The sequence below is a fragment of the Achromobacter insuavis genome (assembly GCF_902859645.1).
Lineage (GTDB): Bacteria > Pseudomonadota > Gammaproteobacteria > Burkholderiales > Burkholderiaceae_B > Achromobacter > Achromobacter insuavis.
This window is the reverse complement of record NZ_CADIJR010000013.1, coordinates 1-54,594: the sequence shown is the minus strand read 5'-3', so window position 1 is coordinate 54,594 and position 54,594 is coordinate 1. Positions and strand designations below refer to the sequence as shown.

The 54,594-nt window shown below is 63.2% G+C and carries 59 protein-coding genes and 1 pseudogene (1 of these 60 only partly in view); 10 read left to right on the top strand and 50 right to left on the bottom strand.

Features of this window, described 5'->3' with window-relative positions; genetic code table 11:
- The 4 genes from H0523_RS09875 to miaB form a co-directional block, all read right to left on the bottom strand.
- Nucleotides 1-118, bottom strand: partial view of a CorC family transporter gene (locus H0523_RS09875; protein ID WP_054428569.1) — the 5' portion only. 773 nt of this gene lie to the left of the window's left edge; only the first 118 of its 891 coding nucleotides appear in the window; the start codon lies at nt 116-118; the stop codon falls past the left edge of the window.
- Nucleotides 119-272: 154 nt separating this feature from the next.
- On the bottom strand, nt 273-746 hold the full coding sequence (gene ybeY, locus H0523_RS09870; RefSeq protein WP_054428568.1) for an rRNA maturation RNase YbeY: 474 nt from the start codon (nt 744-746) through the stop codon (nt 273-275).
- On the bottom strand, nt 736-1,761 hold the full coding sequence (locus H0523_RS09865; RefSeq protein WP_054428567.1) for a PhoH family protein: 1,026 nt from the start codon (nt 1,759-1,761) through the stop codon (nt 736-738). The genes ybeY and H0523_RS09865 overlap by 11 nt, the downstream gene beginning before the upstream one ends.
- Complete coding sequence (gene miaB, locus H0523_RS09860) at nt 1,758-3,188, bottom strand: tRNA (N6-isopentenyl adenosine(37)-C2)-methylthiotransferase MiaB (RefSeq protein WP_054428566.1); 1,431 nt, start codon at nt 3,186-3,188, stop codon at nt 1,758-1,760. The genes H0523_RS09865 and miaB overlap by 4 nt, the downstream gene beginning before the upstream one ends.
- A 163-nt stretch (nt 3,189-3,351) precedes the next feature.
- Between miaB and H0523_RS09855 the strand changes: the two genes are divergently transcribed.
- The gene (locus H0523_RS09855; RefSeq protein WP_082404285.1) at nt 3,352-4,113 is read left to right on the top strand and encodes a phosphatase PAP2 family protein; all 762 of its coding nucleotides are present in this window, start codon (nt 3,352-3,354) and stop codon (nt 4,111-4,113) included.
- Between the two features lie 71 nt (nt 4,114-4,184).
- On the opposite strand, the gene H0523_RS09850 is transcribed toward H0523_RS09855, so the two are convergent.
- The 17 genes from H0523_RS09850 to H0523_RS09770 form a co-directional block, all read right to left on the bottom strand.
- Nucleotides 4,185-4,898, bottom strand: coding sequence for an alanyl-tRNA editing protein (locus tag H0523_RS09850; protein ID WP_054428564.1), 714 nt, complete (start codon nt 4,896-4,898; stop codon nt 4,185-4,187).
- Between the two features lie 34 nt (nt 4,899-4,932).
- Complete coding sequence (locus H0523_RS09845) at nt 4,933-5,610, bottom strand: VOC family protein (RefSeq protein ID WP_054428563.1); 678 nt, start codon at nt 5,608-5,610, stop codon at nt 4,933-4,935.
- An 86-nt stretch (nt 5,611-5,696) separates the two neighbouring features.
- Nucleotides 5,697-6,008 (bottom strand): helix-turn-helix domain-containing protein, encoded by a 312-nt coding sequence (locus H0523_RS09840; RefSeq protein ID WP_054428562.1) that lies wholly within the window; start codon nt 6,006-6,008, stop codon nt 5,697-5,699.
- Nucleotides 6,005-6,373 carry a type II toxin-antitoxin system RelE/ParE family toxin gene (locus tag H0523_RS09835; RefSeq protein WP_054429216.1) on the bottom strand — a complete coding sequence of 123 codons (369 nt, stop codon included), beginning with the start codon at nt 6,371-6,373 and terminating at the stop codon, nt 6,005-6,007. The genes H0523_RS09840 and H0523_RS09835 overlap by 4 nt, the downstream gene beginning before the upstream one ends.
- Before the next feature lie 418 nt (nt 6,374-6,791).
- Entirely contained in the window at nt 6,792-7,037 is a 246-nt protein-coding gene (locus tag H0523_RS09830; RefSeq protein ID WP_019043472.1) for a DUF2274 domain-containing protein, read from the bottom strand.
- On the bottom strand, nt 7,034-8,311 hold the full coding sequence (locus H0523_RS09825) for a TraB/TrbI/VirB10 family type IV secretion system protein (RefSeq protein WP_019043471.1): 1,278 nt from the start codon (nt 8,309-8,311) through the stop codon (nt 7,034-7,036). Before H0523_RS09825 ends, H0523_RS09830 begins: the two co-directional genes overlap by 4 nt.
- Nucleotides 8,312-8,313: 2 nt before the next feature.
- Nucleotides 8,314-9,318 carry a P-type conjugative transfer protein TrbG gene (trbG, locus tag H0523_RS09820; protein ID WP_023083099.1) on the bottom strand — a complete coding sequence of 335 codons (1,005 nt, stop codon included), beginning with the start codon at nt 9,316-9,318 and terminating at the stop codon, nt 8,314-8,316.
- Nucleotides 9,315-10,019 (bottom strand): conjugal transfer protein TrbF, encoded by a 705-nt coding sequence (gene trbF, locus H0523_RS09815; RefSeq protein ID WP_019043469.1) that lies wholly within the window; start codon nt 10,017-10,019, stop codon nt 9,315-9,317. The genes trbG and trbF overlap by 4 nt, the downstream gene beginning before the upstream one ends.
- 17 nt (nt 10,020-10,036) lie before the next feature.
- Nucleotides 10,037-11,425: a P-type conjugative transfer protein TrbL gene (gene trbL / locus H0523_RS09810; protein ID WP_019043468.1), complete on the bottom strand. Its 1,389-nt coding sequence runs from the start codon at nt 11,423-11,425 to the stop codon at nt 10,037-10,039.
- Nucleotides 11,422-11,736 carry a hypothetical protein gene (locus H0523_RS09805; protein WP_023083100.1) on the bottom strand — a complete coding sequence of 105 codons (315 nt, stop codon included), beginning with the start codon at nt 11,734-11,736 and terminating at the stop codon, nt 11,422-11,424. Before H0523_RS09805 ends, trbL begins: the two co-directional genes overlap by 4 nt.
- A gap of 12 nt (nt 11,737-11,748) precedes the next feature.
- Nucleotides 11,749-12,492 (bottom strand): P-type conjugative transfer protein TrbJ, encoded by a 744-nt coding sequence (gene trbJ, locus H0523_RS09800; protein ID WP_023083101.1) that lies wholly within the window; start codon nt 12,490-12,492, stop codon nt 11,749-11,751.
- The gene (gene trbE / locus H0523_RS09795; protein ID WP_019043465.1) at nt 12,489-14,939 is read right to left on the bottom strand and encodes a conjugal transfer protein TrbE; all 2,451 of its coding nucleotides are present in this window, start codon (nt 14,937-14,939) and stop codon (nt 12,489-12,491) included. Before trbE ends, trbJ begins: the two co-directional genes overlap by 4 nt.
- 12 nt (nt 14,940-14,951) lie before the next feature.
- On the bottom strand, nt 14,952-15,221 hold the full coding sequence (locus H0523_RS09790; protein WP_019043464.1) for a VirB3 family type IV secretion system protein: 270 nt from the start codon (nt 15,219-15,221) through the stop codon (nt 14,952-14,954).
- Nucleotides 15,218-15,610: a TrbC/VirB2 family type IV secretion system protein gene (locus H0523_RS09785; RefSeq protein ID WP_019043463.1), complete on the bottom strand. Its 393-nt coding sequence runs from the start codon at nt 15,608-15,610 to the stop codon at nt 15,218-15,220. The genes H0523_RS09790 and H0523_RS09785 overlap by 4 nt, the downstream gene beginning before the upstream one ends.
- A complete protein-coding gene (trbB, locus tag H0523_RS09780) occupies nt 15,607-16,677 on the bottom strand; it encodes a P-type conjugative transfer ATPase TrbB (protein ID WP_019043462.1) in 1,071 nt (356 codons plus the stop codon). Before trbB ends, H0523_RS09785 begins: the two co-directional genes overlap by 4 nt.
- On the bottom strand, nt 16,674-17,162 hold the full coding sequence (locus tag H0523_RS09775; protein ID WP_023083102.1) for a hypothetical protein: 489 nt from the start codon (nt 17,160-17,162) through the stop codon (nt 16,674-16,676). The genes trbB and H0523_RS09775 overlap by 4 nt, the downstream gene beginning before the upstream one ends.
- Complete coding sequence (locus H0523_RS09770; protein ID WP_019043460.1) at nt 17,159-19,165, bottom strand: conjugal transfer protein TraG; 2,007 nt, start codon at nt 19,163-19,165, stop codon at nt 17,159-17,161. The genes H0523_RS09775 and H0523_RS09770 overlap by 4 nt, the downstream gene beginning before the upstream one ends.
- A gap of 35 nt (nt 19,166-19,200) precedes the next feature.
- Here H0523_RS09770 and H0523_RS09765 point away from each other — a divergent pair, with 35 nt between their 5' ends.
- Nucleotides 19,201-19,434 (top strand): hypothetical protein, encoded by a 234-nt coding sequence (locus H0523_RS09765; protein WP_127913711.1) that lies wholly within the window; start codon nt 19,201-19,203, stop codon nt 19,432-19,434.
- Here H0523_RS09765 and H0523_RS09760 read toward each other — a convergent pair.
- The 13 genes from H0523_RS09760 to H0523_RS09700 all read right to left on the bottom strand — a co-directional run bounded on the left by H0523_RS09760 (nt 19,401) and on the right by H0523_RS09700 (nt 30,920).
- The gene (locus H0523_RS09760) at nt 19,401-19,667 is read right to left on the bottom strand and encodes an EexN family lipoprotein (RefSeq protein ID WP_024570447.1); all 267 of its coding nucleotides are present in this window, start codon (nt 19,665-19,667) and stop codon (nt 19,401-19,403) included. The two genes, H0523_RS09765 and H0523_RS09760, sit on opposite strands and share 34 nt — an antisense overlap.
- A 33-nt stretch (nt 19,668-19,700) precedes the next feature.
- Nucleotides 19,701-20,612 carry a LysR family transcriptional regulator gene (locus tag H0523_RS09755; RefSeq protein WP_023083103.1) on the bottom strand — a complete coding sequence of 304 codons (912 nt, stop codon included), beginning with the start codon at nt 20,610-20,612 and terminating at the stop codon, nt 19,701-19,703.
- Between the two features lie 241 nt (nt 20,613-20,853).
- Nucleotides 20,854-21,717, bottom strand: coding sequence for a universal stress protein (locus tag H0523_RS09750; RefSeq protein ID WP_019043457.1), 864 nt, complete (start codon nt 21,715-21,717; stop codon nt 20,854-20,856).
- A 14-nt stretch (nt 21,718-21,731) separates the two neighbouring features.
- On the bottom strand, nt 21,732-23,210 hold the full coding sequence (locus H0523_RS09745) for a SulP family inorganic anion transporter (RefSeq protein WP_019043456.1): 1,479 nt from the start codon (nt 23,208-23,210) through the stop codon (nt 21,732-21,734).
- 312 nt (nt 23,211-23,522) lie between these two features.
- Entirely contained in the window at nt 23,523-25,511 is a 1,989-nt protein-coding gene (locus H0523_RS09740) for a relaxase/mobilization nuclease and DUF3363 domain-containing protein (protein WP_019043455.1), read from the bottom strand.
- Between the two features lie 448 nt (nt 25,512-25,959).
- Nucleotides 25,960-26,547 carry a S26 family signal peptidase gene (locus H0523_RS09735; protein WP_019043454.1) on the bottom strand — a complete coding sequence of 196 codons (588 nt, stop codon included), beginning with the start codon at nt 26,545-26,547 and terminating at the stop codon, nt 25,960-25,962.
- A complete protein-coding gene (locus tag H0523_RS09730) occupies nt 26,544-27,068 on the bottom strand; it encodes a DUF2840 domain-containing protein (protein WP_019043453.1) in 525 nt (174 codons plus the stop codon). The genes H0523_RS09735 and H0523_RS09730 overlap by 4 nt, the downstream gene beginning before the upstream one ends.
- Nucleotides 27,065-27,334, bottom strand: a complete 270-nt coding sequence (locus tag H0523_RS09725; RefSeq protein WP_019043452.1) for a hypothetical protein — start codon at nt 27,332-27,334, stop codon at nt 27,065-27,067. Before H0523_RS09725 ends, H0523_RS09730 begins: the two co-directional genes overlap by 4 nt.
- Nucleotides 27,331-27,969, bottom strand: coding sequence for a ParA family partition ATPase (parA, locus tag H0523_RS09720; protein ID WP_019043451.1), 639 nt, complete (start codon nt 27,967-27,969; stop codon nt 27,331-27,333). Before parA ends, H0523_RS09725 begins: the two co-directional genes overlap by 4 nt.
- A 265-nt stretch (nt 27,970-28,234) precedes the next feature.
- Nucleotides 28,235-29,080, bottom strand: a complete 846-nt coding sequence (locus tag H0523_RS09715; protein WP_019043450.1) for a replication initiator protein A — start codon at nt 29,078-29,080, stop codon at nt 28,235-28,237.
- Between the two features lie 26 nt (nt 29,081-29,106).
- Nucleotides 29,107-29,397 carry a helix-turn-helix transcriptional regulator gene (locus H0523_RS09710; protein WP_024570164.1) on the bottom strand — a complete coding sequence of 97 codons (291 nt, stop codon included), beginning with the start codon at nt 29,395-29,397 and terminating at the stop codon, nt 29,107-29,109.
- An 83-nt stretch (nt 29,398-29,480) separates the two neighbouring features.
- A complete protein-coding gene (locus H0523_RS09705) occupies nt 29,481-30,230 on the bottom strand; it encodes a DUF2285 domain-containing protein (protein WP_019043448.1) in 750 nt (249 codons plus the stop codon).
- A 342-nt stretch (nt 30,231-30,572) separates the two neighbouring features.
- Entirely contained in the window at nt 30,573-30,920 is a 348-nt protein-coding gene (locus tag H0523_RS09700) for a DUF2958 domain-containing protein (protein ID WP_019043447.1), read from the bottom strand.
- 223 nt (nt 30,921-31,143) lie between these two features.
- On the opposite strand from H0523_RS09700, the gene H0523_RS09695 reads away from it, so the two are divergent.
- From H0523_RS09695 to chrA, 3 genes are all read left to right on the top strand, one after another.
- Nucleotides 31,144-31,437: a helix-turn-helix domain-containing protein gene (locus H0523_RS09695; protein WP_024570163.1), complete on the top strand. Its 294-nt coding sequence runs from the start codon at nt 31,144-31,146 to the stop codon at nt 31,435-31,437.
- A gap of 274 nt (nt 31,438-31,711) precedes the next feature.
- Nucleotides 31,712-32,014, top strand: coding sequence for a PadR family transcriptional regulator (locus H0523_RS09690; RefSeq protein ID WP_019043445.1), 303 nt, complete (start codon nt 31,712-31,714; stop codon nt 32,012-32,014).
- The gene (gene chrA / locus H0523_RS09685) at nt 32,011-33,240 is read left to right on the top strand and encodes a chromate efflux transporter (RefSeq protein ID WP_019043444.1); all 1,230 of its coding nucleotides are present in this window, start codon (nt 32,011-32,013) and stop codon (nt 33,238-33,240) included. The genes H0523_RS09690 and chrA overlap by 4 nt, the downstream gene beginning before the upstream one ends.
- A 58-nt stretch (nt 33,241-33,298) precedes the next feature.
- Here chrA and H0523_RS09680 read toward each other — a convergent pair whose 3' ends face one another.
- Complete coding sequence (locus H0523_RS09680) at nt 33,299-34,255, bottom strand: IS110 family transposase (protein WP_024570162.1); 957 nt, start codon at nt 34,253-34,255, stop codon at nt 33,299-33,301.
- A 409-nt stretch (nt 34,256-34,664) separates the two neighbouring features.
- Between H0523_RS09680 and H0523_RS09675 the strand changes: the two genes are divergently transcribed.
- Nucleotides 34,665-35,333 carry a hypothetical protein gene (locus H0523_RS09675; protein WP_019043442.1) on the top strand — a complete coding sequence of 223 codons (669 nt, stop codon included), beginning with the start codon at nt 34,665-34,667 and terminating at the stop codon, nt 35,331-35,333.
- A 175-nt stretch (nt 35,334-35,508) separates the two neighbouring features.
- Here H0523_RS09675 and H0523_RS32125 read toward each other — a convergent pair.
- From H0523_RS32125 to H0523_RS09665, 3 genes and pseudogenes are all read right to left on the bottom strand, one after another.
- Nucleotides 35,509-35,720: pseudogene (locus H0523_RS32125) on the bottom strand (hypothetical protein).
- A 55-nt stretch (nt 35,721-35,775) separates the two neighbouring features.
- The gene (locus H0523_RS09670) at nt 35,776-37,824 is read right to left on the bottom strand and encodes a ParB N-terminal domain-containing protein (RefSeq protein ID WP_019043441.1); all 2,049 of its coding nucleotides are present in this window, start codon (nt 37,822-37,824) and stop codon (nt 35,776-35,778) included.
- A gap of 65 nt (nt 37,825-37,889) precedes the next feature.
- The gene (locus H0523_RS09665) at nt 37,890-38,717 is read right to left on the bottom strand and encodes a DUF932 domain-containing protein (protein WP_024570161.1); all 828 of its coding nucleotides are present in this window, start codon (nt 38,715-38,717) and stop codon (nt 37,890-37,892) included.
- Nucleotides 38,718-39,017: 300 nt separating this feature from the next.
- On the opposite strand from H0523_RS09665, the gene H0523_RS32245 reads away from it, so the two are divergent.
- From H0523_RS32245 to thcA, 4 genes are all read left to right on the top strand, one after another.
- A complete protein-coding gene (locus H0523_RS32245) occupies nt 39,018-39,824 on the top strand; it encodes a TIR domain-containing protein (RefSeq protein ID WP_019043439.1) in 807 nt (268 codons plus the stop codon).
- Between the two features lie 31 nt (nt 39,825-39,855).
- Nucleotides 39,856-41,475: a CBASS cGAMP-activated phospholipase gene (locus tag H0523_RS09655; protein ID WP_072270846.1), complete on the top strand. Its 1,620-nt coding sequence runs from the start codon at nt 39,856-39,858 to the stop codon at nt 41,473-41,475.
- An 80-nt stretch (nt 41,476-41,555) separates the two neighbouring features.
- Nucleotides 41,556-42,698 (top strand): Thoeris type III anti-phage system protein ThcB4, encoded by a 1,143-nt coding sequence (thcB4, locus tag H0523_RS09650; RefSeq protein WP_080375558.1) that lies wholly within the window; start codon nt 41,556-41,558, stop codon nt 42,696-42,698.
- 2 nt (nt 42,699-42,700) lie between these two features.
- Nucleotides 42,701-43,288 carry a Thoeris type III anti-phage system protein ThcA gene (gene thcA, locus H0523_RS09645; protein WP_019043436.1) on the top strand — a complete coding sequence of 196 codons (588 nt, stop codon included), beginning with the start codon at nt 42,701-42,703 and terminating at the stop codon, nt 43,286-43,288.
- Between the two features lie 74 nt (nt 43,289-43,362).
- Here thcA and H0523_RS09640 read toward each other — a convergent pair whose 3' ends face one another.
- The 12 genes from H0523_RS09640 to queA form a co-directional block, all read right to left on the bottom strand.
- The gene (locus H0523_RS09640; protein WP_060446450.1) at nt 43,363-44,025 is read right to left on the bottom strand and encodes a uracil-DNA glycosylase; all 663 of its coding nucleotides are present in this window, start codon (nt 44,023-44,025) and stop codon (nt 43,363-43,365) included.
- A complete protein-coding gene (locus tag H0523_RS09635; RefSeq protein WP_029158621.1) occupies nt 44,022-45,158 on the bottom strand; it encodes a nucleoside triphosphate pyrophosphohydrolase family protein in 1,137 nt (378 codons plus the stop codon). Before H0523_RS09635 ends, H0523_RS09640 begins: the two co-directional genes overlap by 4 nt.
- A 6-nt stretch (nt 45,159-45,164) precedes the next feature.
- Nucleotides 45,165-45,791, bottom strand: a complete 627-nt coding sequence (locus H0523_RS09630) for an Nmad2 family putative nucleotide modification protein (protein ID WP_080375559.1) — start codon at nt 45,789-45,791, stop codon at nt 45,165-45,167.
- On the bottom strand, nt 45,791-46,258 hold the full coding sequence (locus H0523_RS09625) for a TIR domain-containing protein (RefSeq protein ID WP_024570157.1): 468 nt from the start codon (nt 46,256-46,258) through the stop codon (nt 45,791-45,793). Before H0523_RS09625 ends, H0523_RS09630 begins: the two co-directional genes overlap by 1 nt.
- 92 nt (nt 46,259-46,350) lie before the next feature.
- Entirely contained in the window at nt 46,351-46,656 is a 306-nt protein-coding gene (locus tag H0523_RS09620) for a helix-turn-helix domain-containing protein (protein ID WP_019043431.1), read from the bottom strand.
- Nucleotides 46,637-47,020 carry a type II toxin-antitoxin system RelE/ParE family toxin gene (locus H0523_RS09615; RefSeq protein WP_019043430.1) on the bottom strand — a complete coding sequence of 128 codons (384 nt, stop codon included), beginning with the start codon at nt 47,018-47,020 and terminating at the stop codon, nt 46,637-46,639. Before H0523_RS09615 ends, H0523_RS09620 begins: the two co-directional genes overlap by 20 nt.
- Before the next feature lie 134 nt (nt 47,021-47,154).
- Nucleotides 47,155-48,360 (bottom strand): tyrosine-type recombinase/integrase, encoded by a 1,206-nt coding sequence (locus tag H0523_RS09610; protein ID WP_024570156.1) that lies wholly within the window; start codon nt 48,358-48,360, stop codon nt 47,155-47,157.
- A 223-nt stretch (nt 48,361-48,583) separates the two neighbouring features.
- Nucleotides 48,584-49,519, bottom strand: a complete 936-nt coding sequence (gene secF / locus H0523_RS09605) for a protein translocase subunit SecF (protein WP_054428561.1) — start codon at nt 49,517-49,519, stop codon at nt 48,584-48,586.
- A gap of 51 nt (nt 49,520-49,570) precedes the next feature.
- On the bottom strand, nt 49,571-51,451 hold the full coding sequence (secD, locus tag H0523_RS09600) for a protein translocase subunit SecD (protein WP_054428560.1): 1,881 nt from the start codon (nt 51,449-51,451) through the stop codon (nt 49,571-49,573).
- Between the two features lie 114 nt (nt 51,452-51,565).
- On the bottom strand, nt 51,566-51,907 hold the full coding sequence (gene yajC, locus H0523_RS09595) for a preprotein translocase subunit YajC (RefSeq protein ID WP_006390891.1): 342 nt from the start codon (nt 51,905-51,907) through the stop codon (nt 51,566-51,568).
- A 270-nt stretch (nt 51,908-52,177) separates the two neighbouring features.
- Nucleotides 52,178-53,314, bottom strand: a complete 1,137-nt coding sequence (gene tgt, locus H0523_RS09590; protein WP_054428559.1) for a tRNA guanosine(34) transglycosylase Tgt — start codon at nt 53,312-53,314, stop codon at nt 52,178-52,180.
- Nucleotides 53,311-54,366 (bottom strand): tRNA preQ1(34) S-adenosylmethionine ribosyltransferase-isomerase QueA, encoded by a 1,056-nt coding sequence (queA, locus tag H0523_RS09585; protein WP_054429215.1) that lies wholly within the window; start codon nt 54,364-54,366, stop codon nt 53,311-53,313. Before queA ends, tgt begins: the two co-directional genes overlap by 4 nt.
- Between the last annotated feature and the right edge of the window lie 228 nt (nt 54,367-54,594).

Here is a 54,594-nt window from a genome sequence, read left to right as displayed (position 1 = left end):
CTTCACGGTCCTCGGGCTCGCGGCGCACGAGGGAAAGCAGGCGGTCTAGAAGGGATTTGGTGGCGGGTTTGGATGAGCGAGCAGGCGTCGCTTCGGGAGCAGGGTAGGGGTCAGACATCGTCCGGGAGGACAAGTTATGGAGGGGCCAGCATAACCGAATCTGGCGCTCAATTTGTAACGCAACCCCGGAAAATGGGTCCAACCGACGCGATCTGCGCCTTGCTGGACGCCATTTCGCGCCGATTGCTCAGGGTTGACCCCAGGGCCGGAGATCACGCCTCGGTGTAGGGGTCGGCGATGCCCATGCGGGCCAGCGTGGCGGTCTCCAGCGCTTCCATGCGGCGGGCGTCGCGCGCCTTGATGTGGTCGTAGCCGAGCGAATGCAGCACCCCGTGCAGGGTCAGGTGGGCGGCGTGGTCGAGCAGCGCCTTGCGCTGTTCGCGCGCCTCGCGCACCAGCACCGGCACGCACATCACGATGTCGCCGCGCGCCACGCCCAGCGGGTCGACGCCATACTCGAACGTCAGCACGTTGGTGGCGTAGTCGCGCTGGCGGAAATCGCGGTTCAGGCGGCGCCCCTCGGCCACGCCCACCAGGCGCAGGCTGAGCTCGGCGGCGCTGAAGTCCACCAGCCCGTCCTCGGCCGCGGCGGCCAGCGCCCGCTCGGCCCAGCGGCGCAGGCGCCAGCGCGGCAGGCGGGGTTCCTCGACGCCGTACTGGACGGAAAGGGACAGGTCAGGCGTCATTTTCCGAGGCTCGGTCGTAGGCATCGACGATGCGGGCCACCAGCGGGTGGCGCACCACGTCGCGGCTGGTGAAGCGGGTGGTGGCGATGCCCTGCACGTCGTGCAGCACCTTGACGGCATGCGCCAGGCCGCTTTCCTGGCCGCGCGGCAGGTCCACCTGCGACGGGTCGCCGGTGATGACGGCCTTGCTGCCGAAGCCGATGCGCGTCAGGAACATCTTCATCTGTTCCGGCGTGGTGTTCTGCGCCTCGTCCAGGATGACGAAGGCGTGGTTCAGCGTGCGGCCGCGCATGTAGGCCAGCGGCGCGATCTCGATGGTCTGCTTCTCGAACAGGCGCTGCACCTTCTCGAAGCCCATCAGGTCATAGAGGGCGTCGTACAGCGGGCGCAGGTACGGATCGACCTTCTGCGCCAGGTCGCCGGGCAGGAAGCCCAGCCGTTCGCCGGCCTCGACCGCCGGGCGTGTCAGCACCAGGCGCTGCACCGTGTCGCGTTCCATCGCGTCGATGGCGCAGGCCACCGCCAGCCAGGTCTTGCCGGTGCCGGCCGGGCCCACGCCGAAGGTGATGTCGTGCTTGAGGATGTTGTTCAGGTAGTCGCGCTGGCGCGGCGTGCGCGGACGCAGATCGCTGCGCTTGGTGCGCAGGGCGATGGCGTCGCTGTCGTCGTCCAGCGCCGGCAGCGGGTCGGCCTCGCGGGCCGGCGCGTCCTGCGTTTTCTCTTCCTGGCGGCCGATGCCGATCTCGACCAGCCCGAGCTGGATGTCGTCGACCGACAGGGCGCGGTGCACCGCCTGCTCATGGAAGCGGCGCAGCGCGCGGCCGGCCAGCTCGGCCTGCTCGCCCTCGATCGTGACGCGGCTGCCGCGGCGCGCGAGCTTCACGCCCATGCCGTCGGCCAGCTGGCGCAGGTTCTCGTCCAGCGGGCCGCACAGGTTGGCCAGGTGGGTGTTGTCGCCGTCCAGGGTGACGACGGCGGGCATGCTGCGGCGGGCGCGGGGGCGGGAAGTGGTCATTCGGTCCCTTGGGCGTCGCGGTCGATGTCGGCCACCCGGGCGCGCAACGAGTTGGTGTGCGCTTCGGTGATGATGACGTCGACCATCTGGCCGATGAGCCGCGCGGGCGCGGCGAAGTTGACGATGCGGTTGTTCTCGGTGCGGCCCATCAGCTCGTTCGGGTCGCGTCGCGAGGGGCCTTCCACCAGCAGGCGCTGGCGGGTGCCGACCATGTTGCGGGCGATGGCGGCGGCCTGCTCGTTGATCAGCGCCTGCAGGCGCTGCAGGCGGCGCAGCTTGACGTCCTGCGGCGTGTCGTCGTGCAGGTCGGCGGCCGGCGTGCCGGGGCGGCGCGAGTAGACGAACGAGAACGAGGTGTCGAAGCCGACGTCCTCGATCAGCTTCATGGTCTTTTCGAAGTCTTCCTCGGTCTCGCCGGGGAAGCCGACGATGAAGTCCGACGACAGCGTCAGGTCGGGGCGCGCGGCGCGCAGGCGGCGCACCACCGACTTGAATTCGAGGGTGGTGTAGCCGCGCTTCATGGCCGCCAGCACGCGGTCGCTGCCGGCCTGCACCGGCAGGTGCAGGAACGACACCAGCTTGGGCAGGCGGGCGTAGGCGTCCACCATGCGCTGGGTCATTTCCTTGGGGTGCGAGGTGGTGTAGCGGATGCGTTCGATGCCGGGGATCTCGTGCACGTACTCCAGCAGCATGGCGAAATCGGCGATCTCGTCGCTGTCGGTCATGCGGCCGCGGTAGGCGTTGACGTTCTGGCCCAGCAGCGTGACTTCCTTGACGCCCTGGTCGGCCAGGTCGGCCACTTCGATCAGCACGTCGTCGAACGGCCGCGAGACTTCCTCGCCGCGCGTGTACGGCACGACACAGAAGCTGCAGTACTTGCTACAGCCTTCCATGATCGAGACGAAGGCGGTGGCGCCGTCGACGCGCGGCGGCGGCATGTTGTCGAACTTCTCGATCTCGGGGAAGCTGATGTCGACCTGCGAGCGGCCCTCGGCGCGGCGGCGCTGGATCAGGTCGGGCAGGCGGTGCAGGGTCTGCGGGCCGAACACCACGTCCACGTAGGGCGCGCGCTTGACGATGGCCTCGCCTTCCTGGCTGGCCACGCAGCCGCCCACGCCGATCACCAGGTTCGGGTTGGTCTTTTTCAGGTGCTGCACGCGGCCCAGGTCGGAAAAGACCTTTTCCTGGGCCTTTTCACGCACCGAACAGGTGTTGAACAGGATGACGTCGGCTTCTTCCGGATTGTCGGTCAGCTCCAGCCCCTGGTCGCCGCGCAGCACGTCGGCCATCTTGTCCGAGTCGTACTCGTTCATCTGGCAGCCGAAGGTGCGGATGTAAAGCTTGCGGGGGGAGCCGATGACGGCGGAGGACGGGACGGCGGCGCCGTCGGGCGCGGCCGAGGCGCGCTTCAGGGAGGTTTCTTGCATGTCGGTCGCCGTGACGGGTGTAGATCCCGGGGGCAGAAGAGGGGAAAAGCGGGATTTTACCCCTTGCAGCAAATTTCCCACTTCAATCCGCAATGCGGGGTTACGATAGCTCGCCTTCGCCGATTCTCTTTCCGAGAACAAGACTCTTTACAAACCCGGTCCGATGACGACGAATCTTCCCATTCCCCCGACCCGCGTGCTTCCGGCTGGCGGCGTGGTCGCTTCGGCGGACGAGTTTCGCAACCCCTTGTCCACCGCCGCGTGGGTGGCGGCGGGCCTGGCGCTGGCCGTGGTGGCGGGCGCCTGTGCCCTGTGGGTCGACCTGCCGCTGGCGATCTGGATCCGGCAGACGGTGTCCGAGGGCGTCAACGAATCGTTCGAGTGGATCGGCGAAATGGGCGAAAGCGGCCGCTATATCGGCGTGGCGCTGGCGTTCTACATCGTCGGCCTGGTCGGCCTGGCGCGCGGCTGGCGCAATCCGGTGCGCATGAGCTACGCCAGCATGGCGCGTGGCAGCCTGCTGATGCTGTCGACCATGGCGGTGGGCGGCCTGGTGGTGCTGGTGCTCAAGCGTTCGGTGGCGCGGGCGCGCCCCGAGCTGTTCTTCGACAAAGGCATCTACGGGCTGGGCGAGGCCTTCTCGCGCGCCAACCAGTTCAATTCGTTTCCCTCCAGCCACACCTACGCCGCCTTCGCGGTGGCGGTGACGCTCGGCATCCTGGCGCCGCGCTGGCGCTGGGCGTTCCTGTCGCTGGCCGCGCTGGTCGCCGTCAGCCGTCTGGTCAACCTGGACCACTACCTGTCGGACGTCATGACCGCCGCCGGCATCGCCATCGCGGTCGGCCATCTGCTGGCGCCGCGCGTGCTCGGCAGCAAGTACCAGTGGCCGCTGCGGGCGCCCTGGCGCTGGTGGAAGAAGGGCTGAGGCGCCGGCGCGAGGCGTTTCCGACCAAAAAAAGGCCGCCACCCGGGCGGCCTTTTGCATGGCGCGACGGTTCAGGCGAAGGCCACCACCACGCGGCGGTTGGTGCGGCTTTTCTTTTCGATCTTGGTGACGGTGACCGGGCCGATCTCGCCGGTGTTGGCCACGTGCGTGCCGCCACAGGGCTGGCGGTCCACGCCGGGGATCTCGATGATGCGGATGCGCGCCGTGCCGCCGGGCGGGGCGGCGCCGACCGTGCGCACCAGGTCGGGCTGCGCCGCCAGTTCCTCGGGCGTGATGGTGTTGACGGTGACGTCGGTGCGGGCCTGGATCAGTGCGTTCAGGCGCTCGGTCAGGTCGGCCTTGTCGAGCGTCGATTCGGGCAGGTCGAAGTCGATGCGAGCCGAGTCGGGCGAAATGCTGCAGCCGGTGACCGGCGCCGGCACCAGCGAACCGAGCAGGTGCAGACAGGTGTGCAGGCGCATCAGCCGATGGCGGCGCGGCCAGTCGATGCGCACGGTGACGCGGTCGCCGACCTGGGGCGCGGCGGCGCCCTCGGCCAGCACGTGCAGGATGCGGCGGCGGTCGTCGGCGTAGACGGTGTCGGCCACCGGCAGCGCGCGGCCATCGGCCAGCGTCAGCGTGCCGCTGTCGCCGGCCTGGCCGCCGCTGCGGGCGTAGCAGAGGGTCTGGTCCAGTTCGACGCCGTCGGCGCCGACGGCGATGACGGTGGCTTCGCACTGCTGCTCGTAGGGCGCGTCGTCGAAGCGCTTGAGGGTGACGCTCATGGGGATGTCTCCGTTGTCTTTCTTGTGGCGGGGGTCAGGCCAGGATCCGGATGCCCTGGCCGGTCTCGATGGCGGCCTGCAGGCGTGGCGGCCCGTCGGCCTGTTCGATGGCGATGAGCGCGTCCGCGCCCAGCCAGGCCAATCCCTGGCGCAGCAGCGCGGCATGCGGATGGGTGGCGGTCAGGGCGCGCAGCGTCAGCGGCTGGCGCGGCAGGCTGACGCCGGGATAGGCCGGCACGTCCCACTGGATCAGCGTCGGCAGCAGGCCGTCGCCGGCTGCCTGGCCGTCCTCGCGCCAGGCGGGCAGGCTGCCATCGTCCGGCACCGTGAGCCGCCAGCGCAGGTCGCCGCGGGTCATGGGGATGGCGGGCGCGATGCGATCGGGGTGCCGCGCCTGCCATGCGTTCAGGTCGTCGGGCGCCTCGACGCGCGCCGCCCAGTGCGCCAGGAACGGCCCTTCAGCCAGGCGCGCCCGCATGGCCGGCTGGTCCAGCCCGAACCAGCGCGGCCGCTGCGGCGCGGGCGCGCCCGGGTCGATGGCGATCACTTCCAGGTACACGCCGCCCGCCATGCCCAGCACGCGGTTGTGGGTGCCCATGCGCGGATGCGCGCCGCCGCCCATGGGCGCAATGCCCAGCAGGTCGGCCACGTGGCGCGTGCCGCTGTCCAGGTCCGCGGCGGCGACGACGAGATGGTCGAGAGCGAGTTTCATGAGGCCTATGGTAGCGAATAAGGGAGCGGCCGTACCCGTACAGCGGTTGGGCGGGGCGTCTGTACAGTGGCCTTGCCCCGCTCGCGCTAAGCCGTGACGCTGATCCCGGCGGACGCGGATGGCCTTGCCTTCCGGACACGTATCTCGACGTGCTGGTCCAGCGCGACCAAGGCGCGCATCAGCCGCTCCAGCGAGATGTTCCGCAACTGGTAGCGGCGGATCTGGGAGACCTTGGGCTGGGTCATGCCGGTCAGGGCGGCAACCTGGGCCTGGGTGAGCTGACGTTGGTCGATCAGATCGTTGATCTTGATGGCAAGTTGAGCCTGGGCGGTCAGGTCGGCGGCGTCTTCAAGGCCGAGGTCATACAGAACGTTCAGGGTGCCGGTAGCGGGCGTCATGATTGTCTCTTGTGGGGCCCATAGCGGGCCTGAACCTGTTTGAGCCGCCGCGTGATCAAGGCAATGTCGGGCCGCGGCGTGGAAATGCCCGATTTGGATTTCTTCTGGAATGCGTGCAGTACATGCACGCCGTTACCAATGCGCACCAGGTAGACGGCGCGGAACGTATTGCCCCGATGATCGTCGACCAGTTCAAAAACGCCCGACCCGAGTCCGTGCCAGGGTTTGGACGCGGCCGGCCGCCTGCCCGACTGCACAATGAACAGACACATTCCCAGGTGTTTCTGAACGGCCAGCGGAAAGGCCTGGAAGTCCTTTTTCGAGGATCCTTCCCAGTACAGGGGGCGCGGGAGTTCGATAAACATGAATATACCTGTTCGGATATAACAGTCAACCTCCATGGCGACGGTCATGGCCAAGGTATCCGCATGTAGGACGGGGCGCTATTCGTAGTGACCGAGGGCGTTGCGCCAGCCTCGTCCACGTATAAAAAATGGCCAGCGTCAAGCCTTTCGTGCAAAACACGGGAGGCTTGAAACCATATATGGGGCAATAGGTTAGCTCTGTTTTATGCCGCTTGCAGGGGATGCGGTGTTGTGGACTGGGGGCCACATAAGAGCCTGTAGAAAGCAAGCCGAGTCGCGTTGTAGCGATGGAGATTGCCAAGAACTGGCAGGCCTGCTCGGTCACTTTAGCCCATTCCCTCGCAGCCTATCCAGAACGAAGAACGCGCAGCGTTGGGCTGCGCGTTCGAGTGATGGTCAATCTGGTTCCGGTGCACCTTCAGCTTGGGTTCGGCGGCAAGGACTTGTTGGCGTTTCCTTTCCTGAATCCCCGATCCCCCGCCATGAACGCCTCCAGCATGTGCGGGATCAGCGTCGAGGCATCGACCGCCTCGCCATACGCCTGCGCATGCAGCGCGGCGTAGCGGTCGAGATCGGCTTTCAAGCTGGCCGAGCAAGCGAAGGTCAGCTTGACGCTTTCGGTCTTGGGCAGCGGCCCCAGCCGCAGTTTCCTGGTCGAGCTCATCGCGAAGTCCCCTTGTTGAAGAACAGCGGCTGATAGGGCCGCAGCACCAGATCGCGGTTCACGATGATGCGCACTGGCAAGCCGGGACGGCTGGTCAGCGTGGGTTGGATGTTGAGGTTGCGCCGGGTCACTTCCTGGCCGACTTGGTTCACCGTGTCCTGCAGGCTGTCGCGCCCGGCGATGATGACGCGATCACCGTCCTGGCGGTTCTCGGGTGCGGCCAGTTCGGCACCGACGCCCAGCAGCGTCGTCAGCACGGCACCGGCAAAAATCCGATCCCAATGCCAGTCCACGTCGTCTTCCAGACCGGCATAGCCCGCCGGGTCGGTGCCGATCAGGTTGTCGAGCGTGAGCGAAGACGTGTCCGGCAGGATGATGCGGTTCCACACCACCTGCACGCGGCTCTGGCCGTAGCTGACCTGGCTGTTGTACTTGCCCAGGATGCGCGAACCCTGCGGGATCAGCAGGAACTTGCCTGTGGCCGTGTCGTAGATCGGCTCCGTCACCGTGGCGATCACGTCGCCCGGCAGGTCTGACTTGATGCCCGTCACCAGCGCACCTGCGATCACCGTTCCTGCCATGACTTGGTACGGCGATGCGGGCATTTGCAGGTTGCCGGAGTTACGGGTTTCCCTAGAGCCGCCTGTCAGGAACGCCTCTTTCTGGTCTTGCCGGTTCTGCACGGCAGTCGGATCAGCAGGCTGGGCCGCCGTCGAGGCTGGGCCAGCGGCCAGCGGATCGAAAGCGGCATTGGCAGCGAAGCCTGCCGCGGCAGCGACCTGCGACTGCGCCACGGGCGCAGCCTGCGGGGAACCCGTGCGGAAGAACACCGATGAAGCTGCCGCTGCTTCTTCTTCCTTGCGTAGCGCATCGTTGGGGTCGTAGCCGGGCGCGGCATAGGTGGCGGCAACTGGCTGCTGCGAATTGACGATGGCTGGCCCTAAATCGCCCGGCAGCGGTGGCCCGAGCTCCGGCACGTCGGGCGGCAGCGCTGGCAGCTTGGAATAGTCCGTCGGCAGCGCATCCAGCCCTTCCGACTTGGACACGCGATCCACGTTGTACAGCTCGGTAGACTCGCTCGCGCTGCGTTGCTGCGGTTGCAGCGACCAGATCAGTGCGCCCATCAGGCCGACCGACAGCCCGCCGGAGAGGATGGCCAGCGTGCGCCGGTTCAGGCGCGTGACCGGGCGCGGTTGGGCGCGCAGCGCCACCGCCTCGGGTGCCACCTTGTCCGCCTGCGGCGCGTCAAGGTCGGGGGTATCGTCCTGGCTCATGCTCAGTTCCTCCCAGCAATGCCATCCGTGCGCTCGATGCGCACCACGTCGCCCTTGTCGGCCCCTAGGCGCAGTTCGGCCGCACCGAACAGCCGATCCACGATGTAGTACGGCGAGCGGAAGCGGTAGTTCACCAGTTGCCCATGGCCCTGCGCGCCGATGACAAACAGCGGCGGCAGCTCGCCCTGGGCGATGCCTGCAGGAAACTGGATATAGACCTTCTCGCCATCGTCGAAGGCGCGCAGCGGCTTCCACGGTGGATTGCTGCCGCTGATTGCATAGCGAAACCGGATGTTCTCCAGCGACAAGCCTGCATCGACCGGCGCGGCAGCGTTGGCGGCTTGGGCCTGGCGCTGCAAGGCCAGCATTCGATCCTTGGGATAGTCCCAGGACACGGACGCCATCCATGCCTTGTCGGTCGAAGTCAGTTCCAGCAGGTACGTCCTGCGGCTGGTGGTGATGACCAGATTGGTCTTCAACCCGGAACGGATAGGCTTGACCAGCACATTGACGCGCAGATCGGCCCCGCTGCCGCTGGAGGTGTCGCCCACGATCCAGCGCACGGTATCGCCCGCAGCGACCGTCACCAGTTCCTCGCCGGGCTGGAGCGCGATCACGGTCACGCGGCCCACGGACGCATAGACCTGATACAGCGCGCCGTCAGTGAAGGGCCAGACCTGGATCGCATTGACGTAGCCCTCACGGGTCGGCGCAATGCGCGCCTCGGCATTGGCACGCGAAACGCGCACCTTCTCGTCGGCAGGCTCCGGTGAAGCCGGGGTCGCATCAACGTCCGGCAGCGGTTTCAACTGTCCGGGCAATGCCAACGGTTCGGGCACTGCCACCACTTCGATGGGCGTGGGCGGCTCGGGCAATGGCTGAGCCTGCACCGGCTCATCGAGCGAGATCACCGGCGGCGGCTTGCCCTGCGTGGCGCAGCCCGCAAACAGGACAGTCGATGCCAGCAGGATCACCGGCAATGCGGTTTTACGGAAACGTGCATTCATGGTTTGGCTCCTTCAGAAGAATCCAGTTCACGGCTCCACGACAAGCCATTGACGTAGATGCCCAGCGGGTTGCGGCGCAGGCGTTCTTCGGTGCGCGGGGTCTGCTGCACGATGGACACCACCGCCGTCCATCGCTCCAGCCCGGTCGCCGCGCCATTGACGTAGCGGCGCTCTGTCCAGCGCACGTTGAACGACGCCTCGCTGGCGCGAACCACACTGGTGATCTGCACCGTCACCGATTCCTTGCCGATGCGGGCAAACGGGTCATTCACCCGCGCATAGTCGTTGAGCACCGCCGCGCCACGATCGGTGGTGTAGTCGTAAGCATCGAGCCAGTTCTGGCGCACGACGATGGGGTCAATGGACAGCGAGCGCACCAGCGTCACGAAGCGCGCGATGTGGTGTGCCGTCTGCGCATCGGTGGGCCGATACGGCGTGGCCGCTTCGCCCACGGTGCGCACCTGGCCGGACTGATCGACCTCGATGACATAGGGCGTGACGATGGATTGGGCCGAGCGCCACACCAGGCCGCCGGCCATCAGCAATGCGAGCACCAGGCAGCCGAAGGCCATCAGCCGCCAGTTCTTGGCCTGCACGCGGGCCGAGCCGATGCGCTCGTCCCACACCTGGGCAGCGGCTTGATACGGAGTGGCAGGCTGCGGCGTATCGGCATAGCGCACCTGCGGTCGTTTGAATCGCATGGAGTTCTCCTTGAAAGTCAGCTATCGGAATCCCGCAGGCTCGGGCCTTGGCCCGAACCGCCGCCGTCGCCACCGCGCAGCGTGTGCGCGGCCGTAGTGGTGGCCTGGATGAGTCGTTGGCGGCGTTGCAGGTTTTTGGCCCAACCGGGCTGCTCTTGTTTTTGCGCGTTGGCTGTGTTGCCAGCGGCATCGCCTGCGGCGGCTGGCCCCGCAGTGCCACCGCCTGAGCCGCCATCGGCACCAGAGCCTTGCCAGCCTGCTTTGAATGGCGCTGCAGCCTTGGCCGCTGCTGCCTTGATGCCAGCACCAGCGCGCTGGCCAGCGGCCTGTGCGCCGCCCTTGGCAACACTGCCCAGCCCGGCCATCGCGCCCTTGGCTCCGCCGCCCGCAGCGGCGGAACCGGCCTGGAAAGCCGACTTCGCGCTGCCAGCCGCCGAGGTTGCAGCCCGCGCACCAGACCCGGCGAGCTTGGCGGCAGCCGGTGCCATGCGCGCACCGGCCATCACAGCACCGCCCACGCCGGTGGCTGCGGCACCTACGGCAACCGCCGCGCCTGCGGCACCAATCGCAGCACCAGCCATCGCGCCTGCGCCAAGCTGCGGTGCACCGGATACCAGCCCGGTGGCAATGCCCGGCCCGAAGATCCCCAACGCCAGCAGCGTGAGCGAGGCCAGCATGATGACCACCGCATGGTCGATGGACGGCTCGGCCGGATGCACTTGGAACTCGGCAAACAGGCCCGAGCCGATGCCAACGATGACGGCCAGCACCAGCACCTTGATGCCCGAGGACACCACGTTGCCCAGCACCTTTTCGGCGAGGAACGAGGTCTTGTTCCACAAGGCGAAAGGCACCAGCACGAAGCCCGCCAGCGTGGTCAGCTTGAACTCGATCAACGTGATGAAAAGCTGGATCGCCAGCACGAAGAAGCACAGGATCACCACGGCCCAGGCCAGGAACATGACCACGATGGGCGTCATGTTCACGAACACCTCGGGGAAGCCCGCCATGTCGCTGATCTGCTCAAGAATCGGCGCTGCCGCGTCGATGCCGGTCTTGGCCAGGCGGCCCGGTTGCAGAAATTCGCCCATGCTCATCGTCGAGCCGCTGGCCGTTAGGCCCAGGCCCGCGAACGAGCGGAAGACGATGCTGGCCAGCCAGTTGAAGTTGTTGATGATGTAGGCGAAGGCGCCGACGTAAAGCACCTTGCGCAGCAGTTTTGCGATCAAGTCATCGCCCTGGCCGGTGGCGTGGCTCATCGCCCAGTACAGCCCAGCGATGGTCATGTCGATGACGATCAGCGTGGCGGTCAGGAACGCGACTTCGCCCTGCAGCAGCCCAAAGCCCGAGTCGATGTAGCGCGAGAAGGTAGCGAGGAATCGGTCGATCACTGTCACGTCATTCATGGCACGTCCCCCTCGAAGGGCATGGCGTCCTGGTCACTGATGGGTGTGTCGAAGCTCGGTGGGATCGGCGGCAGATCGGCCAGCGTGTGGAACTCGTCAGGCCCGGTTTCACCGGCGAAGAAGCGCCGCCGGAAGGCTTCAGCCGCAGCCAGGCAAGCGTCTTCGCCTGCCGTAGCCCGGTCGGCTGCACACTGCGCACGCAAAACCTTGAGCCGCGCGGGATTGGCAGCCAAGGCTGCGGCCAGGTCTTCGGTCGGCTGCTGGCTGCAAGCGACCAGCAGCACGGGCAGCAGCAAGGAAACGCATCGCATGGCCGTCTCCCGTCAGTTGCCGTAGAAATCCACGCGCTGCGGCGTGTATGGCGTGCCGTCGCCTAGGAAGCGGCGCGTCACTTCCCGGCCGCGTTCGACAGCCGCTGCTTGGCGTGCCAGTTCCAGCGCGGCGGCGCGTTCCTGCGTGATCTGGAGCTGCTGCGCCTGGATCGACTGCTTGGCCTGCAAGGCCAGAAGCTGATTGGTCGCCTGCATGGCTTGCAGTGCGCCGGTGGCGGACTGACTCTGGCTGACCAGGTCGGACAGCGCGCTTTCGTCTTGCGCCAGGTTCTGCGACACCTGCGCCTGCATCCGCATCGCGGTATGCAGGCCGTTCAAGGTGTTCTTCCAGCGTTCCTGCGCGTCGCGCAGCATCTGGTCGCCGCTGACGGTCGCGGCGTACTGCTCCGGGTACAGCCGGGCGAAGGTAGCATCCATGCTCTGCACGTCGTAGGCCAGGCCGCGAGCCTCGGCGATCAGCCGCTCGGTGGTCGCCAGCGTCGAGCGCAGGCGATTGACGATGTTGAAGTCCAGATTCGTCAGATTGCGCGCCTGGTTCATCAGCATCTGCGCTTCGTTCTGAAGCTGGTTGATCTGATTATTGATCTGCTCCAGCGTGCGCACGGCGGTCAGCGTGTTCTGCACGAAGTTGGACGGGTCGAACACCGTCAGCGCGGATGCAGGCTGCACGGCCAGCAGCGATGCCGACAGCACGGCGGCGAGCGAGACGGACCGCAAACGGGGTTGGGTTTTCATGGTGAAACCTCCTGGGGTTGAGAAGCGAGGAAGGACGCTGCCGCCGGCGAGGACGGCAGCAGATCAGCGGCCCAATCGAGGCCACGATGACGCAGCCAGGCACCGGCGAAGCCCGGTGTGCCTGCGTCCAGCAGCACGCGATCCATGTCGCGTTGGTCTTGCGGAGTGGATGCCCCGGCGAAGGCCAAAGTTGCTGGCCCCAGGTCGAGGTCGAACAGGCGATTGCCCAGGCGCGATTGGTAGTAGTAGTCACGCTTGGGCTGCGCGGTCGCCACGATCTCGATCTGGCGGCTGTTGAGGCCGAAGCCCTCGTAGATCGTGCGGATCTGAGGCTCGGTCGCCTGTGGGTTAGGGAGAAAAATCCGGCTGGCGCAGCTTTCGATCACTGCCGGTGCAATACTTGAATCCTTGATGTCGGCCAGCGACTGCGTGGCGAAGATGACGCTGACGTTCTTCTTGCGCAGCGTTTTGAGCCACTGGCGGATGCGGGCAGCGAACACCGGATCATCGAGGAACAGCCAGGCTTCATCGAGGATCAACAGCGTGGGCGCGCCGTCGAAGCGTTCATCGAAGCGGGCGAACAGGTAGCCCAGCACGGCCAGCACTGCCGCCTTGCTGTGCATCAGCTCTTCCATCTCGAAGCCCTGCACGCTGCCGGAACCCAGCCGATCAGAATCGGCGTCCAGCAGCTTGCCGTGGGCACCACCCAGCACATAGGGCGCGAGCGCCTGGCGCAGTGCGTTCGATTGCAGCAGCACCGAGAGGCCCGTCAGCGTGCGCTGCTCCACCGGCGCGCCGGCGAGGCTGCCGAGTGCCGACCAGATCGCGGCCTTCTCGTCCGGGCCAATGGAGACACCTTCATGCAGCAGGCGGCCTTCCACCCATTCGGCGGCCCAGGTGCGGTAGCCCTCCTGGTCGATGCGGGCCAATGGCTGGAAAGCAATCGCCCCGTCATTGCCTAGGTCGTAATGCTCGCCGCCCAGCCCGAGGATTGTGGCACGCATGGAGCGGCCCATATCGAAGGCGAAGATGCGCGAGCCGGGATAGCGGCGAAACTGCATCGCCAGCGTAGCGAGCAAGACCGACTTGCCCATGCCGGTCGGCCCGGCGACCAGCGTGTGGCCCACGTCGCCGATGTGCGTGACCAAGCGAAAAGGCGTCGCGCCATCGGTGCGGGTGACGATCAACGGCGGGCCATCCAGATGCGCGTTCTTCTCCGGCCCGGCCCACACCGCTGACAGCGGCATCATGTGCGCCAGGTTCAGCGTCGAGACGATGGGCTGACGCACGTTGGCATAGGCATTGCCAGGGATGGACGACAGCCAGGCATCGACTGCATTGAGGGTCTCGGGGATGGTCACGAAGCCCCGGCCCTGGATGACGCGCTCCACCATGCGCAGCTTCTCGTCGGCTACGGCCGGGTCGGCATCGAGCACCGTCACAGTGACGGTGAGGTAGCCGAAAGCGACTTGATCGCTGCCCAGTTCCTGCAAGGCGGCATCGGCGTCGGCCGCCTTGTTGCTAGCATCGGTATCGACCAGCGGGCTTTCCTGCTGGAAGATCGTTTCGCGCAACAGCGCGACGACGTTCTTGCGTTTGGCAAACCACTGGCGGCGCAGGCGGCCGAGTTCTTTTTCCGCCTCAGCTTTGTCCAGGCACAAAAAGCGCGTGCTCCAGCGGTAGCCAAAGCCCAGGCGGTTGAGGTCGTCCAGAATCCCTGGCCACGTCGAAGTCGGAAAGCCTCGCACCGACACCACGCGCAGGTGCTGGTCGCCCAGCATGGGCGCCAGACCACCGACCAGGGCGCAGTCGGCCAACAGTGCGTCGATATGGAACGGCACGTCGGGCACACCGACGCGGTAGCGCCGCATGGACACCGTGGCGTGCAGGTAGCTCAGTGTCTGGCTGTCATCGAGCCAGGCGATTTCCGGCATCACGCCGTCGAGCAAGTCGAACACGCGATCCGTTTCCGCCACGAAGGCTTCCAGCCGCCCACGCCAGTCCACGCCATCGCCTGGCGGGTTCTCATAGAGCATTTTGGCGGCGCGGGCGCGGGACTCTTCTGGTGGAAGATAGGCAAGTGTGAAGTGATAGGCACTCTCAAAATGCTGGCCGGATTCCTCGAAGGCCGCGCGGCGTTCTTCATCCACCAGCCATGACAACGGCTCCGGGAATTCGGAGCGTGGATAGCCTGCTGCCGGGCGGCGCTCGGCTTCGATGAACAAGGCCCAGCCCGAACCAAGCCGGCGCAGTGCGTTGTTCAGCCGCGCTGATGTAGCTATTAGTTCGCCTTGCGTGGCGCTGTCCAGATCCGGCCCGCGAAAGCGTGCCGTGCGCTGGAACGAGCCATCCTTGTTCAGTACCACGCCCGTCGCGATCAGCCCGGCCCAAGGCAACCAGTCGGCCAAGAGCGCTGGCCGCTGGCGGTATTCGGCAAGGTTCAGCATGTCGGCTTCTCCCTATGCGTCCAGCAGCGGCTTGTGTTTGATGTGCCGGGCGAAGACCTGCATGAACTGCGGATCGACACGCGCCCCCCAAACCGCCAGCGAATGGCCGACGATCCACATCACCACGCCGGGAATCCACAGTTGCAGGCCCAGCCCGACGGCGGCGGCTAGCGTGCCGTTGGCGATCGCTACGGTGCGCGGCGCACCGCCCAGCAGGATCGGCTCGGTCAGTGAGCGATGCAGCGGCACTTCAAACCCCGGAAGATCGGTGGCCGTGCTCATACGACGGCCCCGCCGGAGAAGCTAAAGAACGACAGGAAGAAGCTCGAAGCCGCGAAGGCGATGGACAGGCCGAAGACGATCTGAATCAGCTTGCGGAAGCCACCGCTGGTATCACCGAAGGCCAGCGCCAGGCCCGTCGCAATAATGATGATGACCGCGACGATGCGAGCCACCGGCCCCTGGATCGACTCCAAAATGGATTGCAGCGGGCCTTCCCACGGCATCGAGGAACCGGCCGCCTGCGCGGTTCCGGCCAGGAACAGCAGCAGCGCTGCCAGCAGCAGCCCTTGCCGTGCGGGGCGGGCCAGGCTACGCAGTCGTGCCAGGCTGGACAGGTGGGAAAGCGGATTTACGGAAAAGCGGAAAGCAGGAACGTGCATCTGCGTCATGGCAGTTCTCCAGGTTGGTCAGGGATCGAGGAAGGCGCAGCGGCAGCGGCTGCAAGAGGAACCGGCGGAAGCTCGGAGAACGGTGCTTCCAGCGCATCCGCCAGGCGGTAGCCCTCGCCGTCGAAACCGACGACGCGAGAAATGGTTTCGACGTGGCGCTTGCGTCCACGGCCTGCGATGTGGATCACGACATTGACCGCCTCGGCGATCAGGGCGCGGGGCGGATGCACCGCCACTTCGAGGATCAGTTGTTCCAGGCGCAGCAGCGCACCCAAGGCGGAGCCGGCATGGATGGTGGCGATGCCACCGGGGTGGCCAGTGCCCCAGACCTTCACCAGATCCAGCGCTTCGCCGCCGCGCACTTCGCCGACGATCACGCGATCCGGGCGCAGCCGCATCGTGGCGCGCACCAGCTCTTGCATCGACACCACGCCTGCGCGGGTGCGCAGCGGCACATGGTCACGGGCAGCGCATTGCAGTTCGATGGTGTCTTCGAGCACCAGTACGCGGTCGCCGGTGGCGGCGATCTCGGCCAGCAAGGCATTGGCCAGCGTGGTCTTGCCGGTACTGGTGCCTCCGGCGATTAGGATGTTGTGCCGCTCGCGCACGGCGTGACGCAGAAACTCGGCCTGCCCAGCAGTCAGGATGCCTTCGGCCACATAGCGATCCAGACCGATGATGCTCACGGCACGCTTGCGCAGCGCAAAGGCCGGGCCAGGTGCAGCGGGCGGCAAGATGCCCTCGAAGCGTTCGCCCGTCTCCGGCAGCTCGGCAGTCAAGAGCGGTTGGCCGCGATGTACCTCCGCACCGACGTGGGCGGCCACCAGGCGGATGATGCGTTCGCCATCGGCCTCGGGCAGTTCGACGCCGAGCGGCGCACGGCCAGAGGACAGCCGATCCACCCACAATGTCCGGTCGGGGTTAAGCATCACCTCCACAACGTCCGGGTCTTCCAGCGCAGCAGCGATCACCGGCCCCATCGCCGTGCGCAGCATCTGGATGCGGCGATCCTGGGACGCCTCAGCGGATGAGCGTGGATCGGGCGGGGTCTGTGGAACGGCACTCATGACGCACGCTCCGCTGTGCGTTGATGGGCTTCGGCCAACGCCGCCGCGTCGTCCATGCGCATGCCGAACTCACGACCTTGGGGGTGCAGTTCTTCCACCACGTCGCGCACCAGGCTGCGGCCACGCATCAGGTGCCGACCCAACTGTTCGACGAACTGCTCGAAACGAGCCTTGCCCTGAGCGCGAGCCGCATCCTGATGGGCTTCGGGCACCGGCGTACTGACGGTCAGGTAGTAGCGGATGAACAGCGCCAGCGTTTCGATCTGGATGTTCTGGTCACGCTCCAGACGCTCGGCCTGCCGCGACAGACGATCCAGCCGCTTGGCGATGGCGGCCTCACGCTGGTCGCCAGCATCGGGCGACAGCCAGGACGCCAAGGCAGCGGCGACGATGCTGGACTTCGAGACGCCTTTCTTCGTGGCTAGCTCGTCCAGGCGCTTGGCGTGCTCGTGCTGAATGAACAGGTTCAATCGGTATTGGCTCATAGGTTGATTCCGTCGTTGGGGTCGAGAGAAGCCAGTCGCGCCGTGCGTTGCAGTGCGGGGTCGAGCTGGTCGGGAAGCACCGGGGGCATGTCGTCGTCATCGAGCAGCGACAGATCGCTGGTCGGGGCGTCCATCTCGGGGGCATAGGCGATGGCTTCCGACAGTTCGGGCTGGCGGCGTGGGCCGCCGTCGTCAGTCGAGCCCAAGGCCTCCAGGTCATCGGCGGATGCCGTGGCCGGTGCCGCAGGAACCGCGGGTATTGCCAGGCCGCTCCAATCGTCAGGTCGTGCAGGCGGTACATCGGCGTAGGGGCCAGCCGTTACTACAGGCGGGGGCAATACCCGTTGTTTGAAATTGGCGTCGGCGAAGTAGCGCAGCTTCTTCGCCTTGATCGGTGCGACGCTGGACACCATCACCACCGCTTCATCGGTCGGTAGTTGCATCACTTCGCCCGGCGTCAGCAGCGGACGTGCGGTTTCCTGGCGTGACACCATCAGGTGCCCCAGCCACGGTGCAAGCCGGTGGCCTGCGTAGTTGCGCTGGGCGCGCAACTCAGTGGCGGTGCCCAAAGTTTCTGAAATACGCTTGGCGGTTCGTTCGTCGTTGGTGGCGAAGGTCACGCGCACATGGCAGTTGTCCAGAATCGAATGGTTCTGCCCGTACGCCTTGTCGATCTGGTTGAGCGACTGCGCGATCAGAAAGCTGCGGATGCCGTAGCCCGCCATGAAGGCCAGCGCCGTCTCGAAGAAGTCCAGACGGCCAAGCGCCGGGAACTCATCGAGCATCAGCAGCAGCTTGTGCCGGCGCTCGATACCGTCACTGCCATCGAGCGATTCGGTGAGCCGCCGGCCGATCTGGTTGAGGATCAGCCGGATCAGCGGCTTGGTGCGCGAAATGTCGGAAGGCGGCACTACCAGATACAGCGATACCGGATACTCTGCTGCGATCAGGTCGCCGATGCGCCAGTCGCAGCGCGAAGTGACTTCCGCCACGGTCGGATCACGGTACAGACCAAGGAACGACATGGCGGTGGACAGCACGCCCGACCGCTCGTTGTCCGACTTGTTGAGCACTTCGCGGGCAGCGGATGCAACGACGGGATGCTGGGCACCGCCCAGGTGCTTGGTCGTCATCATCCGGTGCAAGGTCAGCTCGAACGGGCTGGCCGGATCACTGAGGAAGTTGGCGACGCCGCGCAGCGTCTTGTCTTCCCCCGCGTACAGCACATGCAGGATCGCCCCGACCAGCAGCGCGTGGCTGGTCTTTTCCCAGTGGTTGCGTTTCTCCAGCGCGCCTTCGGGATCGACCAGGATATCGGCGATGTTCTGCACGTCGCGTACCTCATGCGCGCCGCGCCTTACTTCCAGCAGCGGGTTGTAGGCCGCTGAACTGGCATCGGTCGGGTTGAACAGCAGGCAGTGGCTGAATCGACTGCGCCAGCCAGCGGTGATCTGCCAGTTCTCACCCTTTATGTCATGGATGACGGCGGATGCCGGCCAGGACAGCAGCGTCGGCACCACCAGGCCCACGCCCTTGCCGGAGCGCGTCGGCGCAAAGGTCAGGACGTGTTCCGGCCCTTCGTGCCGCAGGTAGTGGCCGTCATGCTGGCCGAGAAAGACGCCAGCAGGCTGCGTCAGCCCGGCCTTGCGAATGTCGGCGGCATCGGCCCAGCGGGCCGAGCCATAGGTCGTCACTTTGCGCGCCTGGCGCGAGCGCCACACCGACATGGCGATGGCGACCGCCACGGCCAGCAGGCCGCTGCTTGCCGCGATCATGCCGCCGGTGTCGAAGACCTGCGGCGCGTAGGCATCGAAGAAGAACCACCACTCGAAAAGCTTCCACGGGTAATAGACCGGCTTGCCGTGGAAGTCGAACCAGGGCGAGCCCAGGCGTAGTTGGTAGCCCAAGGCTGCGGCTGTCCATTGCGTGGCAACCCACACACCGGCGATCACGATGCCGAACACGGCGGCGATCTGCCCGAACAACACACCTTGAGCCTGCATACCTTGGCCTCCGATTTCTCCTGCGCTGATTCCCCGTGGAAAACGCGGCACGAAGGCGTGCCGCAGACGTCAGGATCGGTGTCGGTTCAGTGCCGGTCAAAGACCGTTATCGGCAGCAAGGTGATGCAGAAAGCATGGTTTCATGCAGGGACAAAGCCAATAAAAACGCCGCAGGCATGAGCGCGCTGCGGCGTGTTAAGAAAGAAAAACAGGATATGCGGCAAGCCGCCAACGGTCAGAACTTCGGCGGCGTTTCCGATGGCGTGTAAGGCACCTTGCCGTCGCCGAAGAAGCGCTTGTTCGTCGCTTCGGCCACCCGGTTGCACAGCACGTCGCCCATCGTCGGGCGCTCGGTCTTGCACTGGAGGCGCAGTTCCTTCAAGCGCTCGGGATCGGCGGCCAGCTCTTCGACGGTCGGCACAATAGCTTCCTGGTTCGACGGCTCGGATGGGCCGCAGGCGGTGATTGCAGCAACCAGCAAGAACGGGGCAATCAGCTTCAAAATCATGATCCGACATCCTCTCGCAGATAGGGTTTAAAACGTGGGTTTTTCCGTCCCTTCGGGAGAGTCGATTGCGTGGACGCGCTGTTTGAATCGTGTCACCGATTCGGTGAACTCGTCCTCGCGGTACAGCACATACGTAACGAGCATGGGAGTTCGCCCTGCCAGCGAACGGGCGACTACGCCGGGTTCGCGGCTACCTGTGATATGTGGCGCTCCGGCTAAACCCAAGGCAAAGCCTGCTGCCACTAGCGCCATCATTAGGTCGAAGGACGCAACACGTTCTGCAATCAGCGGTTCCAGGCCTGCTCGCTGAAGCATGCCGTCAACCTGCCGGGCATGCCCTTCGCAAATCGAAGGATCACAAAGCACTAGTGGATGACGCAGAACCTCTTCAAGCGGAATGCGCTTGTACCTGAGCAATGGATGCCGCGCAGGCACTGCCACCATTAACGCATCACGCCACGCCGCCTCGGCTACGATACCTTGGCCGACTTTGTTCCACTGCGCAAACCCAACATCGTATAGATCGTCATGTAGCCCCTTGATCTGTTGAGAAAGCGGCACCTCGAAAAGGCGCAAATCGACTTCGGGTTCCTCCTGCCGACATAGCGCGAGTAACGTCGGTAAACGTGAAGGCGTGATGCCGTCAGACAGAGCGATGCGCAGTTGCCCATGAAAGCCATTGGCCGCTGCCTTAACGCTATCGCGAGCCTGCTGTAAGGCCGTGAAGATGCGAGGAACATGCTCGAGGAAAAGCTTCCCTGCCCGTGTCAATCGAGTGCTGCGGCTAGTACGGATGAATAGCTGCTCGCCGACATCAGCTTCTAGTTCTTTAATGGTGCGCGATAACGGCGATTGCTCGATGTGTAGTTTTTCAGCGGCGCGTGCGAAGTGCAGTTCTTCTGCGACGGCCAAGAAGCAGCGTAGATGACGCAATTCCATAGGAATCTCCCTGTCCATAGGCGCGTGGCCACCGCTCACGCGCGCCTTTCAACAAACTCTCGTCATGAACCGCCAATGTGTTGAAAACTTCTAAAAGGACAGGTTGTTATCAGCGGGACAAATCGCCTTATGCAGCGCAGATCAACTAGTTCGCTTCAAACTTCCCATCCAGATGTATTGCCGGTTGACGGTGATCGGTTTGGCTCAAACCTGACAGCCAATTAGTGGCGTTGATCAAGACTTAACGCAGTAGAAGAATTGGAATGTGTGACGAACGCAGTAATTCAGCCGTCTTGCTTCCGAACAGAAGAGCGCGCAGTGGCGAGTGACTGAATGCCCCCATAATGAGCAGGTCAATTTCCTGTTCTTTCACTGCCTTTTCGACCACTGCTCCGGCATCTCCGGGCACTAGCGAAGCGGTCACTTCAGAGCTCGCTCTCGACAGAGTTTGCTTCGCCCATTCAAGCGATTTGGCTTGACCGCCAAATTGATTTCCAGACATCAAAATTCTGATGGGCAAGCCTCGCAGCAAAGGGCTGCTGGACAACATCTCCATGCCACGCCGAATTGCAGTGCCGCCATCAAAAGCGATCATGACGCGCTCAGGAGGCTTGAATTCTTCACTTACAGTAAGAATCGGAAGCTTTAAAGCGCGAATAATGTTTTCGACGTGATGGCCTAGCTCATTTTCGTGCGTTCTGGCCCCTTTGCCTCTTCGCCCCAACGCCAGCAAACGCAAGCCTTGCGCTTGCTCAATTAACGTATCTTCCAGAGAACCGTGGCGCTGTCGCACATCGACACGGGCTGCACCTGCCAAGATTGCGCGTTCGCGCAGTCGGTTCAAAAACAACCGGCCTTGCTCCCTCGCGCTCTTGGCGTGTGCTTCATCTTCTGCAGACAGATGTGCCAACAGACTCTCTTGAGCGTCGATACCGATTGCGCCGCTGTGATCGTCATCCGTTGCCCGCTCGGGATGGCTGTCGATCACGTGCAGAAGCTCCAGCGGAGCATCAATACGGCGTGCCGCCCAGGCAGCGCAGTCGGCCACATGAACCGCGTAGCGTGATTGATCGACGCAAGCAAGCACTTTATTTTCGTTTTTCATGATTTGCTCTCCTCTTAGTGGCCTGCGAGCATGTCCGCTGCGCCGTCCTTGTCGTGAATCCCGAACTTGTCCACCATCGTGGCGCTGGCCTCGTTCAGGCCAGTCACCTCCACTTCCGTACCTTCTCGCCGGAATTTGATGACTACCTTGTCCAAGGCGCTAACCGCAGTGATGTCCCAGAAATGGGCGCGGCCGACGTCAATTCGCACCTTTTCAATGGCTTCCTTGAAGTCGAATGAATTGACGAAGCGTTCGGCCGATGCAAAGAACACTTGGCCGGTAATGGTGTAAACGCGCATGCGGCCTTCGTCCTCCGTGTGCGAGGAGGCATGGAAGATCCGACCGACCTTTTGGGCGAAGAAAAATCCCGAGAGCAGCACACCAACCAGCACGCCTTTGGCCAGATCGTGGGTGCCCACTGTCATAGCGACAGTCGCGAGCATCACCACACTGGAGCTTTTAGGGTGCTCTCGCAAGTTACGGATCGAGGCCCAATTAAAGGTGCCGATGGACACCATGATCATCACAGCGACGAGTGCTGCCATTGGGATACGGGCCACCCAGTCACCGATAAAAACCACCATCAGCAGAAGAAATACGCCAGCGGCCAATGTGGAGAGACGGCCGCGGCCACCGGATTTCACATTGATGACCGACTGACCGATCATCGCGCAACCGGCCATTCCGCCAAGAAAGCCGCTCGCGATATTTGCGACGCCTTGACCTACGCATTCCCGGTTTTTGTTACTGCTCGTGTCGGTGAGGTCATCGACGATGGAAGCCGTCATCATGGATTCCAACAAACCCACTACGGCCAAAGTTGCAGATACTGGGAAGATGATCTGGAGTGTCTCCAAGCTCAACGGGACATCGGGCAGTAGGAACACCGGCAGGTTGTCGGGCAACTGCCCCATATCGCCTACTGTGCGAATGTCGAGGCCGAGTAAGATCGAGACGGCTGTCAGCACCACGATGGCGACAAGCGGCGACGGTATCGCCTTAGTAACGTAAGGGAAGAGGTAAATGATGCCCAGGCCTGCAACCGTCATGGCATAGACGTGCCAGCTTACGTTCGTCAGCTCCGGCAGTTGAGCCATGAAGATCAGAATGGCCAAGGCGTTTACGAAGCCAGTAATAACTGAGCGTGAAACAAATCTCATCAGCGTGCCCAGTTGCAGCCAGCCTGCGATGATCTGGAGTACACCGGTTAAGACGGTGGCAGCGAGCAGGTACTGCAGCCCGTGCTCTTTAACGAGGGTGACCATCAGCAATGCCATCGCGCCTGTGGCTGCCGAGATCATGCCAGGGCGACCGCCAGTGAAAGCTATCACTGTGGCTATGCAGAATGAGGCATACAGGCCGACCTTGGGATCAAGGCCTGCGATAATCGAGAAAGCGATTGCTTCAGGGATAAGGGCAAGCGCTACAACAACGCCTGCTAACAGGTCGCGTCGGACATTGGAGAACCAGTCCTGACGTAAGGATTTCATCATTGATCTATTCCGGTGCAGGCTCGGCCGCAGGCTGGAACGGGACTAGGCGCGAATGCCTCTTTCCGATCCCGGAATAGAGAACAGCCCAAGACTATGGGCTGGCAAACCACAGCCAGTCATACATACAGCCTCGTGCGAGCGAAGATTGAAATTAGGAAACGGCTCGCTGCGAGACTGATAGTTACACTGGTCGATACTCCAATAGTGTTGGCTGTGAATTTGAAAATTGCTCTTGAATTGTAACCTGTCTTTGCGCGTAGCGGCAAGTTGAGAGGCATGACGACCCCATAAAAGCCATCGTCGTGAGGTGGATCACTGGCTTAACCCGCGCTGCCGCGTGAAATGCCAAACCGCCGTATCGCCCCGGACTGTCGCAGCAAGTTGCTGTCCTAGTCGCCGCTCAATCACAGGCTTCCACGGCACCAAGTTGAACCCGATCCCGTCATCGAGCACCGCGTAGCGCCCGCTGGCAAGCATGACGGATCGGCGGTAGATACCTGCTACACGTTGCCCGTCTGTGGTCGGGCGGTGCTCCAGGCCGGTTTCGGCGGCAATGTCCTTGGCGACCTGCGCCAGTTCTCGATTGCGCAGCGTGCCCAGCAGATTCCGGGCGAGGATCACATGCTGTCCCCGCCGCTCGGCCAGCCCCTGTTCTTCAAGGAAGTCGGCGCGCTGCTGCATGGCTTGCTTGGCGTCACCGCCAAAGCCCGAGTCGCCCAGCCCCTTGCCGCCACCGATCAGTTGTTGGTCGAGCCAAGTGGCGCCAATCACGCGTGCCTGCCGCTCAATCGGCAGATGAGATTTCAGCTCTACGGCCACGCCGCCCAGCCGTTGCGAGTCGTACTGGCGGCCACGTTCGGCCAGGTCGTCCGGCACCCTCCATAAGCCATCGGCCACGCGCTCCACGATGCCGGCCCGGCGCAGGGCTTCCAGCCGGCGGACGTGGGCCGCGACGACCTCCTGCGGGTCGCGGCCGGGCTCAGCTCGGCCTTGCTCGATCGCCAGGTGATGATCGGTGCGGTAGAGGCCATCGCTCGCCAACGCGGCGATGTTCCTGTCGGCCGCCCGCACCACGGCGGAACCGCGTACCTCCACCACGGCTCCGGTGGGATAGTTCGCCAGCTCGTCGCGGGTGTTCAACGCGACGTAGTGGGCCTTGCCGTCCACGCCGTCGATGACCAGATAGCCGCGGTCGTGCAACTCGTCGGCCAGCCCCTTGGCGGCCACGCGGCCGATGACGGTGCGGCCGTCGTCGCCGGGCTCGAACACCGCCAGCTCGCGCGGCTGGCCGCTCATGGCCCGCTGCATGGTGCGGATGATGTCGCCGCGCTCGCCCAGGGCGCGCAAGGTCTTCTCGGCATCCGCATGGACGGCCCAGGTGCCGGGCTGCGTCTCGTCGGCCAGGCCCATGCGCTGCAAGCGTTGCAGGCGGCCGATCAACAGCAGGCGCTGGCGTTGCAGCTTTGGTTCATTGAAGCGTTCGATCTGCACCCGGCCATCCTCGCCGGCCTCGCGTTGCAGCGTGCAGTCGAGGCTCGTCCACCGCTCTTGTTCCACCTCGCGCTGCAAGGTCTGCTGGATCTCCAGTTCAGTGCGCGGCCCCAGCCATTCCGTCGCCAGCTCGGCGGCCCGGTGGCGGAAGCCGTGGGCGATGTAGTCGCCCGCGATGATGAGGTCTTTGCCGGTGTCGTCGCGTCCGCGCACGATCAGGTGGGTGTGCGGGTTGTCGGTGTTCCAGTGATCCACCGCCACCCAATCCAGCCGCGTGCCCAAGTCAGCTTCCATGCGGTTCACCAGATGCCGCGTGTAGGTGCGCAGGTCGTCCAGTTCGGCGCCATCCTCGGGCGAGACGATGAAGCGGAAATGGTGCCGGTCATCGGCACAGCGTTCCTTCAAGGCTTCAAGGTCGGCATCGTCGGCCTGCGCCCCGTAGGCCAGACCCGGCTCGCCATCGCGGCCCGCACCGTCGCGCTCGATGTAGCGCAGGTGCTTGGCGAGTGACTGCGGGCTGGCCCGTTGGTGATTGACCAGCAGCGTCTTGATGGTCACGCGCCGCGACATGGGCGTCAGCTTCGCCCCGGCGAAACGCGCCGCCGTGTGGCCGCGCCCCAGGCGCGAGCCGGGCCGCTGGCCTGCGCGCTGGCCGCCGGACACGGCGGAATGGCGTATCGAGGACTTGCCGCCGCTGGCCTTGCCCGCCTGCTTGAGCACCTTGGAAACGAAGCTCTGGCCCTGGCCCTTGCCCCGGTTCTTCGGGGCGCTGGGACGCACGCGGAAATCGTCGTCGCGGTGGTCGGTCATGGATGCGCTCCCCGCAAGCTACGGCGTGTCCTGTCGTGCAAAGCACGCGGACATGCCTGCGTTGGCGCGGGCCTCGCGCCCCACGCGGCACGGTGGCGAAGCCGCTCCGTGCCGCGCCACCCCCATGTGCAGACAGGCTTTGGGCGCGGCCCGGTGCCGCGTCCTTTTGTCTTGCCTTCCGCATTTGCCTCCCGCATCCGCTCCAGGCAATTGCGGCCCGGTGGCAAGGCTGCACCAGCAGCCAGCGCACCGGCGAACACGGCGATGGCCGCAGGCCAGCCGTGTTCGAGGCAAGACGCCTGCACGTGGGACGGCTGCGCCTGAGACAGCGCGAAGTGCGGTGCGAATGCACACGCACTGCATGCGCGACGACACGGCGACGAACAGCGGAACGACACGCCCGATGGCACGATGAGATGCATGGCGACGTACAGCGAATCGGCGGCCATCATGGGCGCGACTCCAGCCAAACCGGGCGCGCAACGCCGATCACGGCGGCTGCGCTGACCGGCCCGAAATACCGGCTGTCGAACGACGCCGGATTGGTCACGCTGAGCAGGAACAGCTCGCCAGGCTGAAGGCGACGGCACTGCTGCCAGGATGGCAGCGGCCGGCCCCAGCGATCGGCAGGCAGCACGGCGGCTGAAGGCACGCCGTCGATGCGGACTTTGCCGTCAGCGATACACACCTCTTGCGGCGCCATCGCGCCCACGCGCTTGAGCAACGGGATGCGCGTCGGCAGGTAGCCGCGATGCGCAGCGAGGGCGGCAGCCTCTGCGGGCATCGGCACCAGCACGATGCTGCCCACGGACAAAGGACGTGGCAGCGAGCTGGTGCGATGGTCGAGCGGATCGACGCGATACCAGCCGACCGCCACGCTGTCGGACGGGTTGTAGGTCAGGCGCGGCAGTGGATGCACGAAGGACGCCCAGGCCAGCGCAGCGAGGCCGCAGGCGGACAGGCCCGCCAGCATGAGGCGGGCGCGCAGGCGCGAGTGTGGATGCGTGAGAGCAGTGGGAACAGAAATCGTGGTCATGACAGCGCCCTCCCGGCCAGCCAGGCGGCGTGCCGCTCGGCGCTGTATTCGGGCAACGGCAAGCGCGCCGCGAGCCGGTTGCCCAGCGTGCGCCAGTACGCGGGCGAAGTGCCAGCAGGTGCGATGCTCAGCGCCTCAATGGCGTCGATGCGTGCCAGCACGGCACGCACCGATTGCTCACCCTCGACGTGCAGCAACAGGCGTGCGCCTGGTTGCACGCCGGGGATGCGCTGCGCGCCATCCATCGGCATGCAAGCCTGCATCACCATGAGCTGCCAGCGGATCGTGCCGTAGTCGTTGGCCTGCCAACGGATGCGGCATAGAACCGCGTTCGGTGTGAACACCGCGCAGCGGCGCCAGCGGTCGAACCGGATGATGCGAGCAGGATCACCGAAGCGCAGGTAGAGGTCGAAGCGTTGGTCGATGTATGCGAGCGCAACGCGCGTCAGCGGCACGCCGTCGGCCACGCCGACAGGCGGGATGGACGGCGGTGCCGAAGCCGTCGAGGCGGGTGTGTTCATGAGGACTTCTCCGGGAATTCCCGCTCCAGCAGCGCGCGCAACAGATCGGCCACCGTCACGCCTTGCGTGAAGGCCGATACCTTGATGCGCGCCCGCATGGCGGGCGTGATGTCGAGGGTCAGGCGGGCCGTGTAGAGGTCGCCTTTCTGGAGGTCATCGGCACTGCCCTGGCGAATCCACGCCTCGGCGTGCGGATTCGCGGGCGGACGCGCGCCGATGCCGATGCCGATGCGCTTGCCCGTGCGCTTGCTGGCAGGACTGCTCATGACGGCCACCGCAGCAGTTCATCGACCAGCGCAGTGATTTCGCGCGCGGCGGCGCTGTCTGGCGCCATCTCGCGCGCAAGCCGGCCAGCGGCCACACTGTCGGCGAACACGATGCGCTGATGCACTTCCGAGTGCAGCGCAGGAAGTGGCTGATCGGCCAGCGCGCCGCGTGCTTCACGCCCGATCACGGTGGTGCTTACGCGCCGGTTGATGACGAAGGCCGCGCGCAGCGCAGGCCGAAACACCTGCGCCTCGCGGATCAGCGCCACCATCTCGGCGCTGGCCCACAGGTCGTAAGGGCTGGGCTGCACCGGGATCAGCACGCGTTCGGCTGCCATCAGCGCGGAGCGCGCCAAGGCGGCGATGCGCGGTGGCCCGTCGATGATGACGTGATCAGCCCGCCTGGCGAGTTCTGGCGCCTCCTGGTGCAGCGTTTCGCGTGCAAGGCCCACGGCGCTGAACAGCCGTGGCAAACCTTGCTGGCTGCGGCGCTGCGTCCAGTCCAGTGCGGAGCCTTGCGGGTCGGCATCCAGCAGGATGACCGACTGCCCGCGCATCGCCAGCTCGCCGGCGATGTGGGTGGCGAGCGTGGTCTTGCCGACGCCGCCTTTCTGGTTGAGCAGCGCGACGATCATAGCCTGGCCCTCCCTGCTGGAGAGCCCGGCTGTCGCTGCTGGTTTTCGTGCCCTTCGCTCGCCGGTTGGGTGGTTGTCCACCGAGACGCGGCGCTTCTACTAAAAGTTAGAGAATTTAAGTTAGGGAAGTTAGGAGAGGCCGAAACCCGCGCCATCATTGGCTTGGCGGCCGATTTTGTTGCCTGATAGCACGAGGATTCGTTGCCTGATAGCACGATACCTCTGTTGCCTGATAGCACGAGTCCGTCCACAGGCTGCGCAGCAGTTATCCCCGTGCCGTGGACGGCACGGGCCGGAACGTCAGCAGCGGCGAGGCAATGCCCGAGACGTACTCGATGCCCAACTGGTAGCCAGGCAAGGCTTGCCGCGCCACCAGTGCCCGCAGGTCGGCGGCGAAGTCGTAGTACCGCGCCACGCTGCCCGACTTGCGGTACAGGTGCTGGAAGTCGAACTGCCAGCCGCCAGGCTGTCGCCCGCCGTGCTTGCGCACCAGTCGGTACAGCCACCGCTCGATCCCACCGGTCAGCCGGAAATACGCTGGGTCGATGGTCAGCACCAGCGCAGCATCCATGACGCCCGCGTAAAACCAGTCCGGCAGGATCAGCTCCAGCCCCAAGGGTGTGCCCTGGGCATCGGCCAGCTCCTTCCACTCGTTGATCCACGAGAAGCGGTGCAGCCGCCTTCCGGTTGTCTCCCGGATCGACGTGGCCACCGTGGTGGACTGCAGGCGATCCAAGGCCGCCTTGAGGCGCTGATAGTCGCGCAGCGACGTACCGCGCCCGATAAAGCGCAGGATCTCGTAGGGTGTGGCCTGCATCAGCCGCGACGGGCGCAAGCCCGCATCGCGCGCTTCCACGATCTGGCTGGCGGCCCAGATCAGAACGTCCGCATCCCAGATCGTGGCGATGCCATGCTCCTGCGTGCCCTCCACGCGGATCGTGATGCCGCTGGCGCGGAAGTCGATCGGCTCCGTGCGCCGCGACTTCGCCAGCGAGAAGAACGGAAAGGCCATCAGGTCCTGGCTGTCGCGCGGCGCCATGTCGCCCGGCAGGGCACGGAACAGATCGAGCTGCTCGCGTTCCTGCCGAACTTGCCCCAAGGGGCTGGACATGGCGATGGCCTCCGGCGCTCCAGCGGTCAGCGCGCACGGCTGTCCGCCGAGTGCTGCTCGGCGTATTCGGGATCGGACGTGCTCTCGAAGCTGCGCTCGGAAGCCCAGGCATCGAGGTCGGCCACGGCGTACATGACGCGCCGGCCGAACTTGCGGAACTTGGGGCCGCCACCCAGCACGCGCTGCTTTTCCAGCGTGCGCGGCGACAGCCGCAGGTAGTCGGCGGCCTCGTCGTTGGTCAGATAACGCTGCGGTTGCGCGGCAGCGGCCGGGGTGGTTGCGGGTGCGGCGGCAGGCCGCAAGGGAGCAGGACGCATGGTGAGAACCTCCATCGGTTGCAGGGCTCCGGCCACACAGCGCAACCGGATGGAGGCAGTCTCAGAAAACGAAGCTCTCCTGCTCAGGGTCGTTTTGCGTGGCCTTCAAAACGGCCCTTCTCAAGCGGCGCAAGCTGTGCTAGGCGTCGATAGCCGCCGCGCATCAGCGCATCGCCGCGCCGCACCAGGCGGCGCACCTTGGAGCGCAAGCCGCCATCGCTGTACCAACCGGCCGCGGTATCCGCGCCGAACAGGCCTTCAGCCACCTCGCGCAAGGACGCGCCCGCCAGGGTCGCATCGAGCGCCTGCAGGGTGTGCAGCTCCATCAACGCGGCAGGGGGCGGCCGGGGCCGAGCCATGGGTGCTGGCGTGTCAGGCACGTGGGTGGCCCCACGGCCACGGTAGGCATGGGCCACGGCCATGCCGTCCTCCAGGCCAGGCGCCAGCGCATAGCGCAGGCAATGGCCGGGGCTGCGCGCGATCAGCGCCAGTCCCTTGCCGTCATGCAACAGTTGCTTGTGGCCGGGAATACGCCAAAACGCGAACGGCTCGGCATCCGGTGGCGGATCGGCATCGGGGTGGAGTTGCACCACGGCCTCATGGCCGGGGAGCCAGGCCGGATGCGCGTCACGCGCATCCAGGGCTGGGTCTTCCAGCAGACGCATGCCCCAGCGATGCGCAGCATCGGGGCGGTGCGCACGGCGCAGCCAGTCGAGCTGGTAGTCAGGATGGCGGCGCAGGTATTCCCAGGCCAGCGCCAGCGTGTCTAGGCACAGCACGTAGAGGTAGGCGGCAGTCGGATACCAGTGCGCGAGGTGGTGCGGTTCGGCCATGACGCAAGCTCCCGTAGAGCAGGACGGCCGTCACCGGTTTCACACGCAAACGTCACCGCATCGAACTAGCATCCAATCGTGAATAAGCTGGTAGCTTAGTAACTTGCGTGTCAAGACGAAATGCATCCGATGGGTTGCATGGATCGTCTGAATGCGACGGTGGCGCGCGAGAACATGCGCGCCTCCTGCGATATCCACCGTGCCCGATGGCACGGCCGGCATCATGACCGTTTACGTCACGATGGCACCGATTTGGTGCAACAGTGCGGACTAAGACCTGACGGGTCTGGAGCAAGACCGAAATAGTCTCAATGCGCCCGGCTTGGCTTGGGCGCGAACGGCTCAATCGAGGATGGAACCATTCTCCTGAGCCAGCCGCAGGTACTCCGACAACGGGCGCACCGCCCGGAAATACCGGTCCCGCATCACGGGCTGTTTGCTCGGCCCGACGATGGATGTGAGGTCGGACAGCTTGATCTCGCACAGCTCGGGCATGCCGATCCCCAAGTCGATCAGGCCATGGGCCGTATCGCCGTCGGCGGGGTCGAGCGATACCAGCAGCCAGGTGGCGTGTGCGTCCGGCGTGAACAGCCGCACCACGGGCAGCGGGTCGATGGCCCGGCCAGCGGCGCGGGCCTGGCCGTGTTCCAGCAACAGCCTGCGCTCGTCCTCGGTGATGAGCTGGTTCATGGGCGTCCCCTCATTCGCACAAAACCGCCGAAGCGTGAAAGCGCAAAACCGCATCGGCGGGTTTGAGGAAAGACACGGATGCGGCTTTGCGCTTCTGTGAGAAGCCACAGATACGGATTTCCGTAAAAGCACGAAAGCGGCAGGCGAGCATAGTTGAACACTATAGATTGTAGTCCTATAGGGCGCAATCGGCTGTCATCTTGGATTTTGGGGAGATCCAAGGTTGGCAGCGAAACATACATTGTCGGAGGCACTAAAGACCATCAGGAAAGCGCGTGGATTGAGCCAGGAGGCGTTCTCCGACGTGTCCAGCCGCACCTACATGAGCACGCTGGAGCGCGACCTCAAAAGCCCCACCTTGAACAAGCTGGCCGAGCTGTGCGAGGTCATGGAGGTGCACCCGCTCACGCTGCTGACCCTGGCCTATGCCTGCGACGACCTGCAGCAGGCCGACCAGCTGCTGGCGCAGGTGCGCCAGGAGTTGGAGACTGTGGCGAAGAAGAGTGACACGCCATAGCGCGCGTCGGCGCTGGCATGGCCGATCCGGCGCCGCCGGTTCGAGGTATGCAGGGGCGCCAAGCCTGCGCGGCGGGGATAGCCCGCAGGGCTTTCCCCTGGAGGCAAACAAAGCGCGCAGCGCCGTTGGCGCGAAGACGTGAGCAACTGTCTTGAAAGTCAAGCCTCCCAAGCGCGCCCGAAGAGGCGCGCCTCTTCGGGGCATCTGCGTGCCGTGATAATATCGACTTTCGTTATCGTTATTCGATATGAAAGAGCAACCAACACCCCGCGCCATGGAGCACCACGACCTGCTGTCAGGGCTGATCCGCCTGCATGTGCTGCACCACGCGGCCGAGCAGGAGATCTATGGGCAATGGATGATCGACGAGTTAGCCCACCACGGCTACCGCCTGTCTCCTGGAACGCTGTACCCAATGCTGCACAAGATGGAGCGCGACGGATACCTCGTCTCCCGCCAAGAGCGTGAGGGGCGCACCGTGCGCAAGCTCTACACGATTACACCCAAGGGCAATGAAGGCTTGGCGCTGGCCAAGGAACGCATCCGAGAATTCACCGGGGAGGCGATGCACAGATGACAGATTCCACCAACACCTTGCAGCATGAGGCCGCAGCCGCACGTGGCTCACCCGTCGAAGTCTTCGGCGCCTTCCTCAAACTGGGACTGACCTCCTTCGGTGGACCGATCGCGCATCTGGGCTATTTCCGCTCGGAGTTTGTCGAGCGCCGCCGCTGGCTGGACGACCGCAGCTATTCCGATCTGGTCGCCCTGTGCCAGTTCCTGCCAGGGCCGGCCAGCAGCCAGGTGGGCATGGCGCTGGGGCTGGGCCGCGCGGGCTGGTTGGGGCTGCTGGCGGCCTGGGCGGGGTTTACCTTGCCGTCGGCGATTGCGCTGATCCTGTTCGCCTTTGGCATCGCCGAGTACCACGGGCTGGCCCAGTCCGGCTGGATCCATGGGCTCAAGGTGGTAGCCGTGGCCATCGTGGCGCAGGCCGTATGGGGCATGGCCAAGTCGTTGTGTCCTGACCGGCCCCGTGCCGCCCTGGCCATTCTGGCGGCACTGCTGACCATGATCATGCCCTCAGCCGCGGGACAGCTTGCCGCCATCGCGGCGGCGGGATTCCTGGGCTGGTGGAGATTGAAGATCGCGCAACCTGGCGGCGGCCAGGCCCACAGCTACCCGGTTTCGCGCAAGCTGGGCATCGTGGCGCTGCTGCTGTTCGCAGTGCCACTCGTCGGGCTGCCCCTGTGGGCCGCTGCCACGGGCTCGTCCACGGTCGCGCTGCTGGAAGGGGTGTACCGCTCTGGTGCGCTGGTCTTTGGCGGTGGGCACGTCGTGCTGCCGCTGCTGCAGGCCACCGTGGTGCCCAGTGGCATGGTCAGCAACGCTGACTTCCTCGCCGGCTACGGCGCGGCGCAGGCAGTGCCGGGACCGCTGTTCACGTTCTCGGCCTATCTCGGCGCGGTCGCCCACGGGCCGCTGCATGGCTGGATCGGCGGGCTGGCCCTGCTGGGCATCATTTTCCTCCCGGCCTTCTTCATGCTGGTCGGCGCGCTGCCGTTCTGGGAAGGGCTACGCCACCGCGCGGGTATCCAGACGGCCATGGCAGGCATCAATGCTGGCGTGGTCGGCATTCTGGTGTCGGCCCTGTACGACCCTATGTGGACCAGCGCCATCCACGGCAAGGCGGATTTTGGGCTGGCGCTGCTTGCGTTCGGGCTACTGACGGTGGGTCGCGTGCCTCCAGCGCTCGTGGTGCTGCTGGCCGGGCTGGCGGGCTGGGTCATGGCGATCGGTATCTGAAGCCAGTCGGCGCAGTGCGCAGGCCGGGCATGGTGACTACCGCCCACCATATAGAAAGTCACGCCGGAGCAGGCTGGTCATTCCATGGCCGCCCGGTTTTGACCATGGCATTCATGATGATCAGCAGCTTGCGCATGCAGGCCACGATGGCAACCTTCTTCGGCTTGCCAGCCGCCAGCAGGCGCTCATAGCAACGCCGTATCACGGCGTTGTGCCGCATGGCAACGATGGCGGCCATGTATAACGCGCTCCTGACCGTAGCCCTCCCGCCGCAAATGATGCGTTTACCGCGAGCCTGGCCTGAGTCCCGGTTCATCGGTGCGACACCTACCAGCGCGCAGATCTGCTTGGCCTTGAGCTGGCCAAGCTCCGGCAGCTCGGAAATCAGCGTCGCAGCCGTCGCCGGGCCAACTCCCTTGACACTCTTGAGCAATGTGGCCAGATCGGACTGGTATTGAGCCAGATGCTCCGCAATCCTTCGATCCAGCGCCTCAAGCTGCGTCGCGAGCATATCCATCAGTTCCGCAATATCTTGCACGACCTCCGGATGCGCCATGTGTTTGCGTTGGCGCTCGCTGACCAGCAAGCGTACCAACTGCCGCCGTCGAAGCACCAGTGCATGCAGGTGTTGTTGTACCTGGTCTGGCATCGGTTTGATGAAGCGATCTCGATCAGGACGCTGGTTCAGCACCTGCGCCAGTTCAGCCAGCATCCTGGCATCCACGCTGTCGGTCTTGACCAATCGCCCCATGGCCTTGGCGAAGTCCCGGGCCTGCCGAGGGTTGATGACAATGACAGCGAATCCCGCAGCTTGTAGAGCGCAAGCACAGGCCAGTTGGTACTGTCCAGTCGCCTCCATCACGATCAGCGAGACCGGATGGTTCTTCAACGCTGCGATCAGCGCTTGGTGCCCAGCACCATCGTTACTGAATATGGCCGTGGACTGCTCGTGCCCGATGGCTACATCCATGGTCTTCTTGGAGATGTCGATACCGACTGCAACTTGATTGGCCATGATCTCCGCGTCCCTTCCTTGCAAATGCGAACGGCGTTCACGCAACTGTTCGGGCTTTCAGAGATCGGGCGCGAGCATGCGCCCAGGACTCACGCACGGGCTCAAGTGGCACCGAGGGATGACGGGCTACATGCTGCGGCCAACCCCGAACCCTGGCAGGTCCGGGCGTGACGGCATTGCCGAACACGCACTTCAAAGATACAAGGGATCGAAGCCGAATGGCCGTGACAGCGAAGTCGGCACGGGGCGCAGCCCGAGAGCTTGGCGGCGCTAGCGTCGACACGCCAAAACCCAGCAAAACCTCCCCCATCCTTGGCGATCCACATGAATTAGACATAATTTGCACAAAACATCAATTTTATGCGAAACTCATCAACATCGCGCATAAATCAGGAAAGACGGTTCTATCATGGCATTTCGAGCAGACGAAGCGGCGCAAGCCGGGTACGAAGAAGTGGAGAAATACCTTGTCCTGCGCCCCCGGGATGCGGACGAATCTGAAAGAGCGCGAAGCAAGCAAGCGCTGCAGGACATCGTGGATGAACTCGGGCCGGTGGTTGACAGATACCCTTCATGGCACCCACTGGTGCGCAACCACGATAGCCGCCACCCCGTCACCACACCGAGTGATCGCTGCGGCTACAAAGGCCTCGACCACACGCGGTACTTCGCCAATGGATTCATCACCTGTCCCTATGGCGATGGTCAGGAGGTCTTGGACTCGGTTCTAGCCCTTCCTCGCCACCACGCTGCTTACATCACAGCGGAGAAGCTGGATGTGCAGTTCTACAACCCAGAAGCCACCCCGATACTGGTCAAGTGCAACTGGGAAGAGCCCTTACCGATGGACAAGATGATCCCGCTGTCCATCGCAGTGCCTTTGATCCTGGAGAAAGAGGTTCCGTGCTGGACCTGGTCCCAGGTCGCGGAGACATGGGAGTCGATGCGCTCGTATTTCCTGGGCGCCCCCCATGGCGCGCGATCGTCGCTGTTCGTGAGCCAGGAGACCGGACAGGGGATCAAGAAGGTTTGGGAAACGCTGATCTACACGGGGATGTTTGGCCCGATCAAGGTGTGATTGCGCCTTCGCGCCATCTGTATCAACGCGCCAACACCGCAGCCGGGCCTGCAAAGGCGGCGGCGTTCTGATTGGGCTGTCGGCTCTCAACACCGGGCGCGGCCACCGCCGCGCCCGGATTTTTGAAGTTCACCGCGCCCAGGGCGGAACGGCCTGGGCGCGGTGTCGACGACGGTTATTCCTTCGTCTCGATGATCCACCACACGGCCCGCGCCAAGGCACGGCCCGTGATGGGATGAATGTCCGTGAGGTCGGCGCGTGCCGTCCAACCCGAGGGCGGACGATAGCCGCGCACGTCGCCCTCGCCGTGCCAGCGGCGGGGCGCACGGTGCCGGGGGCGTAGATTGCCGCCATGCGCGGGCGGCTGGTGGTGTTGATGATGGGCATGGTTCGGCTCCCTGCGGCAAAGCGCCCCGGGCGGGGCGCTTGCCTTCGGCGTGGGTCAGGCGGTCAATGCCTCGGCAGGTTCATGCGTCACGGTGGCGGCTGCTTCCGCGCCGTCCTGCGCCGCATCCTGCAGGCCTTCCTCGGGCGCGTCTGCCGTCTTGAAGATGGCAGGCATCCAGCCCTTGCCGTTCACCAGCCGCTCGGCCTCACTGGCAATGTCGGCCTTCTTGAGCTTCGCCAGCCGGTTGACGCTCTCGGGCACCAACTCGCCCACGGCTTGCAGAATCGCTGCCTTCGGAACGTGCTTGAAGTAGCCTTCTGCGGTCGGCCTCCACCATGCGGCCATGTCGAGGCCCACAGCCTGCACCAGTTCCGCGCCCGGCTGCTGTACCGTGGCACGCGGCGTCACCACGTCCACGGTCGAAGCCACGCACACGGCCAGCAGCTTGACCAGTTCGCCTTGCTCCATCGCCAGCAGCGCGGCGAACAGTTCGGCGCTGTCGTCGGGCAGCTTGCCGCCCCACGCCTGCTGCAATTCGCGCAGCGCCACGGCGGCGGGTGAATCGGGCCAGTCCGGGGCCATGCCTTCCAGCCGGTCTTGCACCGTCAGGCGCACGCCCAGCGGTAGATCATGACCGTAGTAGCGGCCCTGCAAGAGGGTCTGCACCATGCCATGCACCAGCGCGGCCAGCGCCACCTGTGGATGCCGGGCTACCTCGATTTGCAGTGCAGCGGTGCGATGGGCGCTCAGGCGCTGAGCCAGTCGGTCGGAAATCGCTGCTGTCTTGGGCGCTTCGTCTTCCTCGCCTTCGTCATCGTTCGCGGCGTCCGGGTCGCTGAAGCCTTGGCGCAGCTTTTCGAGCGTGCGCAGCGCCTTAGCTTCGGCCTCGCGCAGCAGCCCGCGATGAATCACGACTTCGCCGTTGCGGTCGATGGTCACAATGGCACCGGCTGCGGCCTTCACGTTCGCGCCGTATCCCCGCAAGCCTTCTTCCAGCGCCTGCAACTGCTCGCCCAGGGCTTCGCCTTCCTCCTGCAAGGCGTCGGCCTTCTCCTCGTCCTCGGCATCCATCGCGGCGTCCACGGCTTCGCCAATGGCGCGCATTTTCTCTTGCAGCTTCTCGATGCGCTGTGCTTCGCGCTTGTTGGGTGCGCGCCGCTCCCTCGGCGCACGCTGAAAGGCGTGCAGGTCGGCATGGGTCATGCCGGGCGTGGCATCGGCCCAAGCCCAGCCCTCGGCCTTCACCTCGGCGGCGATGCCTGCCAGCTTGTCTTGCGCCAGCCGTTCCAGCAAGGCGGCGTCGCTCAGGTACACGCCCGCGTCATCCTCCGCGAACAGGTCACGGCGAACTCCGCCGCCTGCCTGCTCGTAGGCATCCAGCCCCACGAAGCGCACGAGCGGATGGCGGTAGGCGTCAATCTCGCGCTCGGTCAGGCGTTCGCGCAGCGCGGAGGGGCTGCGTTGCCACAGCGGCGCATCGTAGAACGCACGCTCCTGCGCGGCGTGATCGTCGGTGATGGAGAGCGCCATCAACTGATCGAGCGTCACGGCATCGGCCCTGTAGTCCGCCATCAGGCGCGGCGAGACGTTCGCCAGCTTCAAGCGGCGCTGCACCACCAGCGGCGTGACGGAAAAATCCGCTGCAATGTCTTCGATGGGGCGGCCTTCGGCCACCAATGCCGCAAACGCTTCAAACTGGTCTGCCGGATGCATGGCTTCGCGCTGCACGTTCTCGGTGAGGCTCGCGGTACGGGCCGTGCCATCGGCCACTTGCAGGCAAGGCACCTGCCAATCCTTGGCGATGCGGTGTTTCTTCGCCAGCAGCTTGAGGGCCGCAAGGCGGCGACCACCGGCCACCACCTCGTAATGCTCGCCATCGGCAGCGGGAATCACGATCAGGTTTTGCAGCAAGCCCACGCGCTGGATGCTCGCGGCCAGTTCGGGAATGGACATGCGCGGGGTCTTGCGCACGTTGCGGCCCGTGGGGCGCAGCACCAGCCGCGACAGGGGAACCAGAATCATGTGCTTGCTCGGGTCGGCGGCTTGCAGCACGTTGGCGCGGGTGTCGAGGGCTTGGGCTTCGGTGTAGGTAACGGCGTTCATGGTGAATCTCCAATCGAGTGAAACAAGGGAATGGAGGGGAACCGCCCCTCCGGCGGGGGAACGGTTCAGGCCTTGAGCTGACGCATGCCATCGGCCAGCAGCCACAGGGCGCGGTTCAGGCGAATGTCGGAATCGATGCCCTGCACGGGCCGGGTCCGCTGCCTGCGGCCATTGGCGGCGCGGCCAGCCAATCCGCCCTTGGTCAAGTTCTCCTGCGTGCGGTTGAACACGCTCCACAGGTCGGGGCGGCGGTCATCGAACCGGCGCGGCATCAGGATTTGCGATTCCGTGATGGGCGCGGGCTTGGTCGGGTCGTCGTACTTGAGGGCCAGCGCAGCGCGGGCGAACACTTCCGATTCCCCTGCATCCAGCGTGATGGCCTGCATGGATTCGCGCGATTCCTGCGCATGCTCGAAGCCACCTAGCACCTGATAGGCGCCCTCGATGACATGCCCGGCCACGTCGCCTTTGTGGGGCACGCGCACATCGCCCATGGTGTCGCCGCAGACAAGGCCATTGCTGCAAACGAAGCGGAACATGCCACCCAGTAATTGATAGCTGCTCGTGCCGTCGTGCGAGTTCAGCAGGATGATTTCATTGGCTTCGCGGGCGTTGATCTGGTTGGAGTGGCGCAGGCGCAGCATGTGTTTGGTGTGCTCGCGCCGGCCTTCGTTGCGCACGCGGGTTTGGCACACCATGAAGGGCTGGAAACCCTCCTTGCGAAGCTCGGTCAACACGGCGGCGGTGGGGATGTAGCTGTACCGCTCGGAACGGCTCTCATGCGGAGCGTCCGCGAAGATGGACGGGGCCACCCTGCGAATCTGGTCATCGGACAGCGGGGTTTCGCTGCGCAATGCGGGGGAGTGGTGAGCGAAGCGGGATGCGAGTTGCATGGTCTTTCTCCTGAGGCTGTTGAAGAAAACCGCACACCGGATTCCTAGATTCGGAGCCCAGCCTTTCGGCTGTTCGGTGCGGTCGGCACGAGGAACCCGGTTGGCCCTGTTGCCACCGTCTTTCCTGAGTTCATCGCCCGCGGCCAAAGGAGCGCGCGGACGGGGGCCGTCAAGGAAACAAGCGCAGGGTGGGTGCGGCCCGCAGGCGCAGCCGAGGACACGGCCCTGCGCGCCTTGACGGCCTACGGGAGCGGGCTACGGTCGCTGACAAGGTGATGGAGTCAGGGAAGACGGCTGGACATGGCAACGGCCCTCCCTGTGTGCCGACCGCACGGCAAGCGCAAGCGCGCAGGCCCGGATCTGGAAGCCGGGCCGGAGGCGTCAGCCAAGCGGAGCGAGGGAACGATGGAAGCCCGAAGGGGGCGAGACGCCGTGGCCGAAGGGTGCGGCGGCTCGATGCGCTACGCGCACGACAGCGCGACCGGCCATGTCCACTTGGCCGGGGATGCCCACGCAAGTCACCCCAAATTTCAACAAATGAAGATACTTGTTGTAAATTGTGACTTGGATGGAAATCGTATCTTTAGCCGCAAAGAAGCATCAGGAGAAAAAATGACGCGTAGAGCCTTTTACAGCTTTCACTACCAGCCAGACAACTGGAGAGCTGCCCAAGTCAGAAGCATGGGTGTTATAGATGGAAACAAGCCCGCTTCCGATAACGACTGGGAAGATGTGAAGGCAGGCGGAGATGATGCAATTCAAGAGTGGATTGATGAGCAATTAAAAGGAAAGACGGTTGCAATCATTCTTGTTGGAGAGAATACGGCTGGGAGAAAATGGATTAACTACGAAATAAAGAAAGCGTGGAAGGATAAGAAGGGGGTGCTTGGGATCTACATCCACAATCTCAAGGATAGCGACGGAGATCAAGCGGAAAAGGGAAGCAATCCATTTTCAAAATTCACTATAAATGGTGTCTCCATGGATGAAATCGTAAAAACTTACAATCCGCCATATTCCTCCAGTACTAATGTGTACAGTCACATCAAGGAAAACCTTGAGGACTGGATCGAAAAAGCCATTGAGATCAGGGGAAATTACTCGTAATTTAATCGTTCCAGCCAACCAGGTTTAACGCATGATTCCAAGACAACCTCTTGCAGGGGTGCGAATTCACCTCTCAGGATCTGCTCCAGATGAGCGGCAAGAAGAAATATGCTTGTTTGTGAAGGCACTAGCATCGCGAATATTTAGCGAGGGAGGTTCAGTGATTCATGGCAGTCACCCGTCCTTGTCTAAACCATTAGAAGATGCCGCGAGAGATTTTCTTCATGCGGGAGGTGAGGTAGGAGCCTTAACATTGGTTCGTGCTCAAAAATTTGCCGAAACAGATGAACAAATTGCAGAAATAGAAATCCAACGCCAATTCGCAGCGGTGCAAATAGTTCCCGCAGAAGCTGATGGAGTAAGCAATAGTGATTTAACTCCAATGCGAGACTGGATGGCCGAGCGATCGGATGCGGTTGTCTGCGTTGGAGGTAAGTGGTGGGACATAAATAAGGCCAAAGCAGGGGTCCCCACTGAGCTTGATGCGATGCTAGAACTCGGAAAGCCAGGTTTCGTTGTTGCAGGATTTGGGGGAGCAATTGCGGGTTATCTAAAGGACAACCCGAGCTTGCCTTCAAGATTGCAAAATGGACTATCTGAGAATGCAAACCGAGAAATTGCGAACGATACGTCTATCGAACGTATTGTAGAAACCATTGTCAATCAGCTAAAGCTTCTGCCGCTCGTGCGGCGCAGTGTTTCACGGGGGCGTAATTTTCGAATTCTTGCTCTTGATGGGGGAGGATTGCGAGGGACGTTTACTGCCGCCGTCTTGGCTAAGTGGGATGACATGCTCAGGAGTGGTGGCGGTAACAATCTAGTATCGCATTTCGATTTAGTGGCTGGCACATCGACAGGTGCAATACTCGCAATCGGGCTTGCCCTCGGAATAGCTCCGCGCGATATATTGAAATTCTACCAAGAGCAAGGACCGTTAATTTTCCCAAAAGATAGGAAGCTTCGACATTGGTTGAAATCCAAGCACGAATCTTCCACGCTCCGAGATTTACTGTGCAAAGTGTATGGTGATAGGAGAATAACTGATGCCTCATGCTGCAGGCTCGTTATTCCTACAGTAAGAGCCAAACATGGACAAGCTGAAGCTATTGTCACAGCCCATACCCCAGATAGAACAGCATTTCGAGATATCTCAGCGGTCGATGCCGCACTTGCATCTTCAGCTGCCCCTACATATTTTGACGAATCTGTCTGGGATGGGCCGGTTGCGCCTGAATCTTTTCTTGATGGTGGTGTTTGGGCGAACAATCCAATTCTCCCCGCACTGGCAGAAGCTGTTCGCTATCTAAAAATACCCTTGGATCGAATAGATGTTTTAAGTGTCGGCACAATGGGCAGTGAAAGCGATTTCACGGAGTCCCTTGGAAAAGGGAAAGCTGGATGGGCACCCAATAGTGCCGATCTCTTCTTTGCTGCCCAGGAGCATGGGGCACTAGTTTTGGCCGATGGTTTTTTAGGCCCAACACGCCATCTTCGGATTAATCAACAGACTCCGGTAGAAATTAAACTTGATGATGCAGAAGCGATTGAAGATATGGCCGTGCGGGGAAATGATGTAGGCAAGGATTCTTTTGTTTCCGTTCGATCTAGATTCTTGGATGGACTGTTGGCTCCAGAATGGCAACGGTATTAATTTGCCTGGAGGCCCACAGGAATCGTGCCTGAGTGGGATGCTTTCGCCCGATTTCTAAAAATTATTCGACTAAGGTAAACATGCCTTCTCTATATCAGCTTGCAATACTTGGGGCACCAAGTGCTGCTCAGATTTCTGAGCTTGAGAATATCGTGGCTCACGCCGTAGGCATGTTCAATCTGAGGCTGGGTCATGAGGTCGGATGGGATATTTGTCCCGAATCGTTCGAGCCGCCGCAGCAAAGATCAGCCGCCGCAGTTTTTTTTGGAGGTGAGAATGCTCCTATTGCCAATGTTGCAAAGCTGTTAGAGCGTGGCATCCCATTGCTGCCGGTGGCGTCGGATGTCAGTAGAGTCAGCGCAGAGATTCCTGCAATGTTGCAACCGCTCAACTGCCTAGCGTATGCAGCAGGTGGTGCACAACGCGTTGCGACCGCATTGCTGGAATGTGCAGGATTACTCCCTCGGCAGCGGCGGGTTTTTGTGAGCTACCGCCGAGGTGAAGCCCGAGAAGCTGCTTTGCAACTGTTTGACGCTTTGTCAGTTCGACTTTTCGACGTATTCCTCGACACGCACGGCATTCCACCTGCGGAGGACTTCCAGACCATGCTGTGGCATCGGCTCTGCGATTCTGATGTGCTCGTGATGCTCGACACGCCAGGTTATTTCGAAAGTCGCTGGACGAGCGCGGAGTTCGGACGCGCGTTGGCCAAGGGCATCAGCGTTCTTCGGGTCGGCTGGCCGGATGCCACACCTTCTGCGCGCACAGCTACTGCAAGCCGGGCAGAACTATTGCCCGAAGAAGTAGACCCGGGCACAGGGCGTCTGGCCGACGGGGCGGTAGAGCGCATCTGCTTGCAACTTGAGGAAGTCCGCAGTCAGAGCCATGCCGTGCGTTCCGTCAATCTTGTGAGCAATCTGCGAAATGCCATTCAAACGATCGGTGGTCAAGTAATCGGAGTGGGGAGTAACAGGGCCGTTCATATCCGACTGCCAGATGGTCGGGCAGTGGTGGTGTATCCCACGGTTGGTGTTCCTACATCGACAACACTGCATGAGGCCTCGACAAATTCACCTGATCAGTCAGTCGCCGTTGTCTACGATCACGTCGGCTTGCATCCTCGATGGCTAGGACATTTGGACTGGCTTGGCCAGTACATCCATTCCGCACGCTGGGTCAAGTCGAGCGAGGCAGGTTGGCAATTTGCAGATTGGGTGGCTTGAGCATGAGCGCCATCTTCCTTTCGGCCAGCGTGCCGCTTGTTGGCCGAGGCACTTATCATGAAACGGCTAATCCGTTCCTTATCCAATGTGCAGTACGAGAGTTGGCAATGGCTGTGATTCGTCGGCACAAGATTGTCTGGGGCGGCCATCCTGCCATTACGCCGATGATCTGGACAATCTGTGAAGACTTGGGTGTGGACTACTCCCAGTCAGTGATCTTGTATCAGAGTAGATTCTTTGAGGACCGCTATCCCGAAGAGAACAAGCACTTCCAGAATGTCGTTTATACCGAAGCGATTCCCAATGAGCGGGAAGCGAGCCTGTTGATGATGCGCGAGCAAATGCTGTCACGTGAAGACTTAGTTGCGGCAGTATTCATCGGGGGCATGGAGGGCGTAGAGGCGGAGCACGAACTGTTCAGACACTTTCACCCAGCCGCCAAGGTATTGCCTGTCCCTTCACCGGGGGGAGCGGCGTTGAATCTCTCCAAGGATCGAGGCTACTTCGCCGATGGAGATCTTGCCGACGTGGACTTCGCTCGGCTCTTTCACACTCACCTCACGATGGCCATCGATGATAAGGGACGCTAGCCATATCCGCGACAATGTGATCAGCTGGCTCGCAGCATCGATTGCAACTGGTTAAAGAAACCGCCAACGCCCGTTCAAAAAAGTGATTGATTCCGTAGTGGGTATCCATAGAGTTCCGAAATTTGCTCCTGAAACTGTGTTTGGCCACCGTAACTCGGATGCCTCACACAAATAACGGGCACCGTATCCGTGATGCGATGAGCTGCTGCGGCAGCGTCATTTCCTATGGCAACGATGCGGGATGGCTGCAATAGGTCAATAAGTTGCTGCAGCAATTCTTCGCCCGCACGTCTTTCACGAGCATTGTGCTGCCGGTTGGTAAACGGATCACCCGATTCGTGCGGATGAAGTGGGAAGACGTTCCAAAGGAAGATACGAGCATCAATGTGCTCCAGCATGTTCCATATGACTGCAGCAGTTCGCTCAGCCACTGCGCTTCCTACGGTAGGTCGTTCTGCAACTAAATCGAGGTCCCAACGCTTGGCATGATGGGTCATGTGAACGTCATCAGTCAGGGCCAGCCCCGTGCGGCGCCCCCCACGGTATCCAAGGTCTCGGCCAATCCATATTGCATCGACCGGTTCCTCCAGCGCGCAACGCAGCATGGCAGAAAGCGCCGCAGTTCGGCGCCGAGGTGCATCGCGACGGTCATGCACTTCGCAACGATCTGAATACGGGTTAAAACAGTTTTCAAACTGCAGCGAGGCCACCGCCTCGACAAAAGGGTGAGTCTTCATTTCTCAAGCTCCAGCGGCATATATTTGATTGTGCGCTGTTCACGGTCGCCAATGATCCAACCTCCCTGATTTTCTTTGAGCTGCCGAAAAACGGCATACCCGTCAAGGATAGCTTTCTCCCACAACTTCAGCGGACACTTTTCCACTTCATAGCCGCTAACAAATTCACCAATGGTTTTCAGAATTCCCAGAGAAATCTTCTCCTGCTTCTCGAAGAAATTCAATTCCTTTGCTCTAGAAAAAATCCAGGCAGTAAGGCCTTCTTCAACAACAATGGCTCGACCACTATCCTGCTCCTCATCGTACTTCGGCTTGCTTTTTCGTTTATGCTTGATCAATGCCCGAATCACGGGTGACCAATGTAGTACGGCCGCATATGAAAAATGGAAGACGTCGTGAAATCGATAACCATCGCGGTCAGCAATATTGTCAGTCAGAGGGTCTCCTATAAATACCCCATTCCATTGAAGATAGCTCTTTCCGCTTCCTCGTTGATTGACTCTAATTTTGAAATTTCTGGGCAGTTGTTCTTCATCCCCGAAATCGCTATCGAAATCAAGACCAATTAAATCAGCAGGTTGTGGCTCTAAAAAGGCCCCGCGAGCTTTCCGAAGATTGCCGCGCGCCACTTCTGAAAATATCAATTCGGCAGCACGAATGGCGTCCAAATAAGCTCGTGCAAAGGAAACTAGATCACTATGCGTAGGGGAACTACCCAACAATGCTGCGGCTGACTGACCTAAACGTACCAGCGTGGTATCCACCGAACCCGGTTCAGCAATTGGCATGGCAATGTAAGCCAACGCGCCCTCGGCCATGTCGCTGGCGGCTCCCACGTTCTTAAAATCCCCATGGTTCGCTGCCTCGGCAAAAACCTCTTCAAGGGGAATTTGCATACGCCTGCAGAGCGCTGCCAGATACCAGAGAGTGTCGCCAAACTCTTCTTCGGCCGCCTTCTTAAACCCAGGATAGGCGGATTTCTCCCGAATATGCTTTTTTGCCGTAGCCATAATTCCGCCTATTTCCCCATATAAACCTTGAAGAACTGGGGAAAAATCGGTCGGATTGAGCACATCGGTAGCTGCAATTTCTGCTGCATAATCCGAGAGCAGAAGAGATCCTTCTTTTTGCATGTCAAATTATCCGCGAAGAGTGAGCCATTCGAATGGGGGCCCTTGATAGCCGGCAACACCCAAACTACGTATCCATTTCTCTAGATTGGCAAGCAGTTGAGGATCATTAAAGCAAGTCAACCCTATGCCACTTTTGCACAGAGGTCTACCATTTCGGTCTTGCAGTTCTAGAGGGAACTTTGGCCCCGTCCCTCCGAAATAAACAAAGTCATTGCTGACCAAAACCCTGTTTACTCCAGTGTCGCGCTGTACGTGCTGAGGATTAAGTGTTCCGTCTTCCCGGGAGTGAAAAGAATCTCGTTGCTGCCAAGCTGCCTCAGGCCCATCTCTAAAGTAGATGTTGTCTCCACAACTTTGCTTCCGGCTTCCGTTGCGAAAAGGTTTTTTCGATTCAAACCTGGGATTCAGCGCATATTCGTCGAGTGTCATTACCTCGGTAACGCGCATGCCGTACACAAGATGTCCACCTCGACCCACGCCATGGGCATTGCTGCCGCTGCCGATGACCCAGTCACCAACTTCGGCACTGCGGCGAATACCTGGCTTACAGGTTACTAGCGTACAGTGACCATAAAACGGATTGGGTGCAAAACCACTGTCGTAGCGCACCACGTAGGAGTGAATGCGAGCCATCAGCAGGGGTGTCGCTTAAGGGGAACAGTGCTGCAGGAACCACCATCAGGCTTTTCCCATGTGTCTTTGCCATTAATCGCATCAATGATTGCATCGCCGTTCCAACCAACCAAGGCGTCAGCGTATTCCTTCAAGGCATCGGGAATATCACATTCTTTTTCACCATGTTCCCAAACGCCCACAATGCGTTTGCCCTGCTTTGCAGCATATTCAATCTCCCAGTTAACCCAATCGCTATCTTTTGTCTGGGGAGAAACGTAGCAAATGAAGACGCCAGCCCAGTTGATCGCAGGTGCCAGAATTTGGGTCTTTATGTAGTGCTCATCAGTGGCGTTGTTGAACTTCCCTGTATGAATCGAGGAGTCTCTGACATCCAGACCCTTCGGAGCCAGTAGATCTTTGAGCTTCTGGAGTCCATGATCGTCCTTATGGACATGGCTGATAAACACGTTTCTCGTCTCCGCCACCCGTTACCTCCATAGATGTTTTTACAACCGTTAAACATCGTAACTTCATTTGAGGCAGATGTCTGCGGGAAGTGCAGACCTATTTGTCTTGATCAAAGGATTGCCTGCAGCCCCTTGTTCGCGATGACATTGAGCAGTTTGAGGGCTGGCCCTGCAGGATGGGTGTCGCCTTGCTCCCACTTGCGTACCGTGGATGCCGTGGTGTGCAGGTGCAGTGCGAACACCGGCTGGCTGAACTTCAGTTCCTCGCGCAGCCGCTTGATGTCGGCCGCGCTGAACTCCCGTACTGGCGGCGGGCAGATGGCGTCGAACTCGCGCATCGTCACCTTGCCGATCGCGCCGGCATCGTGCAGCGCGGCCAGATCGCCGCGCAGGGATTCAATGAGCTTGCTCGTCACAACACACCTCCAATAGAACGCCTATCTGCAGCGCTTTCATCAAGTCCTCTGCCGATAGCTCCAGAAACACCTTTCCGGCGAACTGCAGCGCCTTCCTTTCGTCCTGCGTGATGTTCGCCTTATCGCTTTTTGGGAATCCATGCAGAAACACATAGCGGCTACCGATTCGCGCTGACAGCAGCGTTCGATAACCGCCGCTCTTGCCGCCACCAAGACGGGCCACCCGCTTTTTGTAGAGGAAGCCGCCCAGGTCAGCATCAATCAGGCCAGCCTCCATCTCGTGAACCGCCCGGCACAAGGCGGCATCGGGCAGCTTCTCGCCCGCCTGCCACCGTGCAAAGTCCTTGCGCTTGAGGACATTCATGTCAGGCAACCTCTAAAGTATGCCCGAAACGGGCATACTTTTCCAGTCCCGCAGCCGGCCAAGGAGGGGACCCTGAAATTGTCGTGACAGTGTCGCGACAATTCCGGCAGCAGAAGCCATGTGTTGGAACCTGCTCATGCTGCCACCTCTACCGGGCGCTGCGCCCCGGTGATCGCCTTGCGCCGGTTCGCCACCAGTTCGGCCGCCTCGCGTACCGGTTTGTCCTCGGTGTGGACGTAACGCATGAACATTGCCACGGTCTTGTGCGCCGTCAGCGCCATGCCGACCTTCACCGGAATCCCCGAGTTAGCGATGTCGGTGGCCGAACGGTGGCGGATGCCGTGCGTGCCCACGTGGGTCACGCCGGCGCGCTTGAGGATGCGCGTCCAGCCGCTGTAATACTCGCCCGTGGTCAGGTGCTGCCCCGGATGATTCGGGGACGGGAACACGTGCGGGCAACCGTCCTGGTGCGGCGCGGTGGAAAGCAGGCGGTAGGCTTCCTCGCTTAAGGGCTTGGACATGCCGCCGGTCTTGCTGTCGGGCCAGACCACGCGCCGGTTCTCCAAATCCACCCAATCCCATTGCAGGGTGACGATCTCGGAGCGGCGGCCCGCGAACTCGAATTGCAACCGGATGGCCAGCGGAAGGATCGCATGATCCAGCCCCAACCCATCGGTTTCCAGATAGTCGAGATACCGGAACAGCTTGCCCATCTCCTCGTCGCTGATGAGGTGCGTGGCCTTGCCGTTGGGGTACATCGGGACATGGCGGCACGGGTTGGTGCCGTCCGGCCGGTAGCCCCAGACTTCGGCCAGGTTGAACATCTTGCGCATCACGCTGAACGTGCGGTTCGCGTCCGCGGGCTTGTGCGCCATCTTCTTCATCGCCCCGGCCACGTCCGGGCGTTTCACGTCCTGCACCTTCATGCGGCCCAGCATCGGGATGATGTTACGGGTGATGCACTTTTGGTAGCCGGCCTGCGTGCTGGGCTTGTTGCGCTGCTTGGAGTGGTCCTCCATGAACTTCACACACAGTTCAGCGACGGTCGGGGCCTTGCGCGCGGCGGTCTTGGCCGCACCGGGGTCACCACCCCGACGGACCTCGGCCAGCCACTCCTGGGCAAGGGAACGGGCTTGTTCGACGGTGAGTTCCCCATAGAGGCCCAAGGCGGGCTTGCGGCGTTCGCCGGCGTTCGTCCGATACTGGAGCATGAACACCTTGCGGCCTGCTGGCGTAACCTTGCACAGGAAGCCGGGCACCAGCGTGTCCCGGAATTCGACGGCCTGCGCCTGAGGTTGTGCCGCATCGACTGCGGACTTGGTGAGCTTGATTTTTGCCACGATGACTCCTCGGAAAGACCCGGTTTCCAGGAGCCTCATAGGGGTCAGCAGAGGGGAAGCCGGGTCAGGTTTCGGAAAGCACCGGCATATGTTGAACTCGCCTAAGTTATTGATAAACCTGCTGTATCGGGCTTGGGCGTAGTCCAGCGAAATGCGGTGCTGGAGTCATGGTGAAATAAAAAAACCCGCCACGCGGGCGGGTTTTCCAAGAAAGGGAAACGGCTCAGGCGACTTCGCCTTCCTCGCCTTCCTTCTTGACCGGCTTGACCAGGTCTTCGCGCTTGACGCCCATCCACATGGCCAGCGCGGCGGCGACGAACACCGACGAGTAGATGCCGAACCAGATGCCGATGGTCAGGGCCATGGCGAAGTAGTGCAGGGTGGGGCCGCCGAAGAACAGCATCGCCAGCACCATCATCTGGGTCGAGCCGTGGGTGATGATGGTGCGCGAGATGGTCTGGGTGATGGCGCTGTTGATGACTTCCTGCACGTCCGCCTTGCGGTACTTGCGGAAGTTCTCGCGGATCCGGTCCATGATGACCACGGATTCGTTCACCGAGTAGCCCAGCACCGCCAGCACGCCCGCCAGCACCGACAGCGAGAATTCCCACTGGAAGAAGGCGAAGAAGCCCAGGATGATGACCACGTCGTGCAGGTTGGCGATCACGCCGGCCACGGCGAACTTCCATTCGAAGCGGAAGCCCAGGTAGACCATGATGCCGATGACCACCACCAGCAGGGCCATCAGGCCGTTGTGCAGCAGTTCCTGGCCGACCTGCGGACCGACGAATTCGACGCGGCGCAGTTCCACGCCCTGGTCGGCGGCCTTGAGCGCGGCCATGACGGTTTCGCTCTGGGTGGCCGACGTCTGGCCTTCCTGCAGCGGCAGGCGGATCATGACGTCGTGCGAGGTGCCGAAGTTCTGCACCTGGAAGTCGGTGTAGCCCAGCTTCGAGACCACGCCGCGCACGCTTTCAAGCTGCGCCGTCTGGGCGTAGTTGACTTCCATGACCGTGCCGCCGGTGAATTCGATCGACAGGTGGAAGCCGCGCGTGAGGATGAAGAAGACCGCCGCCACGAAGGTGACGAGGCTGATGATGTTCAGCACCAGCGCGTGGCGCATGAACGGGATGGTGCGGTGAATCCGGAAAAATTCCATTTTTTGCCCTGGCTATTCGGTGGCGGGCGGCGTTGCCGCCCGCGCGCATGTTCAGTTGGTCTTCGGCTTCCAGACTTCGCCGATCGAGATCGACGTGAGCTTCTTCTTGCGGCCATACCAGAGGTTGGCCAGCGCGCGCACGCCCACGACGGACGAGAACATCGAGGTCAGGATGCCCAGGCAATGGACCACCGCGAAGCCGCGGATCGGGCCGGAACCGAATGCCAGCAGGGCCAGGCCGACAATCAGCGTAGTGAGGTTGGAGTCGAGAATCGTGCCCCAGGCGCGCTCGAAGCCATGGTGGATGGCCTGTTGCGGCGATGCCCCGTTGCGCAGTTCTTCCCGTATCCGCTCGTTGATCAGCACGTTCGAGTCGATCGCCATGCCCAGTGTCAGCGCGATGGCCGCGATGCCCGGCAGCGTCAGCGTGGCCTGCAGCATCGACAGCAGGGCCAGCAGCAGCAGCACGTTCAGGGTCAGGCCGACGGTCGAGAACACGCCGAACAGGTGGTAGTAGATGATGATGAAGACGGCGATCGCCAGGAAGCCGTACAGCGTCGAATGGAAGCCCTTCGAGATGTTGTCGGCGCCCAGGCTCGGGCCGATGGTGCGTTCCTCGATGATCGACATCGGCGCGGCCAGCGCGCCGGCGCGCAGCAGCAGCGCGGTGTCGGCGGCTTCCTCGGAGCTCATGCTGCCCGAGATCTGCACCTGGCCGCCGGCGATTTCGCTGCGGATGACCGGGGCCGTGACCACTTCGCCCTTGCCGTTCTCGAACAGCAGGATGGCCATGCGCTTGCCGATGTTGTCGCGGGTGACGTCGCGGAAGATGCGCGCGCCCTTGGAGTCCAGCGTCAGGTGGACGGCGGCCTGCTGGGTCTGCGAATCGCGGCCGGGCTGGGCGTCCTGCAGGTTTTCACCGGTCAGGACCACCTGGCGGCGCACCAGGATCGGGCGGCCGTCGCGGTCGGAGTAGCGCTCCAGGCCGAACGGCACGGTGCCGCCCAGCAGCGCGGCCTGCGCGGCGGGCGAGTCGTCGACCATGCGGATTTCGAGGGTGGCGGTGCGGCCCAGCAGTTCCTTGGCCTTGGCCACGTCCTGCACGCCGGGCAGCTGCACCACGATGCGGTCCGAACCCTGTTGCTGGATGACCGGCTCGGCCACGCCCAGTTCGTTGATCCGGTTGTGCAGCGTGTTGATGTTCTGCTTGAGCGCCGAGTCCTGCACGCGGGTGACGGCGGCCGGGTTCAGCGCGCCCAGCAGCAGCAGCTTGCCGTTCTCTTCGCTTTCGGTGAATTCCAGGTCGGGCAGGCGGCTGCGCAGCGTCGAGATGGCGCGGTCGCGGTCCTGCGCGCTGGCGAAGGTGGCGGCCACGCTCATGCCCGAGCGTTCGACGCCGGCCACGTTGACCTTCTGGTCGCGCAGCACCGAGCGCACGTCGGCGGCCAGCGAGTCGTAGCGGGCGGTCAGGGCGCCCTGCATGTCCACTTGCAGCAGGAAGTGCACGCCGCCGCGCAGGTCCAGGCCCAGGTACATGGGCTTGGGGGCGAACCAGCCCATCGCGCGCATCCAGGTGGGCGAGGCCGGCAGCAGGTTCAGCGCCACGGTGTAGTGCGGGTCGCCCTGGACGGTATTGAGGGATTTGTCGATGAGGTCGCGCGCCTGCAGTTGCAGGTCGGTCGACGTGAAGCGGGCGCGCACGGTGCCGAGCGTGCCGTTCTGTTCGTAGTAGACCCCTTCATTGGGGATCTTGGCGTCGGTCAGGATCTGCTGGACCCGTTCCAGCATGGCCGGATCCACCTTGATGGTGGCCTTGGCGCTGGACACCTGGACCGCGGGCGATTCGCCGTAGAAATTGGGAAGCGTATACAGCAGGCCGATAAGGACCGCAATCAGGACCGTAATGTACTTCCAGAGGGGATAGCGGTTCATTGCCGGCTACGTCATGTAAGAGTGGAGAAAAGGCCGCCCGGGCGGCTGGCGCGACGGGCGGCGGGGCGGCTGCCGTCGGGCCCTGGGCCCGGCGGCGGAGCTCCTATGGGACGCTTACAGGGCCTTGATGGTTCCCTTGGGCAGAACGGTCGACACCGACGACTTCTGCATGATGATCTCGACCGGCTTGTCGGCCAGTTCCGAGACTTCGACGGTGACGTAGCTGTCGTTCACCTTGGTGACCTTGCCCAGCATGCCGCCGGCGGTCACGACTTCGTCGCCCTTGGCCAGGGCGGCGATCAGGTTGCGGTGTTCTTTCTGGCGCTTCATCTGGGGACGGATCATCAGGAAGTAGAGGATCACGAACATCAGGATGATGGGCAGCATGCCCATCAGCGCATTGCCTTCGGGGGCGGCCTGGGCCACGACGAGGCTGGCGGTATCGATAGCGGACATGTAATTCTCCTGCGTGTAGTCTGTTTGGGTTTGTTTGTATCGTGCTGTCGCCGATCTTGTTCTGCGCCCATCCCCGCGCGAGCCATGGATAGGGCAAGCCGACTATTGTAGCGAGGTTAAGGCCCCCACGCCGCGCGCACTTCGTGCGCTAGCTGCCCCCCGAGGGGGCTGCCCCGCCTTGGGGCGGCCCGGCGGCGGGGCGGCTGTTCTAGTGTCGGTCTAGGCGCTGCGCGCCCCGCTTTTTAATCGGGCGTGACGCTGCCTGGGATTCTATTCCACCCCGCGCGCCCGGTCGGCGGCAAATTGCGCGCGCCAGGCGTCGAAGCGGCCTTCGGCGATGGCTTCCCGCATTTCCTTCATGATGGTCAGGTAGAAATGCAGGTTGTGCAGCGTGTTCAGGCGCGCGCCGGTGATCTCGTTGGCGCGCTGCAGGTGGTGCAGGTAGGCGCGCGAGAAGTTGGCGCAGGTGTGGCAGGCGCAGCTCGGGTCCAGCGGACGGGTGTCGTCGCGGTACTTGGCGTTGCGGATCTTGACGTCGCCGAAGCGGGTGAACAGCCAGCCGTTGCGGGCGTTGCGGGTCGGCATGACGCAGTCGAACATGTCGACGCCGCGGCTCACGCCCTCGACCAGGTCTTCCGGCGTGCCCACGCCCATCAGGTAGCGCGGCGCCTGGGCCGGCAGCTTGGGCGTCACGTGCGCCAGGATGCGCATCATGTCTTCCTTGGGCTCGCCCACCGACAGGCCGCCGATGGCGTAGCCGTGGAAACCGATGTCCTGCAGGCCGGCCAGGGACTCGTCGCGCAGCGACTCGTACATGCCGCCCTGGACGATGCCGAACAGCGCGTTGGGGTTCTCCAGCTTGTCGAATTCCTCACGCGAGCGGCGCGCCCAGCGCAGCGACATGCGCATCGAGCGGGCGGCTTCCTCGACGGTCGCGGGGCGGCCGTCGATCTCGTAGGGCGTGCATTCGTCGAACACCATGACGATGTCCGAGTTCAGCGAGCGCTGGATGCGCATCGATTCCTCGGGCGTCAGGAACAGGCGGGCGCCATCGATGGGCGAGGCGAACTTCACGCCTTCCTCGGTGATCTTGCGCATGCCCTGCAGGCTGAACACCTGGAAACCGCCCGAGTCGGTCAGGATCGGCTTGTCCCACTGCATGAAGCCGTGCAGGCCGCCATGCTTTTCCATGATTTCCGTGCCCGGGCGCAGCCACAGGTGGAAGGTGTTGCCCAGCACGATCTGCGAGCCGATCTCCTTGAGCTCGTGCGGCATCATCGCCTTGACGCTGCCATAGGTGCCCACGGGCATGAAGATGGGCGTTTCCACCACGCCGTGGTTGAGCGTGATGCGGCCGCGGCGGGCGCCGCCGTCGGTGGCGAGCAGTTCGAAATTCAGTCCGGTCATGGGGCGAGGGATTCGATGAACATGGCGTCGCCGTAGCTGAAGAAGCGGTAGCGCTGGGCGACGGCGTGGGCGTAGGCGCGGCGGATCGGCTCGACGCCGGCCAGCGCCGACACCAGCATCAGCAGGGTCGACTGGGGCAGGTGGAAGTTGGTGACCAGTGCGTCGATGACGCGGTACTGGTAGCCGGGGGTGATGAACAGGCGCGTGTCGCCTTGGGCGGCGGCCAGCGGCAGGCCGGGGGCGGTGCGGCCCTCGGTCTGGGCGGCGGCCGATTCCAGGGCGCGCACGCTGGTGGTGCCGACCGCGATCACGCGGCCGCCGCGGGCGCGGGCCGCGGCAATGGCGTCCACCGTGGCCTGCGGCACGGTGAACCATTCGGCGTGCATGATGTGGTCGGCCAGGCTGTCCACGCGCACCGGCTGGAAGGTGCCGGCGCCGACGTGCAGCGTGACGAAGGCGCGCTCCACGCCCAGCGCCGCCAGGCGGTCCAGGGTGGGCTGGTCGAAGTGCAGGCCGGCGGTCGGCGCCGCCACGGCGCCCGGCTCGCGGGCGTAGACGGTCTGGTAGCGGTCGTCGTCGCCGGCGTCGGCGGCGTGCGTGATGTACGGCGGCAGCGGCGTGGCGCCGTGGGCGTCCAGCAGCTCCAGCACGGGGCCGGGGAAGCGGATGTCGAACAGCTCGCCCTCGCGGCCCAGCACCGTGGCGTCGAAGGCGTCGGCCAGCCGCAGCACCATGCCGGCGCCGGGCGACTTGCTGGCGCGCACGTGCGCCAGGGCGCGGTCGGTGTCGATGATGCGCTCGACCAGCACCTCGACCTTGCCGCCGGTTATTTTGTGGCCGGCCAGGCGCGCCTTGATGACGCGGGTGTCGTTGAACACCAGCAGATCGCCGGGGCGCAGCAGCCCCTCCAGGTCGGCGAACTGGCGGTCATGCAGCTGGCTGGCGCTGTCCAGGTGCAGCAGGCGGCTGCCCGTGCGCTGGGCGGCGGGCGTCTGCGCGATGAGCTCGGGAGGCAGCTCGTAGTCGAAATCGGAAACGGTAAGGGGTTGCACGCGGATATCGGTATCAGGGGCGGGCGCGGCCTGGGCCGGCCGCTGGGCCGCCGGCAAGGGCGGCGGCAAAAAAGCGAGCCGGACCCGACGGGTTGGCTCTGGGCAACTGACTATTGTAAAGGGGCTGGCGAAAAGGGCGGCCGGACCGGCCGGCGGACTCAGCGCCCGCCGCGCCAGCCGAGCCGGCGCGAACAGTCGGCGGCGGCCGCCGCCAGGGCCCGCAGCGGG

What these genes read in the sequence shown, in the direction of transcription:
- ybeY (WP_054428568.1), bottom strand. Translation starts at nt 746, where the DNA reads ATGACGCCTGACCTGTCCCTTTCCGTCCAGTACGGCGTCGAGGAACCC.
- H0523_RS09865 (WP_054428567.1), bottom strand. Translation starts at nt 1,761, where the DNA reads ATGACCACTTCCCGCCCCCGCGCCCGCCGCAGCATGCCCGCCGTCGTC.
- miaB (WP_054428566.1), bottom strand. Translation starts at nt 3,188, where the DNA reads ATGCAAGAAACCTCCCTGAAGCGCGCCTCGGCCGCGCCCGACGGCGCC.
- H0523_RS09855 (WP_082404285.1), top strand. Translation starts at nt 3,352, where the DNA reads ATGACGACGAATCTTCCCATTCCCCCGACCCGCGTGCTTCCGGCTGGC.
- H0523_RS09850 (WP_054428564.1), bottom strand. Translation starts at nt 4,898, where the DNA reads ATGAGCGTCACCCTCAAGCGCTTCGACGACGCGCCCTACGAGCAGCAG.
- H0523_RS09845 (WP_054428563.1), bottom strand. Translation starts at nt 5,610, where the DNA reads ATGAAACTCGCTCTCGACCATCTCGTCGTCGCCGCCGCGGACCTGGAC.
- H0523_RS09840 (WP_054428562.1), bottom strand. Translation starts at nt 6,008, where the DNA reads ATGACGCCCGCTACCGGCACCCTGAACGTTCTGTATGACCTCGGCCTT.
- H0523_RS09835 (WP_054429216.1), bottom strand. Translation starts at nt 6,373, where the DNA reads ATGTTTATCGAACTCCCGCGCCCCCTGTACTGGGAAGGATCCTCGAAA.
- H0523_RS09830 (WP_019043472.1), bottom strand. Translation starts at nt 7,037, where the DNA reads ATGAGCTCGACCAGGAAACTGCGGCTGGGGCCGCTGCCCAAGACCGAA.
- H0523_RS09825 (WP_019043471.1), bottom strand. Translation starts at nt 8,311, where the DNA reads ATGAGCCAGGACGATACCCCCGACCTTGACGCGCCGCAGGCGGACAAG.
- trbG (WP_023083099.1), bottom strand. Translation starts at nt 9,318, where the DNA reads ATGAATGCACGTTTCCGTAAAACCGCATTGCCGGTGATCCTGCTGGCA.
- trbF (WP_019043469.1), bottom strand. Translation starts at nt 10,019, where the DNA reads ATGCGATTCAAACGACCGCAGGTGCGCTATGCCGATACGCCGCAGCCT.
- trbL (WP_019043468.1), bottom strand. Translation starts at nt 11,425, where the DNA reads ATGAATGACGTGACAGTGATCGACCGATTCCTCGCTACCTTCTCGCGC.
- H0523_RS09805 (WP_023083100.1), bottom strand. Translation starts at nt 11,736, where the DNA reads ATGCGATGCGTTTCCTTGCTGCTGCCCGTGCTGCTGGTCGCTTGCAGC.
- trbJ (WP_023083101.1), bottom strand. Translation starts at nt 12,492, where the DNA reads ATGAAAACCCAACCCCGTTTGCGGTCCGTCTCGCTCGCCGCCGTGCTG.
- trbE (WP_019043465.1), bottom strand. Translation starts at nt 14,939, where the DNA reads ATGCTGAACCTTGCCGAATACCGCCAGCGGCCAGCGCTCTTGGCCGAC.
- H0523_RS09790 (WP_019043464.1), bottom strand. Translation starts at nt 15,221, where the DNA reads ATGAGCACGGCCACCGATCTTCCGGGGTTTGAAGTGCCGCTGCATCGC.
- H0523_RS09785 (WP_019043463.1), bottom strand. Translation starts at nt 15,610, where the DNA reads ATGACGCAGATGCACGTTCCTGCTTTCCGCTTTTCCGTAAATCCGCTT.
- trbB (WP_019043462.1), bottom strand. Translation starts at nt 16,677, where the DNA reads ATGAGTGCCGTTCCACAGACCCCGCCCGATCCACGCTCATCCGCTGAG.
- H0523_RS09775 (WP_023083102.1), bottom strand. Translation starts at nt 17,162, where the DNA reads ATGAGCCAATACCGATTGAACCTGTTCATTCAGCACGAGCACGCCAAG.
- H0523_RS09770 (WP_019043460.1), bottom strand. Translation starts at nt 19,165, where the DNA reads ATGCAGGCTCAAGGTGTGTTGTTCGGGCAGATCGCCGCCGTGTTCGGC.
- H0523_RS09755 (WP_023083103.1), bottom strand. Translation starts at nt 20,612, where the DNA reads ATGGAATTGCGTCATCTACGCTGCTTCTTGGCCGTCGCAGAAGAACTG.
- H0523_RS09750 (WP_019043457.1), bottom strand. Translation starts at nt 21,717, where the DNA reads ATGAAAAACGAAAATAAAGTGCTTGCTTGCGTCGATCAATCACGCTAC.
- H0523_RS09745 (WP_019043456.1), bottom strand. Translation starts at nt 23,210, where the DNA reads ATGATGAAATCCTTACGTCAGGACTGGTTCTCCAATGTCCGACGCGAC.
- H0523_RS09740 (WP_019043455.1), bottom strand. Translation starts at nt 25,511, where the DNA reads ATGACCGACCACCGCGACGACGATTTCCGCGTGCGTCCCAGCGCCCCG.
- H0523_RS09735 (WP_019043454.1), bottom strand. Translation starts at nt 26,547, where the DNA reads ATGACCACGATTTCTGTTCCCACTGCTCTCACGCATCCACACTCGCGC.
- H0523_RS09730 (WP_019043453.1), bottom strand. Translation starts at nt 27,068, where the DNA reads ATGAACACACCCGCCTCGACGGCTTCGGCACCGCCGTCCATCCCGCCT.
- H0523_RS09725 (WP_019043452.1), bottom strand. Translation starts at nt 27,334, where the DNA reads ATGAGCAGTCCTGCCAGCAAGCGCACGGGCAAGCGCATCGGCATCGGC.
- parA (WP_019043451.1), bottom strand. Translation starts at nt 27,969, where the DNA reads ATGATCGTCGCGCTGCTCAACCAGAAAGGCGGCGTCGGCAAGACCACG.
- H0523_RS09715 (WP_019043450.1), bottom strand. Translation starts at nt 29,080, where the DNA reads ATGTCCAGCCCCTTGGGGCAAGTTCGGCAGGAACGCGAGCAGCTCGAT.
- H0523_RS09710 (WP_024570164.1), bottom strand. Translation starts at nt 29,397, where the DNA reads ATGCGTCCTGCTCCCTTGCGGCCTGCCGCCGCACCCGCAACCACCCCG.
- H0523_RS09705 (WP_019043448.1), bottom strand. Translation starts at nt 30,230, where the DNA reads ATGGCCGAACCGCACCACCTCGCGCACTGGTATCCGACTGCCGCCTAC.
- H0523_RS09700 (WP_019043447.1), bottom strand. Translation starts at nt 30,920, where the DNA reads ATGAACCAGCTCATCACCGAGGACGAGCGCAGGCTGTTGCTGGAACAC.
- H0523_RS09690 (WP_019043445.1), top strand. Translation starts at nt 31,712, where the DNA reads ATGGAGCACCACGACCTGCTGTCAGGGCTGATCCGCCTGCATGTGCTG.
- chrA (WP_019043444.1), top strand. Translation starts at nt 32,011, where the DNA reads ATGACAGATTCCACCAACACCTTGCAGCATGAGGCCGCAGCCGCACGT.
- H0523_RS09680 (WP_024570162.1), bottom strand. Translation starts at nt 34,255, where the DNA reads ATGGCCAATCAAGTTGCAGTCGGTATCGACATCTCCAAGAAGACCATG.
- H0523_RS09675 (WP_019043442.1), top strand. Translation starts at nt 34,665, where the DNA reads ATGGCATTTCGAGCAGACGAAGCGGCGCAAGCCGGGTACGAAGAAGTG.
- H0523_RS09670 (WP_019043441.1), bottom strand. Translation starts at nt 37,824, where the DNA reads ATGAACGCCGTTACCTACACCGAAGCCCAAGCCCTCGACACCCGCGCC.
- H0523_RS09665 (WP_024570161.1), bottom strand. Translation starts at nt 38,717, where the DNA reads ATGCAACTCGCATCCCGCTTCGCTCACCACTCCCCCGCATTGCGCAGC.
- H0523_RS32245 (WP_019043439.1), top strand. Translation starts at nt 39,018, where the DNA reads ATGGCAACGGCCCTCCCTGTGTGCCGACCGCACGGCAAGCGCAAGCGC.
- H0523_RS09655 (WP_072270846.1), top strand. Translation starts at nt 39,856, where the DNA reads ATGATTCCAAGACAACCTCTTGCAGGGGTGCGAATTCACCTCTCAGGA.
- thcB4 (WP_080375558.1), top strand. Translation starts at nt 41,556, where the DNA reads ATGCCTTCTCTATATCAGCTTGCAATACTTGGGGCACCAAGTGCTGCT.
- thcA (WP_019043436.1), top strand. Translation starts at nt 42,701, where the DNA reads ATGAGCGCCATCTTCCTTTCGGCCAGCGTGCCGCTTGTTGGCCGAGGC.
- H0523_RS09640 (WP_060446450.1), bottom strand. Translation starts at nt 44,025, where the DNA reads ATGAAGACTCACCCTTTTGTCGAGGCGGTGGCCTCGCTGCAGTTTGAA.
- H0523_RS09635 (WP_029158621.1), bottom strand. Translation starts at nt 45,158, where the DNA reads ATGCAAAAAGAAGGATCTCTTCTGCTCTCGGATTATGCAGCAGAAATT.
- H0523_RS09630 (WP_080375559.1), bottom strand. Translation starts at nt 45,791, where the DNA reads ATGGCTCGCATTCACTCCTACGTGGTGCGCTACGACAGTGGTTTTGCA.
- H0523_RS09615 (WP_019043430.1), bottom strand. Translation starts at nt 47,020, where the DNA reads ATGAATGTCCTCAAGCGCAAGGACTTTGCACGGTGGCAGGCGGGCGAG.
- secF (WP_054428561.1), bottom strand. Translation starts at nt 49,519, where the DNA reads ATGGAATTTTTCCGGATTCACCGCACCATCCCGTTCATGCGCCACGCG.
- secD (WP_054428560.1), bottom strand. Translation starts at nt 51,451, where the DNA reads ATGAACCGCTATCCCCTCTGGAAGTACATTACGGTCCTGATTGCGGTC.
- yajC (WP_006390891.1), bottom strand. Translation starts at nt 51,907, where the DNA reads ATGTCCGCTATCGATACCGCCAGCCTCGTCGTGGCCCAGGCCGCCCCC.
- tgt (WP_054428559.1), bottom strand. Translation starts at nt 53,314, where the DNA reads ATGACCGGACTGAATTTCGAACTGCTCGCCACCGACGGCGGCGCCCGC.